The sequence below is a fragment of the Modestobacter versicolor genome, from assembly GCF_014195485.1.
Taxonomy (GTDB): domain Bacteria; phylum Actinomycetota; class Actinomycetes; order Mycobacteriales; family Geodermatophilaceae; genus Modestobacter; species Modestobacter versicolor.
On sequence record NZ_JACIBU010000001.1, the window covers coordinates 169886 to 225667 of the forward strand.

General features: G+C 76.4%; 54 protein-coding genes (2 of these 54 only partly in view). 31 read left to right on the forward strand and 23 right to left on the reverse strand.

Annotated elements, in window-relative coordinates:
• Positions 1–823 carry the 3' portion of a potassium channel family protein gene (locus FHX36_RS00775; RefSeq protein WP_220035860.1) on the forward strand. It extends 74 nt beyond the left edge of the window, so the window shows 823 of its 897 coding nt (coding positions 75–897); its start codon lies off the left edge, out of view; the stop codon is at positions 821–823.
• Between the two features lie 48 nt (positions 824–871).
• Here FHX36_RS00775 and FHX36_RS00780 read toward each other — a convergent pair whose 3' ends face one another.
• Positions 872–1090 carry a hypothetical protein gene (locus tag FHX36_RS00780; RefSeq protein WP_258372627.1) on the reverse strand — a complete coding sequence of 73 codons (219 nt, stop codon included), beginning with the start codon at positions 1088–1090 and terminating at the stop codon, positions 872–874.
• Between the two features lie 114 nt (positions 1091–1204).
• Between FHX36_RS00780 and FHX36_RS00785 the strand changes: the two genes are divergently transcribed.
• The 4 genes from FHX36_RS00785 (at position 1205) to FHX36_RS00800 (ending at position 4266) form a co-directional block, all read left to right on the forward strand.
• Positions 1205–1354, forward strand: a complete 150-nt coding sequence (locus FHX36_RS00785) for a hypothetical protein (protein ID WP_181428691.1) — start codon at positions 1205–1207, stop codon at positions 1352–1354.
• 72 nt (positions 1355–1426) lie between these two features.
• The gene (locus tag FHX36_RS00790) at positions 1427–2224 is read left to right on the forward strand and encodes an SDR family NAD(P)-dependent oxidoreductase (protein ID WP_343056538.1); all 798 of its coding nucleotides are present in this window, start codon (positions 1427–1429) and stop codon (positions 2222–2224) included.
• A 129-nt stretch (positions 2225–2353) separates the two neighbouring features.
• Positions 2354–2911 (forward strand): LppU/SCO3897 family protein, encoded by a 558-nt coding sequence (locus tag FHX36_RS00795; RefSeq protein WP_110551430.1) that lies wholly within the window; start codon positions 2354–2356, stop codon positions 2909–2911.
• 137 nt (positions 2912–3048) lie between these two features.
• Complete coding sequence (locus FHX36_RS00800; protein WP_110551429.1) at positions 3049–4266, forward strand: acetyl-CoA C-acetyltransferase; 1218 nt, start codon at positions 3049–3051, stop codon at positions 4264–4266.
• Here the strand turns inward: FHX36_RS00800 and FHX36_RS00805 are convergent.
• Positions 4259–5278 (reverse strand): LacI family DNA-binding transcriptional regulator, encoded by a 1020-nt coding sequence (locus FHX36_RS00805; protein WP_110551428.1) that lies wholly within the window; start codon positions 5276–5278, stop codon positions 4259–4261. The genes FHX36_RS00800 and FHX36_RS00805 overlap by 8 nt on opposite strands.
• 234 nt (positions 5279–5512) lie before the next feature.
• Here FHX36_RS00805 and FHX36_RS00810 point away from each other — a divergent pair, with 234 nt between their 5' ends.
• From FHX36_RS00810 to FHX36_RS00840, 7 genes are all read left to right on the forward strand, one after another.
• Entirely contained in the window at positions 5513–8956 is a 3444-nt protein-coding gene (locus tag FHX36_RS00810; protein WP_183513419.1) for a TM0106 family RecB-like putative nuclease, read from the forward strand.
• Between the two features lie 216 nt (positions 8957–9172).
• Entirely contained in the window at positions 9173–10129 is a 957-nt protein-coding gene (locus FHX36_RS00815) for a siderophore-interacting protein (RefSeq protein WP_183513420.1), read from the forward strand.
• A gap of 20 nt (positions 10130–10149) precedes the next feature.
• Entirely contained in the window at positions 10150–10296 is a 147-nt protein-coding gene (locus FHX36_RS00820) for a hypothetical protein (protein ID WP_181428978.1), read from the forward strand.
• Positions 10297–10300: 4 nt separating this feature from the next.
• Entirely contained in the window at positions 10301–10702 is a 402-nt protein-coding gene (locus FHX36_RS00825) for a hypothetical protein (RefSeq protein ID WP_183513422.1), read from the forward strand.
• A 114-nt stretch (positions 10703–10816) separates the two neighbouring features.
• A complete protein-coding gene (locus tag FHX36_RS00830) occupies positions 10817–12022 on the forward strand; it encodes a hypothetical protein (RefSeq protein WP_183513423.1) in 1206 nt (401 codons plus the stop codon).
• A gap of 55 nt (positions 12023–12077) precedes the next feature.
• Entirely contained in the window at positions 12078–13316 is a 1239-nt protein-coding gene (locus FHX36_RS23735) for a sensor histidine kinase (RefSeq protein WP_110554301.1), read from the forward strand.
• A 17-nt stretch (positions 13317–13333) separates the two neighbouring features.
• A complete protein-coding gene (locus tag FHX36_RS00840; RefSeq protein WP_258373069.1) occupies positions 13334–13957 on the forward strand; it encodes a response regulator in 624 nt (207 codons plus the stop codon).
• Here FHX36_RS00840 and FHX36_RS00845 read toward each other — a convergent pair.
• On the reverse strand, positions 13933–14766 hold the full coding sequence (locus tag FHX36_RS00845; protein WP_221202734.1) for a DUF6597 domain-containing transcriptional factor: 834 nt from the start codon (positions 14764–14766) through the stop codon (positions 13933–13935). The two genes, FHX36_RS00840 and FHX36_RS00845, sit on opposite strands and share 25 nt — an antisense overlap.
• Positions 14767–14826: 60 nt before the next feature.
• On the opposite strand from FHX36_RS00845, the gene FHX36_RS00850 reads away from it, so the two are divergent.
• Positions 14827–15429, forward strand: a complete 603-nt coding sequence (locus FHX36_RS00850) for a TIGR03086 family metal-binding protein (RefSeq protein WP_110554450.1) — start codon at positions 14827–14829, stop codon at positions 15427–15429.
• 4 nt (positions 15430–15433) lie between these two features.
• Here FHX36_RS00850 and FHX36_RS00855 read toward each other — a convergent pair whose 3' ends face one another.
• On the reverse strand, positions 15434–16390 hold the full coding sequence (locus tag FHX36_RS00855; protein ID WP_183513424.1) for a hypothetical protein: 957 nt from the start codon (positions 16388–16390) through the stop codon (positions 15434–15436).
• A gap of 231 nt (positions 16391–16621) precedes the next feature.
• On the opposite strand from FHX36_RS00855, the gene FHX36_RS00860 reads away from it, so the two are divergent.
• The 5 genes from FHX36_RS00860 (at position 16622) to eutC (ending at position 22695) form a co-directional block, all read left to right on the forward strand.
• Positions 16622–17953 (forward strand): MFS transporter, encoded by a 1332-nt coding sequence (locus FHX36_RS00860; protein WP_183513425.1) that lies wholly within the window; start codon positions 16622–16624, stop codon positions 17951–17953.
• A 20-nt stretch (positions 17954–17973) separates the two neighbouring features.
• Complete coding sequence (locus tag FHX36_RS00865) at positions 17974–18924, forward strand: pyridoxal-phosphate dependent enzyme (RefSeq protein WP_343056541.1); 951 nt, start codon at positions 17974–17976, stop codon at positions 18922–18924.
• Between the two features lie 104 nt (positions 18925–19028).
• On the forward strand, positions 19029–20492 hold the full coding sequence (gene eat / locus FHX36_RS00870) for an ethanolamine permease (protein ID WP_110552158.1): 1464 nt from the start codon (positions 19029–19031) through the stop codon (positions 20490–20492).
• Positions 20489–21895 carry an ethanolamine ammonia-lyase subunit EutB gene (locus tag FHX36_RS00875; RefSeq protein ID WP_110552159.1) on the forward strand — a complete coding sequence of 469 codons (1407 nt, stop codon included), beginning with the start codon at positions 20489–20491 and terminating at the stop codon, positions 21893–21895. Before eat ends, FHX36_RS00875 begins: the two co-directional genes overlap by 4 nt.
• Positions 21895–22695 carry an ethanolamine ammonia-lyase subunit EutC gene (gene eutC / locus FHX36_RS00880; protein WP_110552160.1) on the forward strand — a complete coding sequence of 267 codons (801 nt, stop codon included), beginning with the start codon at positions 21895–21897 and terminating at the stop codon, positions 22693–22695. Before FHX36_RS00875 ends, eutC begins: the two co-directional genes overlap by 1 nt.
• A gap of 5 nt (positions 22696–22700) precedes the next feature.
• Here the strand turns inward: eutC and FHX36_RS00885 are convergent, their stop codons facing one another.
• Both FHX36_RS00885 and FHX36_RS00890 read right to left on the reverse strand, forming a co-directional pair.
• Positions 22701–23606, reverse strand: a complete 906-nt coding sequence (locus FHX36_RS00885; protein WP_220035933.1) for an NAD-dependent epimerase/dehydratase family protein — start codon at positions 23604–23606, stop codon at positions 22701–22703.
• Between the two features lie 17 nt (positions 23607–23623).
• The gene (locus tag FHX36_RS00890; protein ID WP_110552162.1) at positions 23624–23893 is read right to left on the reverse strand and encodes a hypothetical protein; all 270 of its coding nucleotides are present in this window, start codon (positions 23891–23893) and stop codon (positions 23624–23626) included.
• Between the two features lie 36 nt (positions 23894–23929).
• On the opposite strand from FHX36_RS00890, the gene FHX36_RS00895 reads away from it, so the two are divergent.
• Positions 23930–24583, forward strand: a complete 654-nt coding sequence (locus FHX36_RS00895; RefSeq protein ID WP_110552163.1) for a hypothetical protein — start codon at positions 23930–23932, stop codon at positions 24581–24583.
• Between the two features lie 3 nt (positions 24584–24586).
• Here the strand turns inward: FHX36_RS00895 and FHX36_RS00900 are convergent, their stop codons facing one another.
• From FHX36_RS00900 to FHX36_RS00920, 5 genes are read right to left on the reverse strand one after another with little or no spacing between them, the layout of a single operon-like run.
• Positions 24587–24961 (reverse strand): DUF1801 domain-containing protein, encoded by a 375-nt coding sequence (locus FHX36_RS00900; RefSeq protein WP_110552164.1) that lies wholly within the window; start codon positions 24959–24961, stop codon positions 24587–24589.
• Between the two features lie 30 nt (positions 24962–24991).
• Positions 24992–25720, reverse strand: coding sequence for a GAF domain-containing protein (locus tag FHX36_RS00905; protein ID WP_183513426.1), 729 nt, complete (start codon positions 25718–25720; stop codon positions 24992–24994).
• A gap of 48 nt (positions 25721–25768) precedes the next feature.
• A complete protein-coding gene (cydC, locus tag FHX36_RS00910; RefSeq protein WP_183513427.1) occupies positions 25769–29155 on the reverse strand; it encodes a thiol reductant ABC exporter subunit CydC in 3387 nt (1128 codons plus the stop codon).
• Complete coding sequence (gene cydB / locus FHX36_RS00915) at positions 29152–30165, reverse strand: cytochrome d ubiquinol oxidase subunit II (protein WP_183513428.1); 1014 nt, start codon at positions 30163–30165, stop codon at positions 29152–29154. The genes cydC and cydB overlap by 4 nt, the downstream gene beginning before the upstream one ends.
• A gap of 12 nt (positions 30166–30177) precedes the next feature.
• Positions 30178–31731 (reverse strand): cytochrome ubiquinol oxidase subunit I, encoded by a 1554-nt coding sequence (locus FHX36_RS00920; RefSeq protein ID WP_110552784.1) that lies wholly within the window; start codon positions 31729–31731, stop codon positions 30178–30180.
• Between the two features lie 113 nt (positions 31732–31844).
• On the opposite strand from FHX36_RS00920, the gene FHX36_RS00925 reads away from it, so the two are divergent.
• The 3 genes from FHX36_RS00925 to FHX36_RS00935 are packed head-to-tail and all read left to right on the forward strand — an operon-like array spanning position 31845 to position 34125.
• Positions 31845–32213, forward strand: a complete 369-nt coding sequence (locus FHX36_RS00925) for a BlaI/MecI/CopY family transcriptional regulator (protein WP_110552785.1) — start codon at positions 31845–31847, stop codon at positions 32211–32213.
• 2 nt (positions 32214–32215) lie between these two features.
• Complete coding sequence (locus tag FHX36_RS00930; RefSeq protein ID WP_110552786.1) at positions 32216–33160, forward strand: M56 family metallopeptidase; 945 nt, start codon at positions 32216–32218, stop codon at positions 33158–33160.
• A 26-nt stretch (positions 33161–33186) separates the two neighbouring features.
• Complete coding sequence (locus FHX36_RS00935) at positions 33187–34125, forward strand: quinone oxidoreductase family protein (RefSeq protein WP_110552787.1); 939 nt, start codon at positions 33187–33189, stop codon at positions 34123–34125.
• Between the two features lie 92 nt (positions 34126–34217).
• Here FHX36_RS00935 and FHX36_RS00940 read toward each other — a convergent pair whose 3' ends face one another.
• The 4 genes from FHX36_RS00940 to FHX36_RS00955 form a co-directional block, all read right to left on the reverse strand.
• The gene (locus tag FHX36_RS00940) at positions 34218–34727 is read right to left on the reverse strand and encodes a hypothetical protein (RefSeq protein ID WP_110552788.1); all 510 of its coding nucleotides are present in this window, start codon (positions 34725–34727) and stop codon (positions 34218–34220) included.
• A gap of 6 nt (positions 34728–34733) precedes the next feature.
• Complete coding sequence (locus FHX36_RS00945; RefSeq protein WP_110552791.1) at positions 34734–35138, reverse strand: helix-turn-helix domain-containing protein; 405 nt, start codon at positions 35136–35138, stop codon at positions 34734–34736.
• A gap of 67 nt (positions 35139–35205) precedes the next feature.
• The gene (locus FHX36_RS00950; RefSeq protein WP_246405372.1) at positions 35206–35691 is read right to left on the reverse strand and encodes an Hsp20/alpha crystallin family protein; all 486 of its coding nucleotides are present in this window, start codon (positions 35689–35691) and stop codon (positions 35206–35208) included.
• A 148-nt stretch (positions 35692–35839) separates the two neighbouring features.
• The gene (locus tag FHX36_RS00955) at positions 35840–37234 is read right to left on the reverse strand and encodes a glutamine synthetase family protein (protein WP_110552789.1); all 1395 of its coding nucleotides are present in this window, start codon (positions 37232–37234) and stop codon (positions 35840–35842) included.
• Between the two features lie 181 nt (positions 37235–37415).
• On the opposite strand from FHX36_RS00955, the gene FHX36_RS00960 reads away from it, so the two are divergent.
• Complete coding sequence (locus tag FHX36_RS00960) at positions 37416–38996, forward strand: APC family permease (RefSeq protein ID WP_110552790.1); 1581 nt, start codon at positions 37416–37418, stop codon at positions 38994–38996.
• Here FHX36_RS00960 and FHX36_RS00965 read toward each other — a convergent pair.
• From FHX36_RS00965 to FHX36_RS00975, 3 genes are read right to left on the reverse strand one after another with little or no spacing between them, the layout of a single operon-like run.
• The gene (locus FHX36_RS00965) at positions 38957–39826 is read right to left on the reverse strand and encodes a proline dehydrogenase family protein (protein WP_183513429.1); all 870 of its coding nucleotides are present in this window, start codon (positions 39824–39826) and stop codon (positions 38957–38959) included. The two genes, FHX36_RS00960 and FHX36_RS00965, sit on opposite strands and share 40 nt — an antisense overlap.
• 28 nt (positions 39827–39854) lie before the next feature.
• Entirely contained in the window at positions 39855–40835 is a 981-nt protein-coding gene (locus FHX36_RS00970) for a YihY/virulence factor BrkB family protein (protein WP_110554354.1), read from the reverse strand.
• 59 nt (positions 40836–40894) lie between these two features.
• Positions 40895–41467, reverse strand: a complete 573-nt coding sequence (locus FHX36_RS00975; protein WP_110554355.1) for a TetR/AcrR family transcriptional regulator — start codon at positions 41465–41467, stop codon at positions 40895–40897.
• A gap of 60 nt (positions 41468–41527) precedes the next feature.
• On the opposite strand from FHX36_RS00975, the gene FHX36_RS00980 reads away from it, so the two are divergent.
• A complete protein-coding gene (locus FHX36_RS00980; protein ID WP_343056542.1) occupies positions 41528–42676 on the forward strand; it encodes an MFS transporter in 1149 nt (382 codons plus the stop codon).
• On the opposite strand, the gene FHX36_RS00985 is transcribed toward FHX36_RS00980, so the two are convergent.
• On the reverse strand, positions 42639–43529 hold the full coding sequence (locus FHX36_RS00985; protein ID WP_183513431.1) for an oxidoreductase: 891 nt from the start codon (positions 43527–43529) through the stop codon (positions 42639–42641). The genes FHX36_RS00980 and FHX36_RS00985 overlap by 38 nt on opposite strands.
• Positions 43530–43574: 45 nt before the next feature.
• Here FHX36_RS00985 and FHX36_RS00990 point away from each other — a divergent pair, with 45 nt between their 5' ends.
• From FHX36_RS00990 to FHX36_RS01010, 5 genes are all read left to right on the forward strand, one after another.
• Complete coding sequence (locus tag FHX36_RS00990) at positions 43575–44723, forward strand: amidohydrolase family protein (RefSeq protein ID WP_309147336.1); 1149 nt, start codon at positions 43575–43577, stop codon at positions 44721–44723.
• Positions 44724–44759: 36 nt separating this feature from the next.
• Entirely contained in the window at positions 44760–46013 is a 1254-nt protein-coding gene (locus FHX36_RS00995) for a M20 metallopeptidase family protein (protein ID WP_343056543.1), read from the forward strand.
• A gap of 77 nt (positions 46014–46090) precedes the next feature.
• Complete coding sequence (locus FHX36_RS01000) at positions 46091–47455, forward strand: YibE/F family protein (RefSeq protein ID WP_183513432.1); 1365 nt, start codon at positions 46091–46093, stop codon at positions 47453–47455.
• Positions 47452–48069, forward strand: coding sequence for a class I SAM-dependent methyltransferase (locus FHX36_RS01005; RefSeq protein ID WP_343056544.1), 618 nt, complete (start codon positions 47452–47454; stop codon positions 48067–48069). Before FHX36_RS01000 ends, FHX36_RS01005 begins: the two co-directional genes overlap by 4 nt.
• Positions 48070–48095: 26 nt before the next feature.
• Entirely contained in the window at positions 48096–51341 is a 3246-nt protein-coding gene (locus tag FHX36_RS01010; protein ID WP_183513434.1) for a BTAD domain-containing putative transcriptional regulator, read from the forward strand.
• Here the strand turns inward: FHX36_RS01010 and FHX36_RS01015 are convergent.
• Together FHX36_RS01015 and FHX36_RS01020 are read right to left on the reverse strand one after the other, a co-directional pair.
• Entirely contained in the window at positions 51323–52141 is an 819-nt protein-coding gene (locus FHX36_RS01015) for an ABC transporter permease (protein ID WP_110553333.1), read from the reverse strand. The genes FHX36_RS01010 and FHX36_RS01015 overlap by 19 nt on opposite strands.
• Positions 52138–53112 (reverse strand): ATP-binding cassette domain-containing protein, encoded by a 975-nt coding sequence (locus tag FHX36_RS01020; protein WP_110553334.1) that lies wholly within the window; start codon positions 53110–53112, stop codon positions 52138–52140. Before FHX36_RS01020 ends, FHX36_RS01015 begins: the two co-directional genes overlap by 4 nt.
• A 112-nt stretch (positions 53113–53224) precedes the next feature.
• Here FHX36_RS01020 and FHX36_RS01025 point away from each other — a divergent pair, with 112 nt between their 5' ends.
• On the forward strand, positions 53225–53557 hold the full coding sequence (locus tag FHX36_RS01025; protein WP_110553335.1) for a TraR/DksA family transcriptional regulator: 333 nt from the start codon (positions 53225–53227) through the stop codon (positions 53555–53557).
• Positions 53557–54501: a prolyl aminopeptidase gene (pip, locus tag FHX36_RS01030; RefSeq protein ID WP_110553336.1), complete on the forward strand. Its 945-nt coding sequence runs from the start codon at positions 53557–53559 to the stop codon at positions 54499–54501. The genes FHX36_RS01025 and pip overlap by 1 nt, the downstream gene beginning before the upstream one ends.
• 94 nt (positions 54502–54595) lie before the next feature.
• Here the strand turns inward: pip and FHX36_RS01035 are convergent, their stop codons facing one another.
• Positions 54596–55531: a glycosyltransferase family 2 protein gene (locus FHX36_RS01035; RefSeq protein ID WP_110553337.1), complete on the reverse strand. Its 936-nt coding sequence runs from the start codon at positions 55529–55531 to the stop codon at positions 54596–54598.
• A protein-coding gene (locus FHX36_RS01040; RefSeq protein WP_258372922.1) for a glycosyltransferase family 2 protein crosses the window boundary here: on the reverse strand, positions 55528–55782 show its 3' portion. Its footprint extends 603 nt past the window's final position; the window shows 255 of its 858 coding nt (coding positions 604–858); the start codon falls outside the window, past its right edge; it ends in the stop codon at positions 55528–55530. Before FHX36_RS01040 ends, FHX36_RS01035 begins: the two co-directional genes overlap by 4 nt.

A 55782-nucleotide genomic window follows, 5' to 3' on the forward strand; every position in this document is an offset into this window, starting at 1 on the left:
CCACACGCTGTGGCACCCCAGCGGTCACGGGGGCGTGAGCCGCCGGGTGATGGCCGCGGTGTGGCGGGCCGGGCGGCGCGCCCGGCAGCAGGGCCGGTCTAGCGTGCTGGCCGGCCCGCTGGCGATGGTGGTCGTCGTGTTCACCTGGGTGACCCTGGTGGTGCTGGGCTGCACGCTCGTCTACTGGCCGCACCTGCCCGCCGGCTTCGTCACGAGCAGCGAGCTGGAGTTCCAGGAGGGGCCGCTGTTCCTGGACGCGCTCTACCTGTCGACGGTCACCGTGGCCACGCTCGGCTTCGGCGACATCGTGCCGGTGTCGGAGTGGCTGCGGGTGCTCGTCCCGCTGCAGGCGCTCATCGGCTTCGCCCTGGTGACGGCCGCGGTGACCTGGGTGCTGCAGATCTACCCGGCGCTGACCCGGCGGCGGGCGCTGGCGATCCGGCTCTCCCTCCTGCACCGGGTCGACGCCCGCCGGCTGGTCGACGACGCGGACAGCGACCTGGCCGCGCCCGTGCTGGAGAGCCTGGCCACCGAGCTGGTGCAGAGCCGGGTCGACCTCACCCAGTACTCCGAGACCTACTACTTCCGGGACGGCGACGACCAGGCCTCGCTGCCGGCGATGCTGGGCGTGGCCGTGCACCTGCGGGGAGCGGCGCGGGAGGCGCCGCGCTCCGACGTCCGGATCGCCGGGGAGCTGCTGGGGCACGCGATCGACGACTTCGCCCGGATCGTGGCCCTGCAGTTCCTGCGTGACGGCCTCCCCCCGGACGACGTGGTGGACGCCTACGCCGCCGACCACGGGCACCAGGTCACCCGCCCCTGACCCGACGGGCAGCGGGGCTCAGGGCAGCGGGGCTCAGGGCAGCGGGGCTCAGGGCAGCGGGTCGACCCGGCGCAGGAACGACCGCAGCGCGAGGTGGTGCGACAGCGGCTCGCGGTGCTCGGCGCACGCCGTCCACACCTTCTCCCGGTCCGGCGCGTGCAGCTTCGGGTTGTTCCAGACCAGCGCGAAGCCGGCCGGTTCGCGGCAGCCCTTCGCAGAGCAGATGACCGTCTCCTCGCCCACGTCCAGCAGTCTCGTCCCCGGCACCCAGGGAACTGTCAGGGGGGAGTGCCAGCCTCACCGCAGGCCGTACCCCCTGCTCCCGGGTGCGGCGCCACCGTCCGCCGGGCGGTGCCTGCGCTCCGGGTGAGAGGACCGTCGATGACCGCTCCGACGATCGAGTCGGCCCTGCTGGTCTCCGCCCGCCAGCTCGCCGAGGAGGCCCGCGAGCGCCGCTGGGCCGGCCCTGCGCAGCGCCGTCGTCCGGTCCCGCTCGTCGTCCGCCCGGGTCGCCGCACCGCCGGGCGCTGACGCCCGGATCCGTCCTCGGAGCGGGTTCGGCCGGCGCGGCGGAGGGGTACCCGGGCCGACATGACGCAGAACGTGACAGAGCCCCAGATCAAGCCCCTCGCGCTCGTCACCGGTGCCTCCAGCGGCATCGGGTTCGAGCTCGCCAAGCAGTTCGCCGAGCACGGCTACGACGTGGTGGTGAACGCCGAGGACGCCGGGATCGAGAAGGCCGCGATGCTCGTGCAGGCCTCCGGCGCCCAGGTGATCCCGGTGCAGGCCGACCTGCGCACCGAGCAGGGGGTCGCCCAGCTGTGGTCCCGGGTGCAGGAGCTCGGCCGGCCGCTGGAGGCCGCCGCGATCAACGCCGGCGTGGGCCAGAGCGGGTCGTTCGTCGACACCGACTGGGCCGACGACCTGTCGATCATGCAGCTGAACGTGGTGTCCACCGCCGCGCTGCTCAAGCTGGCGCTGGTCGAGATGACCGCCCGCGACTCCGGCCGGGTGCTGGTCACCTCCTCGATCGCCTCGACCATGCCCGGCGCCTACCAGCCGGTCTACAACGCCTCCAAGTCCTTCGTGCAGTCGCTGACCGAGGCGGTGCAGACCGAGCTCAAGGACAAGAAGTCCTCGGTCACCGTCACCGCGCTGATGCCCGGGCCGACCGACACCGACTTCTTCGACCGGGCCGGCCTGGACGACACCTCGATGGGCCAGGGCCCCAAGGACCCGGCCGACGAGGTGGCTGCGCAGGGCTTCGAGGCGATGATGGCCGGCGAGCGCAAGGTGGTCGCCGCGTCGAAGGCCGTGAAGGCCCAGGCAGCCGCGAACAAGGTGCTGCCCGACGCCGTCAAGGCGGCCGCGCACAAGGTGATGGCCAAGCCGAAGGACTGACCTCGGGGCTGCGCGTCACGTCCCTCGGGAGGGGGACGTGACGCGCCGACTGTGGGCGGACGGTGCGCTCCCTGAGCGCTGATGAGACAAGATCTGCCCCGACCGCACCCCTGAGACCAGGAGATCGATGTGAGCACCCCCGGCCCCGGCGGCCCCCAGCCGCCCGAGCAGAACCCCGGCCAGCCGGGCCAGCCCGCGAGCTGGGGTCAGCAGCCGCCCGCCGGCCAGCAGCCGCAGCAGCCCTGGGGCACCCCCGACCAGCCGGCCGCGCCGCAGGGCTTCGGCCAGCCGGCCGGTCAGCCCTTCGGCGGCCAGCCGGGTGGCGCGACGCCGTTCGGCCAGCCCGCCGAGCCGCAGAAGCCCAAGCGCAAGTGGCTGCCGATCGTCGGCGGTGTGATCGCCCTGCTCGTCGTCCTGGGTGCGCTGACCACCTTCCTCGGCGCCGGCGAGCCGGAGGTCGGTGACTGCATCCAGCAGACCGACGCCTCCGAGTTCGAGACCGTCGACTGCGACTCCGACGAGGCGCAGTACCGGATCGAGGGCACCGACTCGGACATGACCGGCGACGAGTTCAACGCCGCCGCCGACACCGACCTCTGCGAGGACGTCCCGAGCACCACGTTCGTGCTGTGGTCGGGCACCGACGAGTCCGAGGACGGCAACGTCTACTGCGCGTCGGACGTCTGATCCGCCGCTGAGCACCGCTGCGACGCCCCTCCCGGTCCGTCCGGGAGGGGCGTCGTCGCGTCCCGGGCCGGTTCCGGCTTCCACCCAGCGGTCGGTCGGGCTGCGCCGGGGTGGGGGAGCGGTGGCAGAGTTGGGGCATGGACGACGTCGTCATCTGCTCCCCGCTGCGCACCCCGGTCGGCCGCTTCGGCGGGGTCTTCGCCGGGTTGAGCGCCAACCAGCTGGCCGCCGCCGCGCTCCGCGGGCTGGCCGAGCGCACCGGGCTCGGTGAGGGCGAGGTCGACGACGTCATCCTCGGCAACTGCAGCCCGAGCGGGGAGAACCCGGCCATCGGGCGGATCGCCGCCCTGGACGCCGGGCTCGGCGTGCAGGTGCCCGGGCTGCAGATCGACCGGCGCTGCGGCTCCGGGCTGCAGGCGGTGATCTACGCCGCGATGCAGGTCGCCGCCGGTGCCGGGAAGGTCGTCGTCGCCGGTGGCGTGGAGTCGATGAGCAACGTCGAGCACTACGCGCTGGGGCTGCGCACCGGCGCCAAGGGCGACGGCGTCATGCTGCACGACCGGCTGGCCCGCGCCCGGGAGACCGCCGGCGGCATCCACCACCCGGTGCCCGGCGGCATGCTGGAGACGGCGGAGAACGTGCGCCGGGAGTACAAGATCGACCGGCTGGAGCAGGACGCCTGGGCGCTGCGCTCGCAGCAGGCCGCGGGCGCGGCGATCCGCGAGGGGCGCTTCGCCGACGAGATCATCGGCGTCGAGGTGCCAGCCACCCGGAAGACCCCGGCCCGGCTGGTCACCGAGGACGAGCACCCCCGCCCGGAGACCACCATCGAGGACCTCGCCAAGCTGCGCCCGGTCATGGGCGCGGTCGACCCCGAGGCGACGGTGACCGCCGGCAACGCCTCCGGGCAGAACGACGGCGCCGCGGTCTGCCTCGTCACCACCCGCGACGAGGCCGAGCGCCGCGGCTGGGAGCCGATGGTGCGGCTGGTCGGCTGGTCGGTGGCGGGCGTGCCGCCGGAGACCATGGGCATCGGCCCGGTGCCGGCCACCGCCGCGGTGCTCGAGCGGACCGGCCTGCAGCTGTCCGACATGGACCTCATCGAGCTCAACGAGGCCTTCGCCAGCCAGGTCCTCGCCTGCCTCGGCGAGTGGGGCCTGGAGGGCGAGGACCGCGACCGGGTGAACGTCAACGGGTCGGGCATCTCCCTCGGCCACCCCGTCGGCGCCACGGGTGCCCGCATCCTGGCCACCCTCGCGCACGAGATGCGCCGCCGCGAGGCGCGCTACGGCCTGGAGACGATGTGCATCGGCGGCGGCCAGGGGCTCGCCGCGGTGTTCGAGCGGGTCAGCTGACCCGCGGCGGCGCGGTGGAGCCGCGGACGACGAGCAGCGGCTCCACCAGCTCCGCCCGCCGCACCGGCTCGTCGACGCCCGCGCCGGTGAGCTGGGCGAGCAGCAGGGCCGCCGCCCGCTGCGCCTGCAGCGCAGCCCGGTTGTCGACCGTGGTCAGCGGTGGCGACCACCAGCTGTAGAACGGCTCGTCCTCGGTGCAGACCACCGACAGCTCACCGGGCACCTCCAGCCCCCGCTCGCCCAGCGCGGGCAGCGCACCGAAGGACGCCTCGTGGTTGCTCACCAGCAGCGCGGTCGGCGGCTCGGGATGGGCCATCAGCTCCTTCGCCGCGGCCTGGCCGACGTCGGGGGTGAACGGGCCGCGGTGGACGAGGTCCGGGTCGACGGGGAGCCCCGCGGCGGCCATCGCGGCGGTGAAGCCGGCGTGGTGCAGCCGGCCGGAGGTCACCTCCGGCGGGCCGCCGATCACCCCGATGCGCACGTGCCCGAGCCCGATCAGGTGCTCGGTGGCGAGCCGGGCGGCCTGCTCGTAGGCCGACATGACCGACGGGGCCAGCGACCCGGGCACCTCGCGGTTCATCGTCACCACGGCGCGGCCGTCCTCCACCAGCCCGTTCACCAGGTCGGTGTTGGCGCCGGACCCGGCCACCACCACGCCGTCGAAGTGGTGGGCGCGCACCGACCGCAGGAAGTCGGCCTCGCGGTCGGGGTTGCCGCCGGTGGTGCAGACCAGCACCTGGTAGTCGTGGTCGCCGGCCCAGGACTGCAGCGTCTCGGCGATCGTGTGGAAGGTCGCCGTCCGCAGGTTGTTGACCACCAGCCCGAGCAGCCCGGTGCGCCGGGTGCGCAGCGCGCTGGCGGTCCGGTTCGGCTGGTAGCGCAGCGCGGCGGCGGCCGCCTCCACCCGGGCCCGGGTCGTGGGCAGGACGCTCGGGTGCCCGGAGAGGGCGCGGCTGGCTGTGCTGGTGCTGACCCCAGCGGCCACCGCGACGGAGTTCAGCGTCGCCGGCACAGCTGATTCCTACCGGGACGCATCCGTGGCGAAACGGCTGCCCCGGCCGCCCGCCGGGGGTCGTAGGTGTGCTTCCGGCCGGGGTGCACGAGGCGATGTGCCGATGTGCACACGGGTCGTGTGCCACCCGGTGCAGCCCGCCCGGACCGGCGGCGGGGGAGGGCCCGGAACCGTCGGACCCCCGCCGTACGGTCGGCTGCGGCTCCTCCACCGGGGGTCGGGACAGGGGGCAGCGTGTACGAGTCCGACGCCGCACTGGTCGTCAGCGCCAGCGACCTGACCGGCTTCCTGGAGTGCGAGCACCTCACCCGGCTCTCCCTCGAGGTCGCCCGGGGCCTCCGGTCCCGGCCCGCGGCGGTCGACCCGATGACCCAGCTGGTCGCCCAGCACGGCATCGACCACGAGGCCCGGCACGTCCAGCGGCTGCGCGACCGCGGGCTGTCGGTCGTCGAGATCGACGCACCGACCGGCAAGGACGCCGCCGGGCTGCGCCGCGCCCAGGCCGACACCCTCGCCGCGATGCGGGCCGGCGCCGATGTCGTCTACCAGGCCACCTTCTTCGACGGCACGTGGCGCGGGCACGCCGACTTCCTGCTCAAGCGCACCGACCGGGCCAGCGACCTCGGCCCGTGGGCCTACGACGTCGCCGACACCAAGCTCGCCCGGCGGATCAAGGTCCCGGCGCTGCTGCAGATGGCGCTCTACGGCGACCTCCTGGCCGGCCTCCAGGGCGTGCCCCCGGAGCTGCTCACCGTGGTCACCGGCGACCAGCAGGAGCTGGTGTTCCGCTACTCCGACGCCGAGGCCTACGCCCGGGCGGCCCGCGACCGCTTCCAGCAGCGGCTGGCCGACGGCGAGCTGGCCGCGCCCTACCCCAACGCGCACTGCGGCGTGTGCCCCTGGCGGGAGACCTGCACGGCCCGCTGGGAGGAGGAGGACTCGCTGTCGCTGGTCGCCTTCATGCGCCGCGACCACGCCACCGCGCTGGCCGAGGCCGGCATCACCACGGTCGCCGAGCTGGCCGCCCGCCGTCCCGAGGAGCTGCCCGACGCGGTCGGCCGCACCTCCCGGGAGCGGCTCACCCAGCAGGCGCGGCTCCAGCTCGCCGAGCGGGTGACCGGCGCCCCCTCCTACGAGTTCCTGCCCCGCGAGCACGGCCGGGGCTTCGAGCTGCTGCCCCCGCCCAGCCGGGGCGACCTGTTCTTCGACATCGAGGGCGACCCGTTCGCCGGCGACGCGGGCCTCGAGTACCTCTGGGGCGTGCTGGACACCGCCGGGGAGTTCACCGCCTTCTGGGGCTGCGACCCGGCGGCCGCCGACCAGTCCGCGGCCGAGCGGGCCGCGTTCGAGGCCCTCGTCGACCACCTGAGCGCGGTGCACGCCGCCGACCCGTCGATGCACGTCTTCCACTACGCGCCGTACGAGCCGACCCGGCTCAAGACGCTCTCCGCGCGGCTCCAGACCCGCGAGGCCGAGGTCGACCGGCTGCTCCGGGCCGACGTGCTGGTCGACCTGTACGCGGTGGTCCGCCAGGGGCTGCGGCTGAGCAAGGCGTCGTACTCCATCAAGCAGGTCGAGGACTTCTACCGCGGCCACACCCGGGCCCACGACGAGGAGGTCTCCGACGCGGGCGAGAGCATCGTCGCCTTCGAGCGATGGCTGGCCACCCGCGACCAGGCCCTGCTGGACCAGATCGAGGCCTACAACCGCGACGACTGCGTCTCCACCCGCGAGCTGCGCGACTGGCTGGAGGGGCGGCGCACCGAGCTGCTCGCGTCCGGCGCGCTGCTGCGCCGGCCCGAGGACGGCGACCCGGACGGCTCCGCGGAGAACGCCGCGGCCCAGGGGCTGCGCGAGGAGCTCGAGCAGCGGCTGGTCGCCGACCTGCCCGACACCGGTCGCACGCCCGAGCAGGAGGCGACCTGGCTGCTCGCCCAGCAGCTGGGCTGGCACGCCCGCGAGGCGCGGTCGGCGTGGTGGGAGTACTTCCGGCTGCGCGACCTGCCGGCCGACGAGCTCGAGCGGGAGACCGCCGCCCTCGGTCCGCTGGAGGGGCCGGAGCTGGTCGGTGCGGACAAGCGGTCCCAGCACTGGCGGTACCGCTTCCCGCCGCAGGAGACCAAGGTGTCGGCCGGCAGCCGGTTCGAGCACCTGCTGCCCGCCGCCGACGGCACCCGGATCACCAGCTCGGTGGTGGAGGTCGACCCCACGGCCGGCTGGGTGGTGCTCTCCCGCGGCAGCAGCTCACCGCACGACCACCCGACCGGGCTGCTGCCCACGTCGCCGCCGAGCGACAGGCTGTTCCGGGCGGCGCTGCACGACCTCGGCGAGCAGGTGGCCGGCTGCGGGGTCGACGGGCCCGGTCCGTGGCGGGCGGCCCGCGACCTGCTGCTGCGCCGGCCACCACGGCTCGCCGCCGGCACCGCGCTGCGGCTCCCGGGCGAGGGGGCCGCCGAAGCCGTCCGTCGGCTGGCCGGCCGGCTCGACGGTGGGGTCCTCGCCGTGCAGGGCCCGCCCGGGGCGGGCAAGACCTACACCGGTGCCCGGGCCGTCGTCGACCTGGTCCGCGCCGGCAAGCGGGTGGGGCTGACCGCCTCCAGCCACAAGGTGATCGGCAACCTGCTCGACGCGGTGATGGCCGCGGCCCGTGAGGCGGGCGTGCCCGTCCGCGCCCTGCAGAAGGCCGACGACCTGCAGCGGTGCAGCGACGCCGACGTGCAGTGCGTGGGCAGCAACGGGCAGGTCGTCGACGCCCTCGACGGCGGCGACGTCGACCTGGTGGCCGGCACCTCCTGGCTGTTCGCCCGGCCCGACCTGGCCGGGCGGCTCGACGTGCTGGTCGTAGACGAGGCCGGCCAGCTGTCGCTGGCGAACACCCTGGCGGTCAGCCGCGCGGCGGCGAACCTGGTGCTGCTCGGCGACCCGCAGCAGCTGCGCCAGCCCGGCCGCGGCATCCACCCCGACGGCGCCGACGTCTCGGCGCTGCAGCACGTGCTCGGCGACGACGAGGTGCTCACCGACGACCGCGGCGTCTTCCTCGACCGCAGCTGGCGGATGGCCCCGGCGCTGTGCCGGGTGGTCTCCGAGCTCTCCTACCGCGGCGAGCTGCAGCCCGCGCCGGTGACCGCGGGCAACGCCGTCGACGTTCCCGCGCGCTGGGCCGCGCCGGCCGGCATCGGCTGGGTGCCGGTGGTGCACGAGGGCAACGGGTCGGCGTCCGCGGAGGAGGCCGCCGTGGTCGCCGCGCTGATCACCGACCTGATGGGCTGCAGCTGGCGCAGCGCCGGGGTGGAGGCGGTCATGCGGCCGTCCGACGTGCTGGTCGTGACGCCGTACAACGCGCAGGTGAACCAGGTGCGGGGTGCGCTGGCCGCGGTCGGGCTGGGCGGGGTGGAGGTGGGCACGGTCGACAAGTTCCAGGGCCGCGAGGCCGCGGTCGCCGTGTTCACGCTGGCGGCGTCCAGCGGTGCGCACGTGCCCCGGCGGCTGGACTTCCTGCTCGACCGGCACCGGCTCAACGTGGCGCTGTCCCGGGCCAAGACGGTCGCCTACCTGGTCGGCAGCCCGGCGCTGCTCACCTCGCCGGTGCAGACCCCCGAGCAGCTGCGCCTGGTCAACGGCCTCTGCCGGCTGGTCGAGACCGCCACCGCCGCCGCGCTGGCCCCCGCCGGTCGGTGACTGACGACCTCCGGGTCGCGCCTCCGCCCAGCTCGGCGGTCGTCCGCGACCGGTTCCGCCGGCAGGGCCGCCGGGACACGGTCGTCGAGCGCATCTGCGCGGAGGTGGCCGCGGGGAGATCTCCGGCCGGCCGTTCCGTTCCCGGGCCTGGTTAGGCTAGCCTCACCAAGGTCGGTCCCCGCTGGAGCCGGCAGGACGAGCACCGGGAGACGAGCGATGACGACGGCCACCACCGAACGGCCCGCGGCGGCGCTTCCCGTCCAGCAGCCGGTGTCCGCGCCGGAGTACCGGTTCTTCTCCGCCACCGTCGCCCGCGTGCAGCGGCTGAGCCCCAGCTTCCTCCGGCTCACCTTCGCCGGCCCCGAGCTCACCGGCTTCGGCGCCGGCGGGGCCGACCAGCGGATCAAGCTGGTCCTCTCCCGCGACGGCGCCCCGGTCGGCGACCTGCTCACCGACGGCCCCGGCTGGTACCAGGACTACTGCGCCCTCCCCGACGATCGCCGCCCGTACCTGCGCACCTACACCGTCCGCGACGCCCGCCCGCAGCTCGGCGAGATCGTCGTCGACGTCGTGCTGCACGGCGTCGACGACGGCCACCCCGGCCCCGCCGCCGGCTGGGCAGCCGCCGCGGTCGTCGGCGACCCGGTCGTCGTGCTCGGCCCCGACCGCCCCGGCACCGGCCGCGCCTGGGGCGTCGAGTGGGCCCCGCCGGCCGAGGGCACGCTGTTCCTCGCCGGCGACGAGACCGCGGTCCCGGCGATCAGCGCCATCGTCGAGGCGCTGCCCGCGGGCCGGCGCACCGTGGCCGTGCTGGAGGTCCCCGACGCCGGCGACGTGCTGTCCCTCGTCGTCCCGGCCGGTGTCGAGGTCCGCTGGCTGGTGCGCGGCCGGCGCGCCCGCGGCGAGGCCCTCGGCCCGGCGGTGCACGCCGCGCTCTGCGAGCTGGGCGTCGCGGCACCGGCCGCCGGCGTCGAGCCCGAGGACGTCGACCTCGACGGCGGCATCCTCTGGGAGGTCCCCGAGGCCGGCGCCGACGGCTGCTACGCCTGGCTCGCCGGTGAGGCCGGGATGGTCAAGAAGCTGCGCCGCCGGCTGGTCCGCGACCTCGGCGTCCCGCGCACCTCGGTGGCCTTCATGGGCTACTGGCGGCTGGGCGCCGCCGAGGGCAGCTGACCGCCCGCTACGGTCGGACCGTGGCCCGCTTCCTCCTCCTGCTGCTCGCCGTCTGGCTGGTCCTGATCGTGGTCGGCTGGGTGGTCAAGGGCCTGTTCTGGCTCGCCGTCGTCGGCCTGCTCTTCTTCATCGGGACCGCCGTCCTCAGCTCCTCGCGGCGCCGCTGACCCGGTGACCGTCGTGCTGGTCGACGTCGCCAACGCCGTCGGCTCGCGGCCCGACGGCTGGTGGCGCGACCGCGCCGGGGCCACCACCCGGCTGCTCGACCGGCTGGCACCGCTGCTCGGCACCGAGTTCACCGGGCCGGACGGCGCCACCGTCTCCGTCGGCGCTCTCGTGGCGGTCGTGGAGGGCCGGGCCCGGCACGTCGCGGCACCACCCGGCGTGCGCGTGGTCCGGGCCGAGGGCAACGGCGACGACGCGCTGGCCGCTGTCGCCGCCGAGTTGGCCGACGGCGGCGACGCCCTGCTGGTGGTCACCTCCGACCGCGGCCTGCGCGACCGGCTGCCGGCCACCGCGCGGGTCACCGGACCCGGCTGGCTGCTCGCCGCGGCCGACGCGGCGGCCGGGTAGCCCCCCCGCCCGGCGGAGACGGTTCCCCCGCGCGGGGGAGCCCCGGCGCCGCCGCCGCCCCGAGGCTGGACGTGCCCCCGGGACCGGCCCGGGCCGCACCTCCGGAGGTCCGCGGTGACCGTCACCCCCACGCCCGAGGCACCACCCCGCACCACGGCTGCACCCCCGTCCCGCACCGTGCAGCGATTGCTGCTGGGCGCGGCCGGCTGGAGCCTCGCGCAGCTGCTGATCGCGCTGCGCTGGCTGCTCGACCCGGGCAGCTGGCCCGGCTTCGACGACGACGGGCGGGTGGGCCTCCTCGCCGTGCTGCACCGCGTCCCGTCGGCGTGGGCGCTGATCGGGCTGGCCGCGGCCGGCCTGCTGCTCGCCGCCCTGGCCACCCGGCGCCCGGCGTCCCGGGCGGTCGCCGGCGCGCTGGCGGTCCAGACCGGGCTGCTGCTGGTGGTCTCCGCCGACGTCGGCGTGCTGACCCTGCTCGGCTACCTCTGCGCGATCGTCGGCCCGGCCGCCTTCCTGGTCGTCTTCCTCGTCGGTGCGGTGCGCGCCCGGCGGGCCCGGCCGTGGCTGCTGGGCGTGCTGGCCCTCGTCGTGGCGGGCGTCGCCTCCGGGGTGCTGCGCCCCGGCACCGTCGGCCGGCTGGCCGGTGAGCTGGGCGACGGCTTCGCCCGCCATGCCGGCCCGCCGGCCCACCTGGGGCTGGTGCTCGTCGGTGCCGCGCTGTTCGGCACCGCCGCGGTGCTGCTGCGGCGTGCGGCCACCGGGCGCTGCCGCGCGTGCGGCCGGCCCGGCGCCCGGTGGACCGAGCCGGACGCCGTCCGCCGGTGGAGCCGGATCGCCACCTGGACAGCCGTCGCCGGCCCGCTGCCCTACGCGCTGGTCAGGATGACCTGGCTGACCCCGTGGCCGCTGGGCATGCCCGAGGGCGGCGACCTGGAGCCGGCGATGCGGCTGTTCGGCCTCGGGCTCGGGTTCGCCGCGCTGGGCGGCGCCGTGCTGACCGCCGGGCTGGTCCGCCCGTGGGGCGAGGTCTGGCCCGGTTGGGTGCCGGTGCTCCGCGGCCGCCCGGTGCCGGTCGCCGTGCCCGTCCTCGCCGGCGGGCTGGTCGCCACCGTGCTGCTGGTGTCGACCCCCGGGATGGTGGCGCTCGCCGTCGAGGGGATCGGGGACGAGGACCCGATGGGCTGGCTGATGCTGCTGGTCTTCCCGACCCTGCCCTGGGGGCTGGCGCTGGCGGCCGCGGTCACCGGCTACGCCCTCCGCCGCCGCGGCACCTGCCGCAGCTGCGGGCGGGGCGAGCCGGCCCGGCCGGTCGGTGCCTGAGACCGCCGTCCGGTCCGGTCTTCCCGGACCGGACGGCGGCGGCCAGGATGGCGCGGTGGCACACGCGGCGCGGGGGGCTGCGGTCCGCCGGTCGCTGCTGCGCTGGCTGTACCTGCTGATCGGCGGGGCGCTCGGCATCTCGGTCGGGCTCGTGCTGGCCTGGCCCGCGGAGGCGCTCGCCACCGCGGGCCTGCCGCCCGTGGTCGCCGGGCTGCTGGTGCTGCTGCTGGTCGGCGCTCCGGTGCTGGCGATCGGCGCGCTGGGCGAGGTCCGGCCGGTGGAGGCGGTGGCCGTCGGCGGGCTGCTCGCCCCGGGGTACACCGAGCGCCCGGGCCCGGCCACCACCTGGCGGCAGCGGAGCCGCACCGCGCTGCTGCTGGCGCTGCACGTGCTGGCCGGCTCGGCCGCGGGAGCGCTGCTCGTCATCGGGTTCCCGTCCGCGGTGCTGGTCCTGGTCGAGCCGGACGGCGGTGGGGGAGTGGACCTGCTCTCCTGGGCGAGCCCCGGGCCGTGGCCGCTCCGGCTGCTGCTCGCCGTCGGCGTGCTCCTGCTCGGCGTCGTCGGCGGGGAGCTGCTCGGCCGGGGGCTGGCCGCGCTGGCGCCCCGGCTGCTCGCCGGCCCGGCGGCCGAGCGGCTGGCCGCCGCCGAGGCGTCGGTGTCGGTGCTGACCGGCCGCGACCGGCTGGCCCGCGAGCTGCACGACAGCGTCGGGCACGCGCTCAGCCTGGCCAGCGTGCAGGCCGGCGCCGCCCGCCGGCTGCTGGTGCGCGACCCGGCCGCGGCCGAGCAGGCGATCCGGGCCACCGAGGACGCCACCCGCCGCGCGCTCGTCGACCTGGACCACGTGCTGGGTCTGCTCCGCGAGGAGGAGGCCGGGCCCGGCGCGGTCGCCCCGGCCCCGGACCTGCGCGACCTCGACGCCCTGGTCGCCACCGCCCGCGCCGCCGGGGCCGCGGTGACCGTGCAGGTCAGCGGAGCGGTGGACGCCCTGCCGGCGGTGGTCTCCCGGGAGGCCTACCGGATCGTCCAGGAGGGGCTCACCAACGTGCTGCGGCACGCCCCGGGCGCCGGCTGCGCGGTGCAGGTGGACGCCGGCGGCAGCGACCTGGTGCTCCGGCTGACCAACAGCACGGCCGGCGCGGTCGTGGGGGAGACCGGCGGCGGGCGCGGCCTGCTCGGGGTGACCGAGCGCGTCCGCGACCTCCGGGGCAGCGTCACCAGCGGCCCGGACGGCGACGGCCGGTGGCAGCTCGCCGCACGGCTCCCGGTGCACGCGCGGGGGGCGGCGCGTTGACGATCCGGGTGGCCCTGGTGGACGACGAGCCGCTGATCCGCAGCGGGCTGGCCGCGGTGCTGCGCAGCGAGGACGACCTGCTCGTCGTCGGCGAGGCCGGCGACGGCGCCGACGTGCTGGACCTGGTGGGCCGCACCGCGCCCGACGTCGTGCTGATGGACGTGCGGATGCCCGGCGTCGACGGGATCGCCGCCACCCGCGCCCTGGTCCGGGCCGGGTCGGCCGCCCGGGTGCTGGTGCTGACCACCTTCGCCAACGACGACCACGTCGTCGAGGCGCTCGCCGCGGGGGCCGACGGGTTCCTGCTCAAGCGCTCGTCGCCGGAGGAGCTGCTGCACGGCATCCGCACCGTCGCCCGCGGGGAGTCGCTGCTCTTCCCCGACGCGGTGCGCGAGCTGGCCCGGCGGCACGTCCGGGCCCCGGACCCGGCCGGCGCCCCCGGGCTGGACCGGCTCACCGCCCGCGAGCAGGAGGTGCTCCGGCTGATGGCCGAGGGGCTGAGCAACGCCGAGATCGCCGAGCGGCTGGTGCTGGGCGTGGAGACCGTGCGCAGCCACGTGGCCGCCGTGCTGGCCAAGACCGGCACCCGGGACCGCACCCAGGCGGTCGTGCTGGCCTACCGCTCGGGCTTCGTCGGCTGACCGGCCGCAGCCCGGGCGTAGCGGGCCGGTGGCTCGCCGACGACCCGGGCGAAGTCGCGCACCAGGTGCGACTGGTCGGCGTACCCGAGCTCGGTGGCCAGCGCCGCCCAGGCCACCGGGCCACCGGACGCCCGGGCCGCTGCCTCGTGCAGCCGGGCGCACCGCACCAGCCAGGTCGGGCCCACGCCCACCCACTCCGCGCACAGCCGCTGCAGGCTGCGCACGCCCAGCCCGGCAAGCTCGGCCAGGTCGGCGGCCCGCCGGATCGACGGATCGTGCTGCACCTGCTCGACCAGGCCGGCCACCCGGTCGACGGTCGGGTCCGGCGCCGGGCGCAGCGGCACCAGGGCGGCGTCGACCAGGGCGGCCGCGGCGGCGGCGTCCGGGGCGTCCTGCACGGCGGCGCTCAGGGCTGCGGCGTCCAGCTCCGCCAGCTCGCGCACCGGTGCCTCGCGGTCGGTGAGCGCCGACACGGGGCCAGCCAGCCACGGCCGGGCCCCGCCGGGGCGGAACCGGACGCCGATCACCCGGCCGGCGCCGGTGAGCCGGTACTCGAACGCCGCCCGGCGCCGGCTCAGCCCGGTGACCCGGGACAGCGCCGGTTCGAAGGACAGGTGCACCGAGGGGTTGGGCAGGATCCGCTGCACGTGCGCCGGCCGCCCGGTGCGGTCCCACTGCACCGACCACAGGTACTCCACGAACGGCGCCAGCTCGGCCGAGGGCGGGTACCGGCCCAGCGCGAACGCGTCGGCCGCTGCCCGCGCGTGCAGGATGCCGCGCGGGTCGCCGGCCGGCTCGGGGACGCCCACGCCCGGGATTGTGTCGCGGAAGTGCAAGACCGCGGACGGCGGCGAGGGCAGGCTGGGGCCATGACCGAGACCCTCACCCCCACGTCCGCGGTGCGCGCCGCCTCCGACCTGGCGGCCGGTCCGCTCCGCGCCGTCACCGCCGGCCAGCTCACCGCGGCCACCCCGTGCCGCGACTACGACGTCCGCGCGCTCGTCGACCACCTGGCCTGGGCGGCCGTGCTCTCCCAGCGGTCGGCCACCCGCACCCCGTTCGAGCACGACTGGAGCAGCCTCACCCCGGCGCCCTTCCTGGACGGCGTGCCGGTGGAGCAGTGGGCGGCCGCCGTCCCCGCCGAGCTGGACACCGCGGCCGACGCCTGGGCCGACCCGGCCGCCTGGGAGGGGGAGACCCTGATGGGCACCGCACCCATGCCCGCGGAGGTGGTCGGGCCGATGATGCTCGCCGAGTTCGTGCTGCACGGCTGGGACCTGGCCCGGGCGGTCGGGGCGCCCTACGACGTCCCGGCCGAGCTGGGGGCGGCCGTGCTCGCCGCCGTGCAGCCGCTCGCCCAGATGGGCCGGGACGGCGGCTGGTACGGACCCGAGGTGCCGGTGCCCGCCGACGCCCCGGCCTTCGACCGGGCGCTCGGGCTCACCGGCCGCGACCCGGCCTGGGGCGGCTGATCCCTCAGCCGGCGGGCACCAGGGTCAGCCGGGTCGAGCGGCGCCGGCCGGGCAGGCAGGCCACCGCGGCGAGCAGCAGCGCCGCGCCGTCCTCGACCAGCGCGGCCTGCAGGTCGGGCACCCGGGCGCCGGCCCACTTCCGCCAGGCCAGCCCGCCGAACGACCCGGCGGCCGAGCCGGCGATCCCGGCGAGCACCGGAAGGGCGGCGTTGGCGCCCTGGCGGCGGGCCAGCAGCGCACCGCCGCCGGCGCCGCTGGCCAGCCGCGCGGGCAGGGCGCCGGCGCTGGTCCGCTCCGGCGTGGCCGGCTGCTTGTCGGCGTAGAGCTCCCCGGCCAGCGAGGCGAGGGAGGCGAGCTTCTTCACCGCGCCGGTGTCCGCGGCGCTCAGCGTGGGCCCGGCGATGCCCAGCGAGCTCCGGCCGCCGGCGGCGACGCCCAGCAGCAGCGACCGGCCGACCAGGCCGCCGGTCGCCTTCTGCCGGGGGAGCACCCGCTCCTTCGGCGTCGGGATCGAGGAGACCACCGCCTGCGCGACCGCGCCGTAGGCCAGGTGCGGGACGGCGTCGGCGATCCAGTCCTCCCGCGACCACCTCCGCGGGTCGCTGACCCCGAGGGCGGCGACCGGGACGTCGGTGGCCGCCATCGCCGCGGCGCCCTTCACGACCGCGCCGACCGGGAACGGCATCCGCACCCCGGCCGACCGGACCAGGCTGAACACCACCCCGAGCCCCACCCCGTTGGCGATGCCGGCGAGCTCGCCCAGCCCCCGCCGGCGGGCGTCCCGGGTCGAGCCGTGGCCGGGCACCGCGGTGCCGGTGGCGTCGGCTACGGCGTCGACGAGCTGCTCGGGCACGGTGCTGGCCGGCCGGCCGCGCAGGGCCATGTCGAGGTAGGTGACGGCGTGCAGGGCGGCGGTGCCGGCAGCGCCGGCGACCAGTCCGCGGGAGAAGGTCCCGGTCATCACCGGAGCCTCTCCGGGCTCGGCGGCTGCGGCAACCGCAGGGGCGCTCGGGCCCGGCTGTGACGGACGTGACGGCACCGTGGCCACACTCACGCGCCCCGCACCCGGTCCCGGCCCGCACGGCTCGCGTGCGGCTGGCACCGTGGAGGCAGCGCCCGAGGTCGTGTGCTCCTCCGACCCCCGCCCACCGCACTGCGGTGCCGGCCGCGTCCCCTCCCCGTGAAGGTCCCCATGCTGCGTTCCGTCCTGTCCCGTGCCCGTGCCACCCCGCCCTCGCTGTCCCGGCTGCGTGCCGCCGTCGCCGTCCTGTTCGCCCTGGACGGCTTCGTCTTCGGCAGCTGGGCCGCGCGGGTCCCCGACGTCAGCGCCGCGACCGGCGCCGGTCACACCGCCCTCGGCGTCGCCCTGCTGTGCCTGTCCCTCGGTGCGCTGGCCTGCATGCACCTCACCGGCGCCCTGTGCAGCCGGCTGGGCACCGGGCTGACCGCCGCGCTGGCCGGCGTGCTCGCCAGCGTCTGCGCCGTCCTGCCCGGCCTGGCCACCGGCGTCCCGGCCCTCTGCGCCGGGCTGCTCGTCTTCGGCGCCGCGACCGGCGCGGTCAACGTCGCCGCCAACAGCGTCGGCGTGCAGGTCGAGGCCCGGGCCGGCCGGCCGCTGCTCTCCGGGCTGCACGCGGCCTTCAGCGCCGGCGGGCTGCTCGGTGCCCTGGTCGGCGGGCTCGCCTCGGCGGTGGTCGGCGTGGAGCCGCACCTGGCCGCCGTCGCCGTCCTGGGGCTGGTGGTGATGGCCTGGGCCGGCCCGGTGCTGGTGGGGGCCGATGCCGGTTCCCGCGCTGCCGCCGCCGGCCGGTCCGCCGGGGCCGACGCCGGTCCGCGGCCGACGGCGGTGCTGATCGTGCTCGGCGCCGTCGCCGGGGCCACGGCCTACGGCGAGGGTGCGCTGTCGGACTGGGGCGCGCTGCACCTGCGCGAGCAGCTGCACGCCGCCCCGGCCCTGGCCGCTGCGGGCTACGCCGGCTTCTCCTCGGCCATGGCCGCCGGCCGGCTGGCCGGGGGCCGGCTGGTGGCGGCCGTCGGCGAGCGGCGGCTGCTCGTCGGTGGCGCGCTGCTGGCCGCCGCCGGTGCGCTCACCGCGGTGACGACGGCGTCCCTGCCGGTGGCGCTGGGCGGCTTCGTGCTCGTCGGGCTCGGCCTGGCCAACGTCTTCCCGCTGGCGATCGCCCGGGCCGGCGCGCTGGGCGGGCCCTCGGGCGTCGCGCTGGCCACCACCGTCGGCTACACCGGGCTGCTCGGCGGCCCGCCGGTCATCGGCTTCCTCGCCGAGCACGCCGGGCTGCCGACGGCGCTCGGCACGGTCGCGCTGATGGCGGTGCTGGCCGCGGTGCTGGTGCTGGGCATCGAGGGGTCGGCACTGCGCCGGCCGTCGCTGCCGCGGGGCGGCTGGGCCCAGCCGGTGCTCTTCGGCCGCCGCCCGGTGGCCGTGGTGCTCGCCCCCGCCGCGGCCCGGGTGCGCCGCGGCACCGGCAGCTACGTGCGCGACCTGACGCTGCTCGAGGTGGGCTGACCACCTGGCAGGCTCGCCGGGTGACCACCGCCCCCGTGCGCCTCTCCTCCTGGCCCACCCCGCTCGACCCCGCGCCCCGGCTGGCCGCCGCGCTCGGCCTGGCGCCGGACGACCTGTGGGTCAAGCGCGACGACCTCACCTCCTTCGCCGGGGGCAACAAGGTGCGCAAGCTCGAGCACCTGGTCGGCGAGGCCGAGGCCGCCGGCGCGACGGTGCTGGTGACCAGCGGCGGGGTGCAGAGCAACCACGCCCGGATGACCGCGGCCGCCGCGGCGGTGCGCGGCCTGCGGGCGGTGCTGGTGCTCAGCGGCGAGCCCGACCCGGCACGCCCCGGGAACCTGGCGCTGGAGGAGCTGTTCGGTGCCCGCGTCGTGGTGGTGCCCCCGGGTGCGGACGTCGACGCCCGGGTGGCCGCGGTGGCGGACGAGCTGCGAGCCGCCGGTGAGGTGCCCGCCGTGCTGCCGCTGGGCGGGTCGACCGCCACCGGTGCCCGCGGCTACCTCGCCTGCGCCGCCGAGCTCTCCGAGCAGCTGCCGGACCTGCGGACGGTGGTGGCCGCGGTCGGCTCGGGCGGCACCATGGCCGGGCTGGTCGCCGGCCTCGGGGCGGAGCGGGTGCTCGGCGTGGACACCGGCGCGGTGCCCGACCCGGCGGAGCGGGTGACGACGCTGGCCACCGCGCTGGGCGCCACCCCGGGCCGGCTGGACCTGCGCCGGGACCAGGTCGGCCCCGGCTACGGCGCGCTCACCGAGGCCGGCGCCACGGCGATGACCACCGCGGCCCGCACCGAGGGCCTGGTGCTGGAGCCGGTCTACACCGCCAAGGCGCTGGCCGGGCTCACCGCCGCGGTCGCCGACGGGACGATCCGGCCCGGGCACCGCACGGTGTTCCTGCACTCCGGAGGGCTGCCCGGGCTCTTCGGGCACCCGCACGCCGCCCGGCTGGCCGGAGACCTGCTCGCCCGCTCGTGAACAACGTGTTCCGATGCGTCGCACCCCGTTGACCGGCGGAGGGGAGGGGAACACGCTGGCCGCGCGCCCGGACCGGCGGGCGCCGCCGAGCCGGAGGACCCGAGATGACCGCCGAACCCGTATCGCCCCGCGCGCCCCACGGACCCGGGCGGGGGGTCGAGGCCGAGCAGGTCGACGCCGGCTACCTGCAGAAGCGGGAGCTGCGCTCCGGGACGGCGGGGTGGCTGCTGCTCGCCGGGCTCGGCGTCTCCGCGGTCATCTCCGGTGACTACGCCGGCTGGAACTTCGGGCTGGCCGAGGGCGGCTTCGGCGGGCTGCTGATCGCCGTCGTCCTGATGGCGGTCATGTACACCGCGATGGTGTTCGGGCTGGCCGAGCTCGGCTCGGCGCTGCCGACCGCGGGCGGCGGGTACACCTTCGCCCGCCGGGCGCTGGGCCCGTGGGGCGGCTACGCCACCGGCATCGCGGTGCTGATCGAGTACGCCATCGCGCCCGCTGCCATCGCCACCTTCATCGGCGCCTACGTCGAGTCGCTCGGGCTGTTCGGCATCACCGACGGCTGGTGGGTCTACCTGGCGGTCTACGCGCTGTTCATCGGCGTCCACCTGCTCGGCGTCGGCGAGGCGCTCAAGGCGATGTTCGTGGTCACCGTGATCGCCGTCGTCGGCCTGGTGGTCTTCCTGCTCGGGGCGATCCCGCAGTTCGACGCCGGCAACCTGCTCGACATCGCCCCCACCGACGCCGCCGGTGCCTCGGACTTCCTGCCCTACGGGCTGATCGGCATCTGGGCGGCGTTCCCCTTCGCGATCTGGTTCTTCCTGGCCGTGGAGAGCGTGCCGCTGGCCGCGGAGGAGGCGCGCGACCCGGCCCGCGCGATGCCCCGCGGGATCATCGCCGCGATGGGCGTGCTGGTGGCCCTCGCCGTCCTGATGCTGGTGCTCACCCCCGGCGCGGGCGGGTCGGCGGCGATGGCGGAGTCGGGCAACCCGCCGGTCGACGCGCTGGCCGCGGCGGGCGCCTCCGAGGGGCTCACCCGGGTGGTCAACTACGCGGGTCTCTTCGGCCTGGTGGCCAGCTTCTTCTCGATCATCTACGCCTACTCGCGGCAGACGTTCGCGCTCTCCCGGGCCGGCTACCTGCCCCGGTCGCTGTCGGTGACCAACGCGCGCAAGGCGCCGGTGCTGGCGCTGCTGGTGCCCGGCGCGATCGGCTTCGTGCTCTCGCTGACCGGGCAGGGCGCGATGCTGCTGAACATGGCCGTCTTCGGCGCCACGGTCTCCTACGTGCTGATGATGCTCAGCCACATCGTGCTGCGCCGTCGCGAGCCCGAGCTGCCGCGGCCCTACCGCACGCCGGGCGGGGTGGCGACGACCGGCGTCGCGCTGGTGCTGGCCGCCGCGGCGGTGGTCGCCACCTTCCTCGTCGACGTCGAGGCGGCGGTCTGGACGCTGGTCGCCTACGCCGTCTTCCTGGCCTACTTCGCCCTCTACAGCCGGCACCACCTGGTGGCCTCGGCGCCCGAGGAGGAGTTCGCCGCGCTCGCCGCCGCCGACGAGGAACTCCGGTGAGACGCCGGACGACGCTGGGCGGGCACACCTACGAGTTCGCCTCGCTGTCGGACCTGCTGGCCAAGGCGACCCCGGCCCGCTCGGGCGACGTGCTCGCCGGGGTCGCGGCGGAGTCGCAGGCCCAGCGGGTCGCCGCCCAGGTCGTGCTCGCCGACGTCCCGCTGGCCACCTTCCTCGACGAGCAGGTGGTCGGCTACGACGAGGACGACGTCACCCGGCTGGTGCTGGACACCCACGACGCCGCCGCGTTCGCCCCGGTCGCCTCGCTGACGGTGGGGGAGTTCCGCGAGTGGCTGCTGGCCCGGGCGGCCGAGCGGGACGAGGCGGCGATCTCCGCGCTGGCCCGCGGGCTGACCCCGGAGATGGTCGCCGCGGTGTCCAAGCTGATGCGCAACGCCGACCTGGTCGCGGTCGCCCGGCGGACCCGGGTGGTCACCGGCCTGCGCAGCACGCTGGGGCTGCCCGGCCGGCTGGCCTCGAGGCTGCAGCCCAACCACCCGACCGACGACCCGGTGGGCGTGACCGCGTCGATCCTCGACGGGCTGCTGCACGGCAGCGGCGACGCCGTCATCGGCATCAACCCGGCCACCGACTCCCCGGCGCAGACCGTGGCGCTGCTGGAGCTGGTCGACGCGGTGATCAGCCGCTACGAGATCCCCACCCAGTCCTGCGTGCTGGCCCACGTCACCACGACGCTGCGGGCGCTGGAGCAGGGCGCCCCGGTCGACCTGGTGTTCCAGTCGGTGGCCGGCACCCAGGCCGGCAACCGCGGGTTCGGGGTGACCCTGGACCTGCTGGCCGAGGCGCGAACCGCGGCGCTGGAGCTCGGCCGCGGCACCGTGGGCCGCAACGTCACCTACTTCGAGACCGGGCAGGGGTCGGCGCTGTCGGCCGACGCGCACCACGGCGTCGACGGGCCGGTGGACCAGCAGACCCTGGAGTGCCGCGCCTACGGGGTGGCCCGGCACTTCGACCCGCTGCTGGTGAACACCGTCGTCGGCTTCATCGGCCCGGAGTACCTCTACGACGGCAAGCAGGTCATCCGCGCCGGGCTGGAGGACCACTTCTGCGGCAAGCTGCTCGGCCTGCCGATGGGCGTCGACGTCTGCTACACGAACCACACCGACGTCGACGGCGACGACACCGACACGTTGACCCTGCTGCTCGGCGCGGCGGGCTGCTCGTTCGTCATCGCCGTCCCGGGCTCGGACGACGTGATGCTGCACTACCAGTCGCTGTCGTTCCAGGACGTGCTCACCGCCCGCTCGGTGCTGGACCTGCGACCGGCGCCGGAGTTCGAGGCGTGGCTGGCCCGGATGGACCTGCTGGACGACGCCGGTCGGGTGCGCGAGCTCGCCGCCGACGCCCCCGCCGCCCGCGCCTTGCTCGCGGCGGCCCGCTGATGACCCCCCTTCCCCCCGAAGACGGCCATCTCCGGGCTCCGCTGGACCCCGGAGATGGCCATCTTCGGGGTGGGGACGACCCGTGGGCGCTGCTGCGCAACGCCACCCGGGCCCGGGTCGCGCTGGGCCGGGCGGGCGACGGGCTGCCGACGGCGCGCGAGCTGGAGTTCCGCGCCGCGCACGCCGCCGCGCGGGACGCGGTGCACACCGCGCTGGACGCCGATCTGGTGCGTGCCGCGCTGACCGCGGCCGGCGTCGGGCTGGAGGTGCTCGAGGTGCACAGCCAGGCACCGGACCGGACCACCTACCTGCAGCGGCCCGACCTCGGCCGCCGGCTGGCCGAGGGCACCGAGCTGCCCGCCGGGTCGCACGACCTCGCGCTGGTGCTCGCCGACGGGCTCTCCCCGCGGGCGGTGCACGAGCACGCGGCGGGCACGGTCGCGGCCCTGCTGGAGCGGCTGCCCGGCTGGTCGGTCGCGCCGATCGTGCTCGCGCACCAGGCCCGGGTGGCCCTCGGCGACCCGGTCGGCGAGGCGCTCGGCGCGGGGATCGCCGTCGTGCTGGTGGGGGAGCGGCCGGGGCTGAGCTCGGCGGACAGCCTGGGCCTCTACCTCACCTCCGGCCCGCGCCCGGGGCGGGCGGACTCGGAGCGCAACTGCATCTCCAACGTCCGCCCGCCGCACGGGCTCGGCTACGCCCAGGCCGCGGACACCCTGGTCGCGCTGCTGCAGGCCTCGCGCCGGCTGGGCGCGTCCGGCGTCGTCCTCAAGGACGAGGGGACCGCGCTCCCGCCGGCTTGAGGCCCCTAGGCGGCGACGTAGGAGCCGGAGCTGAGGTCCTCCAGCAGCGTCGGGCCGGTGGGCTTCCAGTCCAGCTCGGCGCGGGCCTTCGCGCCGGTGGCCTGCTGGTCCAGGGCGAGCGCGCCGGCCAGGGCCCCGAGCCGGGCCTCGGTCTCCGCGTCCGTGGAGGGCACGGTGGCCGGGTCCAGGCCCGCGCCCCGGCTGGCCGCCTCGCCGATCTCGCGGACCGTCGGGTTGGCGCCGCTGACGCCCAGGTAGTACGAGCCGGGGGCGGCGTCGGTCAGGGCGCGGACGTAGAGCCGGGCGAGGTCGTCGGTGTGCACCGTCGTCCAGTGCTGCTCGCCGCTGCCGGGCAGCACCAGCGCGCCGTCCTCGGTGCGCGGGCCGTCCTTGACCACGGTCGGCAGGCCCAGGCCGCGCCCGTGCACGATGCCGGGCGCGATCAGCACCGAGCGCACGCCGTCGGCGGCCGCGGCGCGCACCCGCGCGTCGAGCGGCAGTCGCCAGGCGGTGAGCTGCGGCGGGGCGAACGGGGTGTCCTCGTCGATCTCGCCCGAGCCGTGCGCCCACACGCCGCTGGTGTGCACGTAGGGCTTGCCGGTGCCGGCCAGCACCGGGAGCACCGCGTCGAGCAGGGCGGCGTCGCGCTGCGCGTCCTCGCCGTCCGCGGCGGCGGCGGTGTGCACGAAGCCGTCGGCGGAGCGGGCGGCCTCGGCCAGCAGGGCCGGGTCGCCGACGTCACCGCGGACGACGATCGCCGAGGTGCTCGCCAGCACCCGGGCCGACCGCTCGCTGCGCGCCAGCGCGTGCACGGTGTGCCCCTCCTCGAGGAGGGCGAGCAGCACCGCGGAACCGACGAGACCGGTGCCACCGGTGAGGAAGACGTCCATGTGCGCGACAAGCCGGTGCACCGGCCGGCTGTTCCCGGTCAGAAGCGGCGCAGCGGGCCGATCTTCATCACCGTGGACAGCAGTGCCTCCATCGGGTGCCGCTGCGGGCGCTCGACCTCGGCGGGCCAGTCGGGCACCAGGTCGGGGTCGGCGTCCGCGGTGGCGACCTCGGCCACCCGGCCCTGCAACCGGGCCCGCACCTCCTCGGCGGAGTAGGCCCGCCGGTGGCGTTCGTGGCGGACCAGGACCGCACCGGTGGCCGCTACGCCGACAATCCCGGCGACTCCGAGCAGCTTGGAGAGGCGCATGGCCGCTACCGTAGTGGTGTGGCTCACTCCCGTGTCGTGTCGCGTACGTCCGCCGGTGCCCTCCCGCTGCACGAGGCCGTGGAGCTGACGCGCACCGGCGACGTCTGGGTGTTCCGCGGCGCCTCGCTCGCCGACCGGGCCATCCAGACGGTCACCAACGCCCCGGTCAACCACGTCGGGATGGCCGTGGTCATCGAGGACCTGCCGCCGCTGCTGTGGCACGCGGAGCTGGGGCACTCGCTGGCCGACGTGTGGTCCGGGCGGCACCAGCGTGGTGTCCAGCTGCACGACCTCTCCGACGCGGTCTGCGTCTGGAAGAAGCGCTACGGCCAGCAGGGCTGGATGCGGCAGCTGGTCGGCCCGGCCGAGGACGGCGGGGTGACCCGGGAGATGGAGGACGCCGTCCTGCGCACCATCGCCCGGCTCGACGGCAAGCCGTTCCCCACCACCCGGCACCTGGCCCGCGGCTGGGCCAACGGCAAGCTGCGCCGGCACCAGACCAACGACACGATCTTCTGCGCCGAGCTGGTGGCGGCCACCTACACCGCGATGGGGCTGCTGCCGAAGAACCGGCCGCTCAACGCCTACGACCCCGGCAGCTTCTGGTCCGGCGACGACCTGCCGCTGGTGGACGCCGAGCTGGGCCGCGAGATCCGGGTCGACGTCCCCGCCGGGCCGCCCTGCGACTGAGGGTCAGACCTCGATCCAGCGGCCGACCAGCGCGACGATCGCCGCCTCCTCGGCGGCGACGTCGGCCGGGTCGCCCAGGGTCAGCACGGCCCGGTCGGTGGCGACCCAGCGGAGCAGCCCGGCGTCGTCCCCGAACACGAAGCCCTCGGTGTCCTGGGGCTTCGCGCCGCGGTGGAACACCAGCTGCAGGTGGTCGGCGGGGAACAGTCGGAAGGTGACCCGGTCGACGCCGTCGGAGCAGAAGCTGGGCGCCTTCCACTTCACGTGCTCGGTGAGCGACGGGTTGCCCGCCATGATCGCCGCCCGCAGCCGGCGGACGTCGTCCGCGCGCGGGTGGTCGAGCTCGGCGAGGAACTCCTCGACGGTCGGCTGTGCCATGCGCCCAGCCTGCCCCATCCCGGCGCCCGGTCAGCCGCCGCCGGGCCGCCCTGCGACGTCGGCGGCCCCGATCCGCCCGCTCACGAGGTCGGCGGCCACCGAGTCCACCGACCGGCCGGCGGCGTAGGCGTGCGCGCGCAGCAGGGCCAGCGCCTCCGGGGCGGCCAGGTCCAGCGCGGCGCCGGTCCGGCCGACCGCCTGCCAGACCACCGCGCGCCGCTCGGCCGCCGGGCTGTGCAGCCAGTCCGGGCCGGCCGCCTCCGACCAGGTCGACCAGACGGCGGCGTCGGCGAGCGCCGAGGTGACCAGGTCGCCGACCGCGAGCGCGTCGAAGACGTCGAGCCGGGCCACCCCGCCGGGGTCGACGGTGAACAGGTCCAGCGCGCCGCAGATCGGCGGGCGGAGCGGCAGCGAGACGATGCCGCGGAACGGGGTACCGGTGAGCAGCAGGTCGGCGAATCCCGGCCACCGCGTGCGGATGTCGTCCTCGACCACGAACACCGGCTGGCCGGTGGCGTGCGCGAGCCGGCAGGGGCCGACCCCGGCGGTGAACTGCAGCCGCTCGGCCCGGGCGGCGTCCGGCGAGCTGGCGCCCAGCGGCGAGCGGCCGTGCGGACCGGCCAGCACGCTCAGCCCGGCGCCGTCGACCTCCAGCACCCGGGCGGTGGCGCGGGCCAGCCGGTCGGGCAGCAGGTGGCCGTCCTCGTCGTCCCCGCCGGTCTCGGCGAGCGCGGTGGCGAAGTGCTCGGCGAGGGTCATCGCCCCACGGTCCTCGCCCCGGTGGGGCGGGCTCCGGCGGGGGGTCGGTCAGCGGCGCGCCGGTGCCGGTGCGTGCGCGCCGAGTGCCAGCACGCTGTCCTGCTCACCGGCCACCGCCGGGTCGTGGGTGACGCAGACGACGAGCCGGCCGGCCAGGGCCCGGCGGAGGTCGGCGACGAGCGCGGCCGCGGTCGGCGGGTCGAGGTGCGCGGTGGGCTCGTCGAGCAGCACGACGTCGCGGTCGGCCAGCAGCGCCCGCGCCACCGCCAGCCGCCGCCGCTCGCCGCCGGACAGCGAGGTGCCGCCGGCGCCGACCGGGGTGTCGAGCCCGTCGGGCAGCGTCCCCAGCAGGCCGCCCAGCCCGGCGTCGGTCAGCGCCCGGCGCATGGCCGCCTCGCCGTCCGGGCCGGCCAGCTCGCCGCGGGGCCGGGCGAGGGCGAGGTTGGCGCGCACCGAGGCGTCGAAGACGTGCGCGTCCTGCGGGCACCAGGCGATCGCGGCCTGGACGTCGGCTCGGGTCAGCCGGTCGACCGGCACCGGACGGCGGCCGTCGCCGAGCACCAGGTCACCGGAGGTCGGGCGCAGCGCGGCCATCAGCACCGCGAGCAGCGTCGACTTGCCCGAGCCGGACGGCCCGGTGACCACCAGCCAGCCGGCGCCGGCGGTGGCGAGCAGGTCGAGGTCGTGCAGCACCGCCGGGCGGCCCGGCCAGCCGGCGGTGAGGTGCTCGGCGGCCAGCTCGCGCACCGGTGACGGCGCGGGCAGCCGGTCGGCCGGAGCGGGGTCGGCGGCCACCGGCTCGGCGAGCACCGCCTCGACCCGGGCCCGCGCGTCGAGCCAGGCCAGCCGGTTGCGGCGGGCGGCCCCGATGGCGGTGAGCGGCTCGAGCAGGGCCAGCGGGGCCAGCGCCAGCACGGCGGCCACCGGGGCGGACATCTCCCCGGCGCGCACCGCGGCGGCACCGACGGCGAGCGCCAGCACGGCGGCGGCGCCGGTGGCCAGCACCGCGATCGCGTCGCCGACGGCAGCCGCGGCGGCACCGGCCTGCGCGGCCCGCCCCTGCCGCCGGCCCAGGTCGTCGAGCCGGTCGACGGCGGACGGCGCCAGGCCGTGCACCCGAAGGTCGCCGGCGGCCTCCAACGTCGCGGTGGTCTCCCGCAGGGTCACCGTCTGCAGCTCGGCGGCGGACCGGGCGACGCCGCGGTCGGCCCAGCGGTGCACGCCCAGCACGGCCAGCACGGCGGCTACGAGCACCGCGGCGACCAGCCCGCCGGCCAGCGGGTCGAGCACGGTGAGCACCGCCGCGGTCCCGGTGAGCACGACGGCCGAGACCAGCGGCGGGGTCACCACCCGAACCGACAGGTCCTGCAGGAGGCCGACGTCGCCGACCACCCGGGCCAGCGCCCGGCCGGGGGTGCGGTCGGCCGCCGGGCCCTGGGCGACCAGCGCCGTCCACAGCCGGAGCCGGGTGGTCGAGGCGAGCCGGAAGGCGGCGTCGTGGCTGGCCAGCCGCTCCAGCCAGCGGAGCACCGCGCGGCCCAGCCCGGACCCGCGGACGGCGACGATCGCCACCATCAGGGTGAGGATCGGCGGCTGCTCGGCGGCCCGGACGATGAGCCAGCCGGAGACCGCGGTCAGCGCGATGCCGGCCGCGCTGGAGGCCGCGCCGTACGCGACCGCCCGGGCGACCGCCCGCCGCGGCCAGGACAGCCCGGTCTCGGCGCCGAACTCCGGGCCGGATCCGGCGCCGAGAGCTGGTGCAGGGGTGCTGGCGGCCGGGTTGGGGGTGGTGGCCGCCGGGACGGTGGTCAGCGGGGGCAGGTCGGGGTCGGCGCCGGGCAGGTCGACGGTGCGGTCGGCGAGCGCGGCCAGCGCCGGCTCGTGCGTGACCAGCACGGTGACCAGCGAGCCGCGCAGCCGCAGCAGCAGCTCGGCGACGACCGCGGTCGACTCGGCGTCCAGCGAGGCGGTCGGCTCGTCCAGCAGCAGCACCCGGGCGCCGCGCAGCACCCGCACCAGCGCCCGGGCCAGTGCGACCCGCTGCAGCTCGCCGGGGGAGAGGGTGCGGCAGGCGCGGTCGCGCAGGTGCACGCCCTCGACCCACTCCAGCGCGGTGTCGGCCAGGTCGGTGGCCCGCGCGTCGTCGACGTCCCCGGCGTGCCGGCGCAGCTCGTCGACCACCGTGCCGGCGACGGTCGTGGGGAACTGCGGGACGACGGCGACGTCGGCCGGGCGCAGCACGGTGCCGCTGACCTCGGCGGCGCCGCCGTCGAGCAGCTGACCGGCGAGGACGGCGAGCACGGTGGACTTGCCCGACCCGCTGGGTCCGCGCAGCGCGACGAGCTCACCGGGGGCGACGGTGAGGTCGAGGCCGGAGACGGCGGGGGCGCCACGGCCGGGGAAGCCGACGGTCAGGCCGGTGACGGCGATGCCGCGCAGCTCGCCGGCCGGTGGCTCCTCGACCAGCGGTCGCGGCGCGGGGGTGGCCAGCACGGCCCGGGCGGCGGCGGCGGCCTCGGCGGCGTCCTCGGAGGCGTGGTGCGCCGAGCCCAGCGCGCGCAGCGGCGCGAACGCCTCGGGCGCCAGCAGCAGCGCGAGCAGGCCGACGTCCAGGCCCATGGAGCCGTGGGTGAGCCGGATGCCGACGGTGACCGCGACCAGCGCGACCGACAGCGTGGCCAGCACCTCGAGCACCAGGGAGGACAGGAACGCGATCCGCAGCGTGGCGATCGTGCGGCGGCGGTGCGCCTCGCCCAGGTCGGTGAGCGCGGTCAGCTGGTCGGCGGCCCGGCCCAGCCCGACCAGCACCGGCAGGCCGCGGACCAGCTCGGCGACGTGCCCGGCGATCCGGTCCAGCGCGCGGGCGGCCTCGGCGGTCTGGTCCCGGGTGTGCAGCCCGACGAGGGCCATGAACAGCGGCACCAGCGGCAGGGTCACCGCGACCAGCAGCGCGGAGAGCCAGTCGGTGACGCCCAGGACGACGAGCAGCACCGGCGGGACGACGATCGTGGACGCCAGCGCGGGCAGGTAGGTGGCCAGGGCGGGCCCGAGGTCGTGCAGCCGGGTGGCGGCCAGCACGGCGGCCGGGCCGGTGCCGCCGGCCGCGGTGACGGCCTCGCCCTCGCCGTCCAGCAACCGGGTGAGCAGCCGGCGGCGCAGGGTGTCCTCGGCCCGGCGGGCGTCCCGGGTGGCGACGACGCTGCCCAGCCCGCCGGCGGCCGCCCGCACCGCGGCGCCGGCCAGCGCCACCAGCAGCGGCGTGCCCGGGGTCGTCCCGGCGGCGACGTCGGCCACCGCGCGGGCGAGCCCCGCGGCGAGCAGGACCACGCCGGCCGTCTGGACCAGCGCCAGCACGGCGGCGCGGGCCAGCGCCCCGGTCAGCCCGGGGACCCCGGCCAGCGCGCCGAGCGGCCCGCGCGCGCGGTCGGAGCTCATACGTGCACCGGCTCCGCGGGGGTCTCCGGCTCGGCGGTCAGCCGCTTGCGGAACACCCAGTAGGTCCAGGCCTGGTAGCCCAGCACCACGGGCAGGCCGACGCCGGCCGCCCAGGTCATCACCGTGAGCGTGTAGTCGCTGACCGAGGCGTCGGAGATGGTGACGTCGAAGGCGGGGTCGATCGTCGAGGGGACGACGACCGGGTAGGCCGACCCGAAGATGGTCGCCGCCGAGCCCAGCAGCACCACGGCCCAGGCGGTGAAGGCCTGGCCCTCGCGGTCGACGCGGACGCGGGTCCAGGTGACCAGCACGGCGAGCGCGGCGACCAGCCAGAGCACCGCGGTGGCCGTCGTGCCGTCGCGCAGCTGGACCAGCCCGGCCCAGACCAGCAGCGGCACGGCGGCCACCGGCGACCAGCGGCGGGCGAACCGGCGGGCGGCCAGCCGCACCGGGCCGTCGGTCTTCAGCGCGAGGAAGACCGCGCCGTGGACCAGCGAGAACGACAGCACCGCGACGGCGCCGAGCACCGCAGGCCAGCCGACGCCGGCGAAGGCGCCGCCGACCCGGTTGCCGTCGGCGTCGACCGGCAGGCCGAGGGTGGTGGCCCCGAGCGCGGCGCCGATGCCCAGGGCCGCGATCAGCGACCCGCCGGTGATGACGTGCGTCCAGGTGGTGTCCCACTGGGCGGTGTGGTGCGAGTGCCGCCACTCGAACGCCACCGCCCGGATGATCAGCCCGAACAGCACCAGCACGAACGGCAGGTACAGCGCGGGCAGCCAGGTGGCGTACCAACCCGGGAAGGCGGCGAAGACCGCGCCGGCCGCGGTGATCAGCCAGACCTCGTTGCCGTCCCAGAGGGGGCCGATCGAGCGGAGCATCAGGTGCCGGTCGGCGGGCTTGCGGCCGAGCACCGGCAGCAGGGCGGCCACCCCGAAGTCGAAGCCCTCCAGCAGCAGGAAGCCGGTCCAGAGCACCGCGACGGCGACGAACCAGACGGTCTGCAGGTCCATGGTCGGTCTCTCCTAGTAGGCGAACGAGAGGACGTCGTCCTCGTGCTTGTCGCGGCCCCCGGGCAGGTCGTCGTCCGGCGTGCCCTCCGGGGTGTGCCCGGGCGTGGGCGCCCCGTCGCCGGAGGTGACGCCGCCGCGCACGAAGCGGACCAGCAGCCACAGCTCGACCACCGCGAGCGCGCCGTAGACGGCGGTGAGGGTGATCAGCGAGGTGAGCACCTCGCCGGCGCTGACGCCGGGGGAGACGGCCTGGGCGGTGAAGAAGTAGACCTGGTCGGCCCGGGGGACGTCGGGGTTCGGGTAGACGACGAAGGGCTGGCGGCCCATCTCGGTGAAGATCCACCCCGACGCGTTGGCGACGAACGGGGCACCGATCGCCAGCAGCGAGCCGTACACACCGGTCTTCGACGTCGGGACCCGGCCCTTGCGGGTGGCCCACAGGGCGTAGGCGCCCACCGCGGCCGAGGCCATGCCCATGCCGATCATCAGCCGGAAGTTCCAGTAGGTGACCGCCAGCAGCGGGGTGTAGTCGATCGGCTCGCCGGCCAGGTCCCCGTACGACGGGTCGTCGGGGTAGGTCTCGCCGTAGGCGGCCTCGTACTCGGCCTGCAGCTCGTTGACGCCGGGGACGGCGGTGGAGAAGTCGCCGTGGGCGAGGTAGGAGAGCAGGTAGGGCACCGTCCACGAGTGGACGTCGTCGCACTCCTGGCTGCCGAACTTGCTGAACGCGAAGATGGAGAAGGGCGCCGGCGCCTCGGTCTCGCAGAGCGCCTCGGCCGAGGACATCTTCAGCGGCTGCTGCTCGTACATCAGCTTGCCCTGGATGTCGCCGGTGACCGCGGTGAGGAGGAACGCCGCGACCGAGACGTAGCCGCCGAGCCGCACCGAGCGGCGCCACACCGAGTGGTCGACGTCCGTGGTGGGCGCGCCGGCCAGCGCCCGCTTGCGCAGGTGCCACAGGCCGATGCCCACCAGGGCGGCGCCGGCGACCATCAGCGCGGCGACGATGGTGTGGCTGAAGGCGGCCAGCGCGGTGTTGTTGCTCAGCACGGCGAGGAAGTCGACCTGGACCGGGCGGCCGGTGGCGTCGTCGGTGACCACCCCGACCGGGTGCTGCATCCAGGAGTTGGCCGCGATGATGAAGTACGCGCTGACCACCGAGCCGATGACCGCGGCCCACAGGGTCGCCAGGTGCGCCTTCTTCGGGATCCGGCCCCAGCCGAAGATCCACAGGCCCAGGAAGGTCGACTCGAGGAAGAACGCGAGCAGTGCCTCCAGCGCCAGCAGCGAGCCGAAGACGTCGCCGACGAAGCGGCTGTACTCGCTCCAGGCCAGGCCGAACTGGAACTCCTGGACCAGGCCGGTGGCCACCCCGAGGACGAAGTTGATCAGGTAGATGCGGCCCCAGAACCGGGTCATCCGCAGCCACTCGGGCTTGTCGGTGCGCACCCACATCGTGTGCATGACCGCGACCAGGATCCCCAGGCCGATGGTCAGCGGCACCATCAGGAAGTGGTAGACGGTGGTGATCCCGAACTGCCAGCGGGCGATGTCCAACACGTCCACCGCGGTCTCCTCTGCTGCTGTCGTACGATCGACACGTTCTTTCTACGCCGAGTAGAAGACCCTTTCTACAGTTCGTAGAAGACACGCCGTGTGAGCTGGCCGACAGGAGGACCGTGAACACGCTGGGAGAGCTGGAGCGCACCGTGCTCGAGCACCTGTGGGCCGTCGAGGGCCCGGTCACCGCCACCCGGCTGCGCGACGACTTCGCCGGCCGGAACCTCGCGCTCACCACCGTGCACACCGTGCTGACCCGGCTGGAGCAGAAGGGCTTCGTCGAGCACGACGACGCCCGCCCCCGCCAGTTCCGCGCCCGGGGCAGCCGCGAGGAGCACGTCGCCGACCTCATGCACGAGGTGCTCGGCCAGGCCGGCGACCGGCAGGCGGCGCTGGCCCGGTTCGTCGGCAGCGTCGGGGACGACGAGGTGCGCATGCTGCGGGAGCTGCTGGCCGCGGCCGACCCGGACGCCGCCCCGCAGCGCTGACCGTGCTCCCCGCGAGCGCGATCGCGCTGGGTGTGCTGGCCGCCCTGCTGGCGTGGCCGGTGCCCGCGGCGCTCGCCCGCGCGGCCTGGCCCCGCCGCGATCCGCTGGTCGCGCTGGTCTGCTGGCAGGCGATCGGGCTGGCCGGCGGCCTGTCGATCATCGGTGCGCTGCTGGTGCACGGGCTCGCCCCGTGGGGCCACTCGCTGCCGGAGGCCTGGTGGCACTGGGTCAGCCGGCAGCCGGCGCAGGAGGCGGTGCGCGGGGACCACTGGGTCGCCCAGACCCTCGCCGCCGTGCTGGCCGTGGAGCTGCTGGGGGTGCTGGTGCTCTCCGGCGTCCGCACCGCCCGCACCCGGCGCCGGCACCGCGCGCTGCTGGAGCTGGTGGTGCGACCGGGGGTGGCGACGCCGGCCGCGGAGACGCTGCTGCTGGACCACCCCGCGCCGGTGGCCTTCTGCATCCCCGGCGTCCGGCCGCTGCTGGTGCTCTCCTCGGGGATGGTCGACGAGCTGGACGGCGCCCAGGTCGAGGCGGTCGTCGCCCACGAGCGGGCGCACCTCGCCGAGCACCACCACCTGCTGCTGCTGCCCTTCGTCGCCTGGCGCGCGGCTCTGCCGGTGCTCCCCGCCGCCGACCGCGCCCACGACGCGGTGCGCGACCTCGTCGAGATGCGCGCGGACGACGTGGCCCTGCGCTCGCTGTCCGGGCCCGACCCGCGCCGGACGCTGGCGGCGGCGATCGTCGCGGTCGCGGCCGGTGCCGGCGGTCAGCTGCCGGACGGCGCGCTGGCGGTCACCGGCGGTGCGGTCGCCGTCCGGGTGCGCCGGCTGCTCGCCCCGGCTGCGCCGCTGCCCGCCGCCGGGCGGTGGGCCGCGCTGACCTGCGCGCTCGCCCTGCTGCTGCTGCCCACCCTGCTGCTGGTGCTGCCCGCCCTCGTCCAGCTGTAGCCCCCGGGGTCGCCTAGCGTCGGGGGATGGACGCAGCAGTTCTGCCCGAGCCCGGCACCCCCGTCTTCACCTCCTTCGACGAGCCGGCGGCCGGCCCCGGCCAGGTCGTGGTGGACGTGCGCGTGGCGGGGGTCAACCCGGTCGACGTCGCCACCGCCGCGGGCGCGTTCGTCACCCGGCCGCCGTTCCCCTCGGTCGCCGGGCGGGAGGGCGTGGGCACGGTCGAGGGCCGGCGGGTCTACTTCAACGGGTGCGTGGCGCCCTTCGGCGCGATGGCGCAGCGCACCGTCGTCCCGGCCGACTCGCTGCTCGACGTCCCCGAGCAGCTCGAGGACGGCCTGGCCGTGGCGATGGGTATCGCCGGGCTGGCCGCCTGGCTGCCGCTGCAGTGGCGGGCCCGCCTGCAGCCGGGGGAGACGGTGCTGGTGCTCGGCGCCAGCGGGGTGCTCGGCCAGATCGCCGTCCAGGCCGCGAAGGTGCTCGGTGCCGGCCGGGTGGTGGCGGCCGCCCGGGACGCCGGCTCGCTGCAGCGGCTGGCCGACCTCGGCGCCGACGCCACGGTCGACCTCTCCGGCGAGCCGTCGGTGGCCGAGCTCGCGGAGCGGATCCGGACGGCGGCCGACGGCGGGGTCGACGTGACCATCGACCCGGTCTGGGGCGTACCCGCGCTGGCCGCGATGGGCGCCGCCCGGCGGGGCATGCGGCACGTGCAGATCGGCCACTCGGCGGCGGCGTCGGCCGAGCTGGCGGCGGGCGGGTTCAGGGAGTCGATGGTCGACCTGCTCGGTTACACGACCCGGCACGTGCCCCGCGACGTCGTGGCCGCGGGCTGGGTGGAGCTCACCGGCCACGCGGCGGCCGGCCGGATCGCGGTGGAGGTCGAGCGCGCGCCGCTGGCCGACGTCGCCCGGGTGTGGCAGCGGCAGGTGGCCTCGGCGCACCGCAAGCTGGTGCTGGTGCCCTGAGGACGCCGAACGGGCACCCGTCCGCAGGCGTGTGGCCTGCAGTCGGGTGCCCGTGCGGGGGGGAGGCGCGGCCGGTGCGGCCGTGCGGCGGATCAGCGAGTGCGGTGCGCCTCGGTGGTCGTGGAGTCGTCCCAGTCGTCGTCGCCCTCGGGCTCCTTGGCCAGCAGGCCGGCCCCGACGGACCAGACGATGCCGCCGAGCAGGCCGATCCAGGCGCCGATCTCGGTGGACAGGTCGGCGCCGCGCTCGAAGGCGCCCGGCACGTCGATGACGTAGCTCAGCGACAGCAGGACGGCGGCGATGCCGACGGCCATGGCGGTCAGCGACAGGCCACGGTGCTGGCGGCCCCGGGCGCGGTTGGCGGCGTACTGCAGGGCGACGGCCAGGCCGACGCCCAGGAAGGCGACCAGCGGGATGGTCGTGTCGGTCTCGTAGCCGGAGCCGGAGGTGCTGTCTGCGCCCTCGGTGGACACCCAGTCCAGGAACGTCGCGATCAGGAAGACGACGACGCCGGCGGTGGCGACGTGCGCGCCCGTGGTGTTCGCCGGGCGGGTGTGCTCGAGTGTGCGACCGTGCGTGGAGTTGCGATCACTTGTTGCCATGGCCGGTCAGTGCCCGGCGAGTGGATCTTCCACACGCTTTGGTGGGTTCTGTGACCCATCTGTCACTTGGCTGTGAGTGTTCGCCTGCTCACCGGCGACCGGATGACGGTCTCGGAGGGCCGCGTCGCGCTGGTCCCGGGCGTCGGCGAGGTCGTCCTCCAGCTGCACGATGACCTGGGCCGAGGCGAGGAGGTGGCCGTCGTCCAGCAGCACCCGGACCCGGGCGGCGAGCTGCAGCTGGTGCCGGGAGTAGCGGCGGTGGCCACCGGGGGAGCGGTGCGGGTGCAGCACGCCGCTGGAGTCCAGGCTGCGCAGGAAGGCGGCCTGCACGCCGAGCAGCTCGGCGGCCTGGCTCATGGTCAGCACCGGGTGGTCGGGGTCGTCCAGCGGCTGGAGCGGGTCGGTGGTCATCTCGTCTCCCGGGAACGCGAGGAGGGGCGGGACCACCGGTCCCGCCCCTCCCTCGGGGTGGTGCTGATCAGCTCTCGACCGCGGGCTGCTGGCCCTCGATCGTGTGCGCCTCCACCGCGGCCGGGGTGTCCGCCCGGGTCACGGTGATCTTGCGGGCCTTCGCCTTCTCGGCGACCGGGATGCTCACGGTCAGCACGCCGTCGTGGTAGCTCGCCTCCAGCCGCTCGGTGTCCAGGCTGCGGCCCAGCACCAGCTGCCGGGTGTAGCTGCCGAACGGGCGCTCGGCGACCTGCCACTGCGCGCCCTCGATCTGCGGGACCGAGCGCTCGGCGCTGATGGTCAGCGTGGTGCCCTCGACCTGCAGGTCGATGGAGCCGGGGTCGACGCCGGGCAGGTCGAAGTGGGCGACGAAGTTGTCACCCACCCGGTAGGCGTCCATCGGCATCCCGGCCAGCGGGCGGGCGGTCGTCGTGCCCCCGCGGCCGGTGAGCTGGTCCAGCGCGCGCAGAGCAGCGGACGTGGCGGCGAACGGGTCGTTGGAAGTCAGCATCATGGCTGCGGCCTCCGGGAGATCGTGCGGTGGTTCGGTGTCCAGTTGTCTGCCGCCCGAGGCGAACCTCCAGCGGCAACTGGAGATTACCTCATCCGGCGTCTGGAGTAAACATCTCCACCGCAGAAATCTTCCAGTGACGCCTGCAGGTTCAGTACCGCCAGCGGACGGCCCGGGTGACCCCCTCCGGCGAGGTGCCCGCGAACAGCGCGATCTCGCCGCGGCGCACCTCGACGATGGTGGTGGCGAGCTCGGTGCCGAACACCCCGGTCAGCTCGGTGTCGGACTCGAAGGCGCGGACCGCCTCCTCGAGGGAGGCCGGGAGCGCGGTGATGCCGGCCTCGCGGCGTCCCTCCTCGGACAGCGACCCGGGGTCGATGCCGACCGGGTCGGGCAGCGTCGCGCCGGCGCGCATCCCCGCCCGGCCGGCGGCGAGCAGCCCGGCCATCAGCAGGTACGGGTTCGCGGCGCCGTCGACGCACTTCACCTCGACGTTGGCCGCGGCCTGCCGGTGACCGCTCGGGCCGGTGACGAAGCGGACGGCGGCCTCGCGGTTCTCCAGCCCCCAGACGGCGAACGCCCCCGCCCAGTGCGAGGGCACCAGCCGCAGGTAGGAGGCGACGCTCGGGGCGCCGATCGCCAGCAGCCCGGGCAGGTGCTCGAGCAGGCCGGCGGTGAACGCCTCGCCCTCGGCGGTCAGCCCGAAGGTGCCCGGCCCGCCGCTCATCAGGTTCTGCCCGTCCCGCCACACCGACAGGTGCACGTGCCCGCCGTTGCCCACGCCGTCGGCGGTGACCTTGGGGGAGAAGGAGGCCCGCAGCCCGTGCTCCATGCTGACGGCGGTGATCGTGTGCCGCACCAGCAGCGCGGTGTCCGCGGCGGCCACCGGGTCCTGCGCGGCGACGGAGACCTCCAGCTGCCCGGCGGCGTACTCGGGGTGGAACTGGTCGACGGCGACGCCCTGGTCGGCCAGCGCCTGGAGCAGGTCGCGGGCGTAGTCGGAGACCTCGACGTGCCGGGTCATGCCGTAGGCCGGGCCGGCCAGGGCGGGGACGAAGGCGTCCGGGTCGGCGCCCTCGGGCAGGCTGCCGACCCCGAGCGCCCACTCGACCTCGACCGCCGCCTTGAGGGTCAGCCCCTCGTCGGCGTACCCGCCGACCAGCCGGCGCAGCAGCGAGCGCGAGCACTGCACGTGCGGTTCGCCGTCCTGGGTGTACCGGTCGACCGGCGCCCAGGCCCAGCCGGGCTGGCCGGCCAGCACCGTCAGCCGGGAGAGGTCGGGGTGCAGCCGCAGGTCGCCGATCGCGCTGCCGGCGTAGCTGCCGGCCACGATCGAGTCGTCGACCAGGAAGCCGTCGAAGACCGGGCTCATCCCCACGCCCCACTGGGCCGCGCCGGGCAGCCTCGCCAGCGGCACGGACTTCACCCGGGTGATCCCGCTGGTGTCGACCCAGGGCAGGACGACGCCGACCACCCCGGCCTCGGCCAGCTCACCCAGCACCGCCTCGGCCGCGGCCCGTCGCTCGTCCCGCTCGTGCAGCTCCATCGGTGCCTCCGTGTCTCCTCGCTCCGGCCGCGCGCCGCCCCGGGTCCGTGCCCAGCCTCGCGGGGGCGGTGTCACCGTCAGGTGAAGAGTGCATGACGACCTCCCCCGGAGGCCCCGGGCCGGGCACACTCTCGCCACGCGCCGTTGCCCGGCGCAACCGGTGAGCCCGAGGAGCGCTCCGATGGCCGTCTCGACCCCCCGTCCCGACGGGGCCACCAGCAGCCAGCAGCCCACGTCCGGCGGCCTGACCCGGTCGCTGTCGGTCTGGCAGGCGGTCGGTCTCTCGGTCGCGCTGATGGCACCGTCCATGGCGGCCAACATCAACCCGCAGGGCACCGCGGGCACCGTCGGCCGTGCCGTCCCGCTGGCCTTCCTGCTCGCCGCGATCGGCGTGCTGCTGGTGGCCTACGGCTTCGTCCGGCTGTGCCAGTACTTCCACCACGCCGGCTCGGTCTACGCCTTCGTCGGCGCGACGCTGGGCCCCCGCGCGGGGCTGGTCTCCGGCTTCGGGCTGCTCGGCACCTACTGCTTCTACGGCGTGGTCACCTCCAGCGCGACCGGCATCTTCGGCACCGCGTTCCTGCAGGAGGTCGGCATCTGGCCGAGCCCGCCGTCGTGGGCGCCCTTCCTGCTCGCCGGCGTCGCCCTCGTCGCCGCGCTGGCGCTGACCATCGTGCCGGCCCGGCGCGGCACGTCGGTGCTGCTCACCGTCGAGGGCCTGACCATCGCGCTCATCCTGGTGATCAGCGCGATCGTGCTGGTGCGGCTGGTGTCGGGCAACGTCCCCGCCGGCGCCCCCTCGCCGGACGCCGGTTTCACCCTCGACGTCTTCACCGTCGCCCCCGGCACCGAGCTGTCCGCGGTGTTCCTGGGCGTGGTCTTCGGGTTCCTCTCCTTCGCCGGCTTCGAGGCCGCGGCGACCCTCGGCGAGGAGGCCCGCAACCCCCGCAAGGACATCCCGCGGGCGATCCTCGGCACGGCGGTCTTCGGCGGCGTCTACTTCGTGGTGGTCACCGCGATCGAGATGATGGCCTTCGGCACCGACGAGGCCGGGGTGGCCGCGTTCGCCTCCTCCCCGTCGCTGCTCGGCGACCTGGGCAGCAGCTACATCGCCGGCTGGGTGGGCGACCTGATCACCCTCGGCGCGGCGATCAGCGCGTTCGGCTGCTGCCTGGCCTGCGTGGTCGGCGCCTCCAGGCTCACCTACGCCTTCGCCCGGGACACCCGCCGCGACCCCGCGCGCGCCAGCGGTCTGGCCGCCACCACCCCGGCCGGCACCCCGGCGGTCGCGGCGATCGCCGTCACCGCGGTCATGGCGCTGGTCCAGGTGGTGTGCGCGGTCGGATTCGACGCGGAGGCCTTCGACACCTTCCTGTGGTCGGGCACCATCGGCACGCTGATCCTGCTGGTCGCCTACCTGCTGACCACGGTCGGCGCGATCCGCCTGGTCTTCATCCAGCGCCGGATGCCGGCGGTGCCGAGGTGGCAGGTGGTCGTCCCGGTGCTGGCTCTCGTCGTGCTCGGCTACACGATCTACCGGAACGTGGCGCCCTACCCCGCCCACGAGGACGGGCCGGCGTTCTGGTTCCCGATCGTCGCCGGGGGCTGGCTGCTGGTGGGGCTGGTGGCGGTGCTGGTGGCCCCGGCGATGGCCCAGCGGGCCGGGGCCGCGCTGACCGCTGCCGAGCTGGGCGCCCGCGAGGAGGAGCAGCTCGCCGAGGGTCAGGCCCCGCGGGACTCCGCCACCCGGCGCATCCAGTAGCGGAACCAGGCCGGGCCGTAGGGCAGGTACACCCGGGTCGGCACGCCGCGGTCGCGCAGCTCGTCGAGCACCTCCGGCCGCACGCCGAACAGGTGCTCGACCGGCACGGTGCCGACGGCCATCAGCAGCGCCTCGCGGAGCCGGCCGTCGTGGGTGGCCATCGACCAGGGCGCTCCGGTCTCGGCCAGCCGGGCGCCCAGCCGGAGGAACGCCAGGTCGGTCGGCTCGCCGTGCGGGTACGCGCCGGCGGCCTCGAGGTAGGCGCCCTTGACCAGCCGCACGTGCACCCCGGCGGCGGTCAGCGCGGGGAGGTCGTCGGGGGTGCGCCGCAGGTTGGCCTGCAGGGTGCCGGCCAGCCGGTGCGCCAGCCCCCGCCCGGCCACCTCGAGCAGGCAGCCCTGGACGGCGTCGGTGCGGCCGGCGTCCTCGGCGCCCACCTGCAGCCGCCTCCCGGGGGGCAGCGCGGCGGCGACCGCGGCGAGCCGGTCCGCCGCACCGGCGGGGTCGACGTCCAGGGCGAGGTGGCTGAGGTCGATCGAGAGCCACACGTCGCCGGCCGGGAGCTCGGCGGCCAGCTCCAGGTAGTCGTCGCGCACCCGGTCGGCCTCGGCGGGGTCGTCGACGAGCTCGCCGAAGAGGTCCACGCTCACCCCGTGCCCCTGGGCGAGCAGCCCGGCCGTGGCCTGCACCGCCTCGGGCCGGGTGCGGCCGGCGACGTAGCGCGAGGCCGCCCGCCAGGCACGGGCCTCACCGCCCGGGGCGGCCGTGACCAGCTGCTCCCAGCGCCGGCTGGTGGCGAGGCGGAACAGCAGCGCGCGGTCGACGGTCACCCGGTGCAGCCTGCCAGGCCCGCGGCGCTCAGGAGCTGGTGCTGCGATCGGGCGGGTCGAAGGTGACGTGCACGGTCTCGAAGCCCTTCTGGCGCTGCGCCTTGGCCTGGCCGGTGTAGCTGCGCCGGTCGCCGGGGGTGAGGTCGACGTCGTCGGTGAACGGGGTGAGCAGCGCGCGGGGCCACAGCCGCTGGACGTGCACCACGTTGATCTCCACGCACAGCACGCCCACGACCGCGGCCAGGTAGAGGAACGCCAGCAGGCCGAGGACCAGGGCGAACACGCCGTTCGTCGCGCTGGCGGTACTGATGACGCGGCTGACGTAGGCGACGCCGAAGGTCTGCAGCAGCTGCCACAGGACCGCCGCGATCAGCGCCCCGGGGGCGACCTGCCGGATGGTCAGGTGCCGGGCGGTGGCCAGCCGGAACGCGAAGACGAAGACGATGCCGTTCACGGTGATCGAGCCGACCAGCGCCAGCATCCGCAGCACCGTGCCCAGCGAGCCGGCATTGCCCGAGCCGAGGGTCGACAGCGCCGTCGTCCCCAGCACGGCGATCCCGGCGGTGCCCAGCAGCAGCAGGCTGCGGCCACGGGCCAGGAAGGGGTTGGGCCGGCTGTTGCGCGGCACCGACCAGGCGGTGTTCATCGCGTACTGGACCGCCTGGGCGACCCCGAGCCCGCCGTACAGCGCGCCGAGGATGCCGACGACGACACCGACGACCCCGCCGCTGAGCTCCTCCGGGGTGCCCAGCTGGTCGCCGACCACCGGGAACTGGCTGAGCGCGGAGTCCAGCAGCCGCTGCTGCAGCTCCGGGTCGCCGGCCAGCACGCTGCTCAGCACCGTGGAGAACAGCAGCAGCAGCGGGAAGAGCGAGACGAAGGCGTAGTAGGTGATCAGCGCGGCCAGGTAGGGGCCGGAGTCGTCGACGTACTTGTAGACGACGGCGATCGGGAACCCCGCTGCCCGGTGCCGGCGCTGCAGGCGGTCCAGCTTGTCTGCGACGGACACGCGCCCACTGCACCACGCCGTCCCGTCGCGCACCACGGGACCGTGTCCGCCCCGTGACGTCAGCGGGCCACGATCCACCCCGCCGCGAGCCGCCGGGCGCGGCCGAACGGGTCGTCGGGGGGCAGCTCCGGGGTGGTCGCGGTGCGGGCCTCCCGGCTCAGCGCCCCGTCGTAGAGCAGCAGCAGCGTGGCCGCGGCGTCGTCGGGGTCGGGCAGGCCGGCGGCCGCGGCGAGGTCGCGCAGCCGTCCGGTCAGCAGCGTGGAGTCGGCCACCAGCCACCGCTGGCCGGGGTGGCCGGGCGGCAGCTCGGTCGCGGCGGCGAGGAAGGCGCAGCCGCGCCGGTTGCCCTGCTGCTCGCGGTAGCGGGTGACCGCGTCGAACAGCGACAGCAGCCGCTCGACCGGGTCGCTCCGCTCGGCGAGCACCGCGTCCCAGGTCTGCCGCCAGGTGGTGTGGCGGTCCTCGAGGTAGGCGGCGACCAGGCCGTCCTTGCCGGCGAAGTGGGCGTACATCGTCGCCGGCGACACCCTGGCCCGCGCCAGCACCGCGTCGACCCCGGTCGCCGCGATGCCGGCGGCGTAGAACAGCTCGCCGGCCGCCGCGAGCACGCGCTCGCGCGCCGATGTGGTCATGGCCCTACTGTAACGAGCGTTATGGTGAAACGATCGTTACAGCGCCCCGCAGCCGGACTGGTGCCCGCCGGCCTGGCGGTCATCGCCGTCACCTACGGGCTCGCCCGCTACGGCTTCGGCCTCTTCCTCCCGCAGTTCCGCGGCGAGTTCGGCGTCACCGCGGCGACCGCCGGCGGCATCGCGGCCGGCAGCTACCTCGCCTACTGCCTGACCGCCCTGCTCGCCCAGCGGCAGGTTGGCCGGCAGCGCGCCCGCACGGCGCTCTGGCTGGCCGGGGGGACGGCCGCCGTGGGGTCGGCGGTGGTCGCGTCCGCCCCGTCGGCCGGGGTGCTCGCGGCCGGGGTGCTGGTCGCCGGCAGCGGTGCCGGCGCCGCGACCCCGGCGCTCGTCGCGGCGGTGACCGCCACGGTGCGGCCGGCGGTCGAGCAGCGGGCCCAGGCGGTGGTCAACAGCGGCACCGGGGCCGGCGTCGTCGCCGGCGGCCTGCTCGTCCTGGCGGCGCCCGGGCTGTGGCGCTGGGCGTGGGCCGGCTTCGCGGTGCTCGCGCTGGCGGCGACCTGGGCGGCCGACCGCCGCACCGCCTGGGCGCAGGTGGGCCGGCACGAGGACGGCGACGACGACCGGAGCGGCCTGCCGCTGGGTCCGCTGGCGCGGCCGCTGGTCGCCGCGGTCCTCGGCGGCGCCGGGTGCGCTGCGGTCTGGACGTTCGGCCGCGACCTGCTCGCCCGCGACGGCGGGCTGCCCGACTCCACCACCGGCCTGCTGTGGTGCGTCCTCGGCGCCGGGGGGTTGGCGGGCGGGCTCAGCGGCGACCTCGTCGGGCGGGCCGGCCTCCGCCGGGCGTGGGCAGGTGCCGCCGCGCTGGCCACCGCCGCCGTGCTGCTCCTCGCCGCCCTCCCGGGCGCAGCCGTCCCCGCCGGGCTCGCCCTCGCCGCGTTCGGCTGCGCCTTCGTGGTGCTCAGCGGCGTGCTGCTCGCCTGGGGAGCGCATCGGGTGCCGGCCGCGGCCCCGCAGGCGGCCGCCGTCCTGTTCGTCGGGCTGACGGTCGGTCAGGCGGCCGGCGCGCTGGTGCTGGGCGTCGTCGCCGACCGGGCGGGGGCGCCCGCGGCGTTCGTCGTCGCGGCCGTGCTGCTGGTCGGCGCGGCCCTGGCGGCCGAGCCCCGCACCCGGGTCAGCGCGGCAGCGACGCCGGGAAGTCGACGCCGCTGAGCTCGGCCGACGCCGTCCACAGCCGGCGGGCCGTCCCGTCGTCGAACGCCGCCGCGCTGCGGTCGACCAGGGTGGGGGCGCCGCGCAGCAGCCGGCCGCCCGGGCCGGCGAAGCTGCCGCCGGGCACGTCGGCGACCGCCGCGTACAGCGTGGGCAGCGCGCCCTGCTCGGCGCTGACCGCGACCAGCCGGTTCCCCAGCGCCATCGCGGCGTCCGTGACCCGGCTGCCCGACCTCCCCTGCAGGTTCGTCGCTGCCCAGCCCGGGTGGGCCGCGGTGGCCCGCACCGCTGACCCGGCGTCGGTCAGCCGGCGCTGCAGCTCCAGCGTGAACAGCAGGTTGGCCAGCTTCGACTGCCCGTACGCGCCGGAGGCGGAGTAGCGCCGCCGCTCCCAGTTGAGGTCGTCCAGGACGATCCGCCCCGAGCGGTGCAGCATCGACGAGACCGTGACCACCCGGTCGGTGACGTGCGGCAGCAGCAGGTTGGTCAGCGCGAAGTGCCCCAGGTGGTTGGTGCCGAACTGCAGCTCGAACCCGTCGGTGGTGCGGGCCTGCGGCACGGCCATGATCCCGGCGTTGGCCACCAGGACGTCGAGGTCGCCGGTCCAGCCGGCCGCGAACGCGCGCACCGAGGACAGGTCGGCGAGATCGAGCCGCCGCACCTCGACCTCCCCGGGCAGCGCGGCGGCCGCCGCCGAGCCGCGGGCCTCGTCGCGCACGGCCAGCACCACCCGGGCACCGGCCGCGGCCAGCGCCCGCGCGGTCGCCAGCCCCAGCCCGCTGTTGCCGCCGGTGACCACGGCGGTGCGACCGGCCTGGGAGGGGATGTCCGCCGTCGTCCAGGAGGTCGCCATGCGGCCGACTGTAGGTCGGTGCCGGCCCCGGGCCAGACTGTCCCGGTGAGCGACCAGCACGTCCACCTGGACCCCGACCTCGCCGACCTCCCGCTCGTCGACCACCACTGCCACGGCCTGGTGCGGCGCGACCTCGAGCGGCCGGAGTTCGAGGCGATGCTGACCGAGGCGGCGGGCCCGGGACCGCTCGGCGGCTCGCTGTTCGACTCGCAGATCGGCTTCGCCGTCCGCCGCTGGTGCGCGCCGGTGCTCGACCTGCCGGCGCACGCCCCGGCCGAGGAGTACCTGGCCCGGCGGGCCGAGCTGGGCGCCGACGAGGTCAACCGCCGGCTGATGGCCGCGACCGGCACGCAGACCTTCCTGGTCGACACCGGCTACCTGCCCGAGCCGATCACCACGCCCACCGAGCTGGCGGCGCTCGCCGGCGGGCAGGCCCGCGAGATCGTCCGGCTGGAGGCCCTCGCCGAGGAGGTGCTCGCCGAGGGCGGCAGCGCCGCGGGCTTCGCCGAGCTGTTCCGCACCCGGCTGGCCTCGCGCACCGAGCACGCCGCCGGGGTCAAGTCGATCGCCGCCTACCGGGTCGGCCTCGCGCTGGAGGGCGCCCGGCCCTCGGACGCCGAGGTGGCGCTGGCCGCCGCGTCGGTGCTCACCGAGGTGGCCGCCGGTGGCCGGCCGCGGATCGCCGACCCGGTCCTGCACCGGTTCCTGGTCTGGAGCGGCATCGACCTGCGGCTGCCGGTCCAGTTCCACGTCGGGTACGGCGACGCCGACGTCGACCTGCACCGCTGCGACCCGCTGCTGCTCACCGACCTGCTGCGGGCCACCGAACCCGCCGGGGTGCCGGTGACCCTGCTGCACAACTACCCGTTCCACCGCAACGCCGGCTTCCTGGCCCAGGTCTTCGGCCACGTGTTCGTCGACGTCGGGCTGGCCACCCACAACCTCGGGCACCGCTCCGGGGCGCTGCAGCGCGAGCTGCTCGAGCTGGCCCCCTTCGGCAAGGTGCTGTTCTCCTCCGACGCCTTCGGCCTCGCCGAGCTGTACCTGCTGGGCACCGGGCTCTTCCGGCGCGGCCTGGGCCGCTACCTGGCCGAGGGGGTCGCCGAGGACGCGTGGACCGCGTCGGACGCCGCCCGGGTCGCCGCGATGATCGGCGCCGGCAACGCCCGGCGGGCCTACCGGCTGGACGCCTGACACCTGCCCGCAACGCCGGTCCGGGAGGATCGCCGGGTGAGCGCACCCGACGTCCATGCCCCCGTGCCGCCCGGTGAGCCCGACCCCGCGCTGGAGACCTGGTTCGACCGGCTCTCGGCCGCGGTGGCCGAGGAGCTGCCGGCCGCCGTCGAGCTCCGCCACCGGCTGCACGCCGACCCGCGGCTGTCCGGCGAGGAGCAGGACACCGCGGACGCCGTGGTGGCCGCCCTCGGCCTGGGGGAGGGGCGCCCGGTGGCCGGCACCGGCCGGCTGGTCCGGGTCGTCGACGGGCCCGGCCGCTGCGTCGCGCTGCGCGCCGAGCTGGACGGGCTCGCCGTCGACGAGGCGACCGGCGTGCCCTGGACGTCGACCACGGGGGTGATGCACGCCTGCGGGCACGACGCGCACCTGGCCGGCCTGGTCGCCGTCGCCCGCGCGGTGGCCCGGGTGGGCGGGCCGGCGCCGCTGGTCCTGCTGCTGCAGCCGCGCGAGGAGCGCTCGCCGTCCGGGGCCGCCGACGTGGTCGCCTCCGGCGTGCTCACCGAGGAGCGGGTCGACTCCGTCGTCGCCGCGCACGTGCAGCCGCAGCTGGCCGCCGGCGTCGTCAACGCGACGCCGGGCCCGGTCAACGCCGCCACCGACGAGTTCACCGTCACCGTCACCGGCCACGGCGGGCACGGCGGCTACCCGCACACCACGCTGGACCCGGTGCTCGCGCTGGCCGCGATCGTGGTCAACCTGCAGCAGCTGGTCAGCCGCCGGGTCGACCCGACCGTCGGGGCGGTGCTGGCGGTCACCCAGCTCGACGCCGGGGCGTCGTTCAACGTCGTGCCGGACACCGCCCGCGCCCGCGGCGGCCTGCGGGTGATGCGCGAGGAGGACCGGGAGCTGCTGCTGCAGGCGCTCACCGACGTCGCCGAGCACACCGCGACCGCCTACGGCTGCACCGCGACGGTGCACAGCGAGAGCAACGAGCCGGTGCTCGCCAACGACCCGGAGATCGCCCGGGCCACCGTGCCCTGGCTGGCGCGCGGCGGGGTCACCGTGGACGACGGCTGGCGGTCCTTCGGCGCCGACGACTTCTCTCACTTCTGCACCGGCCACCGGGGGCTGATGCTCTTCCTCGGCGTCGACGGGGGACCGGAGACCGCCGACGGCCGGCGGCCCGGGCTGCACTCGCCGCGGTTCCTGCCCGGCGACGAGGTCGTCGGCGAGGTGGCCGCCGCGCTGCTCGCGGGCTACCTGGCCGGCGCCGGGCTGCTGGGGCCGGTCGAGGCACCCGCCGGCTGACCGGCGAGTGGCGGACGCGACCTCCGCTCCGGGCCGTCGGGGCGGTGATCGGTGCCGCCGGGACCTAGCCTGACGAGGTGCCGGCCCACTCCCACAGCCACGGACCCGAGACCGGAGCGGCCCTCCCGGCGGACCCCGCGGTCACCGCCCGGCGGCGTCGCGCCGTCCGGCTGATGCTCGTCGTCCTCGTGCCGATCGGGCTCGCCACCCTGGTCGGGCTCGGGCTGCTGTGGCCCGGCGGGGAGAAGACGGCGGCCCAGCAGGCCGCCGAGTCGTTCCTGCCGCCGGGCACGACCTACCCGGAGGCGACCATCGCGACGCTGGAGACCTTCCAGTGCGCCGAGGCCACCGGCAACGCGCCGGCGCAGACCTGCGGCACCGCGGTGATGGTCATCGCCGACGGCGAGAGCGCGGGGGACTACGTGCAGGTCGAGGTGCCGCCGGAGGTCATCGCCGAGGGCGTGCGGGTCGGCGACGAGCTGGTGCTCAACCGGGACCCCGGCGTGGACACCGGCCAGGCGACCTACGCCTTCCAGGACTTCCCCCGCAGCACCCCGATCATCGTCCTGGCGCTCGCCTTCACGCTGGTGGTCGGCGCGGTCGCCCGGCTGCGCGGGCTGCTGGCCCTGCTCGGGTTGGGCTTCGCCTTCGTCGTCCTGCTGCAGTTCATGCTCCCGGCGCTGCTGGAGGGCTCCTCGCCGATCTGGGTCAGCCTGGTGGGCTCCTCGGCGATCATGTTCGTCGTCCTCTACCTGGCCCACGGCTTCTCGGCCCGGACGACGACGGCGCTGCTGGGCACCCTGTTCGGGCTCGCGCTCAGCGCGCTGCTGGGCTCGCTCGCGGTGGCCGCGGCCAAGCTGACCGGGTTCGCCAGCGAGGACACCGTCCAGCTGCTGCAGTTCGACCCCACCCTGGACTTCTCCGGGCTGGTGCTCGCCGCCACCGTCGTCGCCGGGCTGGGCATCCTCAACGACGTCACGATCACCCAGTCCTCGGCGGTGTGGCAGCTGCACGAGGCCGCGCCGACCGCCGGCTGGCGGGAGCTGTTCGGCCGCGGCATGTCCATCGGCCGCGACCACATCGCCTCGACGATCTACACGATCGTCTTCGCCTACGCCGGCGCCGCGCTCCCGCTGCTGCTGCTCTTCGACCTCTACGAGCGCCCGTTCTGGACCGTGCTGACCGGCAGCGTGATCGGCGAGGAGGTGGTCCGCACCCTGGTCGGCGGGATCGCGCTGGTGCTCGCGGTGCCGGTGACCACGCTGATCGGTGCCCTGGTCGCCACCGTCTCGACGGTGACCACCGCGGCCGCCGAGCCCGCGGCCGAGCGCACCGAGGAGGAGCTCGCGGCCGAGCGCCGCCGGGAGCGCCTGCGGGCGGCGCGCGAGGAGCAGGCCGCCGGCCCGCGGGTCGACCCGCCGCGGCCCCGGGACCCGCGGTGAACCTGCTCGAGGCCGCGGCCGCCGCCCCCGGGTTCATGCCCCCGGACGAGGGCCGCGCGCTGTACGAGGCGGCCCGCGCGGTCGCCGTCCCGGGCCCGCTGCTGGAGGTGGGCAGCTGGATGGGCAAGTCGGCGCTGTACCTGGCCGCCGCCGCCCGGGAGACCGGCCGCCAGGTGGTCACCGTCGACCACCACCGCGGCTCCGAGGAGCACCAGCCCGGCTGGGAGTACCACGACCCGTCGCTGGTCGACCCGCTCGTCGGCCGGATCGACACCCTGCCCGCCTTCCGCCGCACCATCGCCGCCGCCGGCGCGGAGGACGTCGTCGTCGCCGTGGTCACCCGCTCGGAGGTGCTCGCCCCGCTCTGGTCGACCCCGCTGGCGCTGCTGTTCCTCGACGGCAGCCACACCGAGGAGTCCGCCCGGCGCGACCAGGACGCGTGGGTCGCCAAGCTCGCCGTCGGCGGCACGCTGGCCGTCCACGACGTCTTCCCCGACCCCGCCGACGGCGGGCAGGCGCCGTTCGGCGTCTACACCCGGGTGCTCGGGTCCGGTCAGTTCACCGAGCTCCCCGGCACCGGGTCGCTGCGCCTGCTGAGCCGCACCTCGTCCTGACCTCCGCGTGGGGGACGATGTCAGCCGTGCCCGTCCGCATCTGCCTGCTCGGCCCGGTCGCCGTGCTCGGCGAGGACGGGCAGCCGGTCGACGTCGGCGGCCCGCGCGCCCGTGCCCTGCTGGCCCGGCTGGCGGTCGAGCCCGGCCGGGTCGTCGGCCTGGACACGCTGATCGAGGCGGTCTGGGACGCCGACCCGCCGGCCGCCCCGGGCAACGCCGTCCAGGCGCTGGTGTCCAGGCTGCGCCGGGCGCTGCCCGCGGTGCCGCTGCGCGCCCAGGCGCACGGGTACCTGCTCGACCTGCCCGCCGACGCGGTCGACGCCGGCCGGTTCGAGGCGCTGGTCGCCCGCGCGCGGGAGGACCGCGACCCCGACCGCGCGCTGGCGCTGCTGCGGGAGGCGGAGCAGCTGTGGCGGGGGCCGGCGCTGGCCGACCTGCGCGACCTGGCGTTCACCGGCCCGCTGGCCGCCCGCTGGGACGAGCTGCGGCTCACCGCGGCCGAGCAGCGGCTCGGCGGCGAGCTGGAGCGCGGCCGCGCGGCAGCGGCGCTCGCCGAGCTGGAGGAGCTGGTCGCCGCGCACCCGCTGCGCGAGCCGCTCTGCCTGCTGCAGGTGCGGGCCCTGGCCCGGCTCGGCCGCTCGGCGGAGGCGCTGGCCGCCTACGAGCGCTGCCGCGACCGGCTGGCCGACGAGCTGGGCATGGACCCGTCCGCGGCGCTGCAGGCCGAGCACCTCGCCGTCCTGCGCGGTGGGGCATCGGCACCACCCCGGGATGGCGGCCCGCTGCGCACCCCGCTGACCAGCTTCCGCGGCCGCGACGGCGAGCTGGAGGCGGTCGCCGGGCTGCTCGACGGCGGGCGGCTGGTCACCCTGCTGGGCCCGGGCGGCGCGGGCAAGACCCGGCTGGCGCTGGAGGCCGCGCACCGGCGCCGGGCCGACGTGCCGGACGGCGTGTGGTGGGTCGAGCTGGCCCCGGTCGCCGACGCCCGGCTGCTGCCCGCGGCGGTGCTGTCCGCGGTTGGGCAGCGCGAGGGCACGTCGCTGGAGCGGGTGCCCACCCTGGTCGAGGCCAGCGCCCGGCTGCAGGAGACGTTCGCCGACCGGCGGGCGCTGCTGGTGCTCGACAACTGCGAGCACCTGGTCGCGGCGGTCGCCGCGTTCACCGACGACCTGCTCGGGCACTGCCCCCGGCTGCAGGTGCTCACCACCAGCCGCGAGCCGCTCGGGATCCCGGGGGAGGCGGTGCTGCCGGTCGGCCCGCTGGAGGTGCCCGCTGCCGACGACGAGGCCGCCGCCGGCTCACCGGTGGTCCAGCTGTTCGCCGACCGGGCCGCGGCGGTGCGCCCGGACTTCGCCGTCACGCCGGCGACGCTGCCGGCCGTGCTGGAGGTCTGCCGCCGGCTGGACGGCATGCCGCTGGCGCTCGAGCTCGCCGCGGCCCGGCTGCGCACCCTGGGCATCGGGCAGATCGCCGCCCGGCTGGACGACCGGTTCTCGCTGCTCACCGGGGGCAGTCGGGTGGCGCTCCCGCGGCACCAGACGCTGCGCGCGGTGGTCGAGTGGAGCTGGGAGGCCCTGGACGAGCGCGAGCAGGAGGTCGCCCGGCGGCTGTCGGTCTTCGCCGGCGGGGCCACGCTGGACACCGCCGAGCAGGTCTGCGGCGACCCGGGCTGGGGCACCGGAGCGGTGCTGGACGCGATCACCGGGCTGGTCGAGAAGTCGATGCTGCTCGCGGTCGCCGAGGACGGCCAGGACGGCGGTGTCCGGTACCGGATGCTGGAGACGATCCGCGCCTACGCCGGCGAGCAGCTCACCGCGGCGGGGGAGCGCAGCCGGGTCGAGGCCGCCCAGACCGCGTGGTGCCTGCAGCTGGTCGACGAGCTGGACCCGCAGCTGCGCGGCACCGGCCAGCTGGCCGCGCTGCAGCGGATGCACGCCGAGCACGACGGGCTGCTGGCGGTGCTGCAGCGCTGCGTGGCCGCCGGGGACGGGGAGGCCGCCGTCCACCTGGGCGCCCGGCTCAGCTGGTACTGGCTGCTCACCGGCCGGCAGGTGGCCGCGGGCCGCTGGCTGACCGAGGTGATCAGCGTGCCCGGCGGGTCACCGGCGCTGCGCGCGATGTGCGAGGCGTTCAGCGCCATGGGCCGGGCGGAGGGCGGTGACTGGCAGTCGGCGGTGCCGGCGCTGCGGGCGATCGGCGACCTGCCGCCCGAGCGCACCTACCGGTCGACCGAGCCGCTGGGGGCGCTGGCCTGGGCGATCGCGATGGTGTTCTCCGGCGACTTCCGCTCGCTCGAGGCGCTCCTGCTGCTCGAGGGCCACCCGGACCGGTGGGTGGTGGCCGCGGCGCGGGCCATCCGGGCGCAGCTCGCGGAGAACCTCGGCGAGCTGCACGGCATGGCCGAGGACCTGCGGGAGGCGCACGCCGAGTTCGTGCGGCTCGGCGACCGCTGGGGCCGCTCCTTCACCGCGGCCGCGCTCGGCGGGCTGAGCTCGGTCGACGGCGACGCGGCGGGCGCGATCGGGTGGCTCACGGAGGCCGTCGAGCTGTCCGAGGAGCTCGGCACCACCGACGACACCCCGATGATGCGGATCCGGCTGGCGATGGCGTACGCGCTCGCCGGTGACCTCGTGCGGGCGGATGCCGAGGTGGCGCAGGTGCTCGCCGAGCTGAGCCGCGACGGGGGTCTGCACCTGGCCGGCGCCGAGGCCGCGGCCGGCGCGTTCGCCCTGCTGGCCGGCCGGCTGGACGACGCCGAGCGGTGGCACCGCCTGGCGCTGGAGCACGTGCGGGCCACCAGCGGTGGGCCGCCGCAGATCGAGGCGATGGTGCTCGCCGGCACGACCGGGGTGCTGGCCGCCCGCGCCGAACGGGAGCCCGCGGCGGCATCCGATCTGATCACCGAGGCGTACCGGCTCCTGGAGCCGGCGCTGCGGCTGGCCGTGGAGGGGGCTGGTGACATGCCGGTCGCGGCGAACGTGGTGCTGGCCCGGGCCGCGGTCGTCGGGGTCGACGGTGACCACGAGCAGGCCGCCCGCCTGCTGGGCATGGCGACCGCGGTCCGCGGCCGGCGCGACCTCGGCGACCTGGGGGCGCGGGTCACCGAGCAGCGGCTGCGCGCCGCGCTGGGCGACCCGGAGTTCGACCGGCTGCGGGCCGCCGGTGAGGCCGTCCCCCGCGACGAGGTGCTCGCCGGGCTGGGGGTCGACCCCACCGGCGGCTGGCGCCCGGTGCCGGTGCCGGCCGACGGGGGTCAGACCCGGCGCCGGTAGGCCCGCATCGCCAGCGGCACGAAGACCACCAGCAGGACCGCGCCCCAGCCCGCCGTCCAGGCCAGCGGCTCGGCCACCGGCCCCCCGAGCAGCAGTCCCCGGACCGTGTCGATCAGGTGGGTCACCGGGTTGTTGCGGGTGAAGCCCTGCAGCCAGCCGGGCAGGGTGTCGACCGCGACCAGCGCCGAGCTGCCGAAGGTGAGCGGGAACATCGCCAGGAAGCCGATGCCCTGCACCGCGCCGGCCGAGCGGACCGTGAGCCCGATCCAGACGAACACCCAGGACAGGCACATGGCGAAGGCGATGGCCACGACCACGGCCAGCAGCAGGGCGGGGAGGCCCTCCGTCGTCCGGAAGCCGAGCGCCGTGACGAAGGCCAGCAGCACGACGATCGCCGTCAGGTAGCGGACGACGTCGGCGACCACCGCGCCGACCAGCGGGGCCGATCGGGCGATCGGCAGGCTGCGGAACCGGTCGAACACGCCCTTGGTGATGTCGTTGTTCAGCGCGACCCCGATGCCGCCGGTGGCGAACATCAGCGTCTGCGCCAGGATGCCGGGCACCAGGTAGGTCAGGTAGTCGCGCCAGTCGCCGGCGATCGCGCCGCCGAAGACGAACACGAACAGCACCGTGAAGATGATCGGCTGCAGGCTGACGTCCATCAGCGCCTCGGGCTGGTGGCGGATCTTCACCACGTTGCGCCAGGCGAGCGTGAGCGACTGCTGCACCGCGGAGCTGCCAGTGGCCCGGGCGGCCGGGCGCGGTGCGGTGGTCGGGGGTGCGGCGGTGGCGGTGGTCATGCCAGGGCCTCCTGTCGGGTGTCGGTGGGGGTCTCGTCCTCGGCGCCGTGGCCGGTGAGGGCGAAGAAGACGTCGTCCAGGCTGGGCAGCCGGACGGCGAGCTCGGAGACGGCGATGCCCTGGGTGGTGAGCCGGTCCAGGACGGCGCCGAGCAGCGCCTCGCTGGGCACGGGCACCGAGGAGGTGCCGCGGGAGTCGGTGGTGGGCACCGCGCCGCTGACCTGCTCCAGCACCTCGAGCACGCGGGGGGAGTCGGCGCGGTCGCGGGGGCGGACGGTGAGCGTCTGCGCGCCGGTGCGCGCCTTGAGCTCGTCGCTGGTGCCGCGGGCCACCACCCTGCCGGAGTCGAAGACGACGATGTCGTCGGCGAGCTCGTCGGCCTCCTCCAGGTACTGGGTGGTGAGCAGCACGGTGGTGCCGTCGTCGACCAGGCCGCGGACGGTGTCCCACACCCCGTTGCGGCTGCGCGGGTCCAGCCCGGTGGTCGGCTCGTCGAGGAAGAGCACCCGCGGGCGGTTGACCAGGCTGGCCGCGAGGTCCAGCCGGCGCCGCATGCCACCGGAGTAGGTCTTCGCCGAGCGGCCGCCGGCGTCGGTGAGGCTGAACTGGGCGAGCAGCTCGGTGGCCCGGGCGTGCGCCTCGGGCCGGGAGAGCCCGAGCAGCCGGCCGATCATCACCAGGTTCTGCCGGCCGGTGAGGTCCTCGTCGACCGAGGCGTACTGGCCGGTCAGGCCGATCAGCTCGCGCACCCGGTCGGGCTCGGTGGCGACGTCGTGGCCGCAGATCCGGGCGCTGCCGGAGTCGGCGCGGAGCAGGGTGGCCAGCACCCGGACCGCGGTCGTCTTGCCGGCGCCGTTGGGGCCGAGGACGCCGAGGACCGTGCCGGCCGGGGCGGACAGGTCGACCCCGGCCAGCGCGCGGGTGTCGCCGTAGCTGAGCTCGAGGCCGGTGGCCTCGATCGTGTTCTCCATCGGTCCTCCTGGACGTCGGTGTGTGCACCGCAGAGGGTCGGCGGCGGCGCTGACGCGGCACCGACGGCGCACTGACGCCCGCTGACACGCGCTGACGGGGCACGATGGGCCGGTGACGGCAGCACAGGACCTGGCCCGGACCCGGGCGGAGACCCTCGCGCAGATCGCGGCGCTCACCGCGGAGTTCGACGAGGTCGTGGCGGCATCGGCGTCGTCCAACGCCGACGACGAGCACGACCCGGAGGGGGCGACGATCGCCTTCGAGCGGCAGCAGGTCGCCGCGCTGCTGGACCAGGCGCGGCAGCGGCTGGTCGACGTCGACGACGCGCTGGCCCGCGCGGCGGCGGGCGACTACGGCCGGTGTGCGGAGTGCGGCCGGGAGATCGCCGCCGAACGGCTCGCCGCCCGGCCGCAGGCCCGCACCTGCATCGACTGCGCGCGCTGATGCCGCCGCAGGTCGAGCCGTACGAGACCGGGATGCTCGACGTCGGCGACGGGCACTCGCTGTACTGGGAGGTCCTCGGCAACCCCGACGGAAAGCCGGCGGTGATGCTGCACGGCGGCCCCGGGGCCGGTGGCACCCCGGGCATGCGGCGGGCGTTCGACCCGGCGCACTGGCGGATCGTGATCTTCGACCAGCGCAACAGCGGGCGGAGCACCCCCTACGCCGGTGACCCGGAGGTCGACCTGTCGGCCAACACGACCCCGCACCTGGTCGCCGACGTCGAGCGGCTGCGCGAGCACCTGGGCATCGACCGCTGGCTGGTGTGGGGCGGGTCGTGGGGCGTGACGCTGGGGCTGGCCTACGCGCAGGCGCACCCGGAGCGGGTGACCGAGCTGGTGCTGGTCGCGATCACCTCCGGCGACCGGCGGGAGACCGACTGGATCACCCGGGACATGGGCCGGGTGTTCCCGCGCGAGTGGGAGCGGTTCCGGGACGGCGTGCCCGCGGCCGAGCCGGACGGCGACCTGGCCGCCGCCTACAGCCGGCTGCTGCACGACCCGGACCCCGCCGTCCGCGCGAAGGCCGCGCAGGACTGGTGCGACTGGGAGGACGTGCACATCTCCCTCGCCCCGGACGCCGCACCGCGGTTGTCGCTACGGCCGCCGGAGTTCCAGCTCTGCTTCGCCCGGGTGGTCACCCACTACTGGGCCCACGGCTGCTTCCTGGCGCCGGGCCAGCTGCTCCGGGATGCCGGCCGGCTGGCCGGCATCCCGGGGGTGATGGTGCACGGCCGCTACGACGTCAGCGGCCCGCTGGAGACCGCGTGGCAGCTGCACCGGGCGTGGCCGGGCAGCGAGCTGGTCGTCATCGGCGACGCCGGGCACTCGAGCGCGAGCATGGGCCCGGCCATCGGCGCGGCGATCGAGCGGTTCGCCGGCCGCTGACCGGTCGCGTCCAGATGCGGCCCGCTGCGGTGTCCGGCGCTCCGGTCACCGCACTGAGCCGTATCTCGACGAGCCCCCGCCGACCGCCGCAGGCTCAGCTGACGTAGCGGCGGGCGTTCGAGTTCTTCTGCGCGTCCTCGAGCGCGGCGAACCGGGCCTCGGCGTGCGGCGGGAGCACCCGGCGCTCGCGCAGCACCCACGGCATCCCGCGGACGGCGGCGAGCAGCCCGCGCGCGGTGACCCGGTCGCGCGGGACGGTGCGCAGCAGGTGCACGGTGCGCCGGAGCGCCGGCCGGACCGGGCGGCGCAGCCACGTCGTCCAGAGGGTGTTGCGGATGCCGTCGGCCCGGCGTTTGTGCGGGTCGCGGGCGGTGCTGGCCTGGTGGTGGATCGTCAGGCTGGGCAGGTAGCAGAGCTCCCACCCGCGGGCGGCGAGGTCGCCGGCCATCAGCTCCTCCTCACCGCCCAGCCACAGCCGGTCGTTGAAGCCGCCGACCTCGTCGAAGGCGTCGCGGCGCAGCACGCTCGCCCCGGCCAGGAAGCTGCCCAGCGCTGGGCCGGGGAGCCAGTCGGCGCCGACGACGGGTGAGTCGCGCAGCTCGGCGACGATCGGGTCCTCGACCCCGCCGGGCTCGACCAGGATCCGCGCGGTGAGGACGGCGAGCCGGGGGTGGGCGTCCAGCGCGTCCGCGGCGGTGCGCAGCGAGCCCGGGTCCCACCAGGTGTCGTCGTCGCAGAAGGCGACGTAGGGGGTGTCCAGCCGGGCGACGCCGAGGTTGCGGCCGACCGCGCCCAGGTTGGTGGGGCTGGCGATCAGCTCGACCCAGGGGTGCTGCTCGCGGACGGCGGCCGCGGTGCCGTCGGTGGAGCCGTTGTCGACCACCACGACGTGCGGCTGCTCGGGGAGCTGGCGCAGCCGGGAGAGCGCCAGCAGCAGCTCGTCCCGGCGCTGGTGGGTGATCACGACGACCGCGACCCGGGGGTCGGGCCCGGAGCCGGTGGTGACCGGTTCGGCCAGCTCGCTGGTCACCGGGACAGCTCCCGGACGCCGGCCATCACCGGGCGGGGCAGCACCCGGCGGCGGCGCAGGGCGGCGGGCACCCGGGGGACGGCGCCGACCAGCCCGCGCCAGCCGGGACGACCGGCCCCGGCGGCCCGGACCAGCTGGCCGAGCAGGTCGCGCAGCGGGTAGCGCATCAGCGCGGTGAGCACCCGGCTGCGCCAGATCCCGGCCTGGCGGACCGTGTTCGGGTCGCGGCTCGTCGACGGGTGGTGGTGGAC

What these genes read in the sequence shown, in the direction of transcription:
- FHX36_RS00785 (WP_181428691.1), top strand. Translation starts at nt 1,205, where the DNA reads ATGACCGCTCCGACGATCGAGTCGGCCCTGCTGGTCTCCGCCCGCCAG.
- FHX36_RS00800 (WP_110551429.1), top strand. Translation starts at nt 3,049, where the DNA reads ATGGACGACGTCGTCATCTGCTCCCCGCTGCGCACCCCGGTCGGCCGC.
- FHX36_RS00815 (WP_183513420.1), top strand. Translation starts at nt 9,173, where the DNA reads ATGACGACGGCCACCACCGAACGGCCCGCGGCGGCGCTTCCCGTCCAG.
- FHX36_RS00850 (WP_110554450.1), top strand. Translation starts at nt 14,827, where the DNA reads ATGACCGAGACCCTCACCCCCACGTCCGCGGTGCGCGCCGCCTCCGAC.
- FHX36_RS00855 (WP_183513424.1), bottom strand. Translation starts at nt 16,390, where the DNA reads ATGACCGGGACCTTCTCCCGCGGACTGGTCGCCGGCGCTGCCGGCACC.
- FHX36_RS00860 (WP_183513425.1), top strand. Translation starts at nt 16,622, where the DNA reads ATGCTGCGTTCCGTCCTGTCCCGTGCCCGTGCCACCCCGCCCTCGCTG.
- eat (WP_110552158.1), top strand. Translation starts at nt 19,029, where the DNA reads ATGACCGCCGAACCCGTATCGCCCCGCGCGCCCCACGGACCCGGGCGG.
- eutC (WP_110552160.1), top strand. Translation starts at nt 21,895, where the DNA reads ATGACCCCCCTTCCCCCCGAAGACGGCCATCTCCGGGCTCCGCTGGAC.
- FHX36_RS00890 (WP_110552162.1), bottom strand. Translation starts at nt 23,893, where the DNA reads ATGCGCCTCTCCAAGCTGCTCGGAGTCGCCGGGATTGTCGGCGTAGCG.
- FHX36_RS00900 (WP_110552164.1), bottom strand. Translation starts at nt 24,961, where the DNA reads ATGGCACAGCCGACCGTCGAGGAGTTCCTCGCCGAGCTCGACCACCCG.
- FHX36_RS00905 (WP_183513426.1), bottom strand. Translation starts at nt 25,720, where the DNA reads ATGACCCTCGCCGAGCACTTCGCCACCGCGCTCGCCGAGACCGGCGGG.
- cydC (WP_183513427.1), bottom strand. Translation starts at nt 29,155, where the DNA reads ATGAGCTCCGACCGCGCGCGCGGGCCGCTCGGCGCGCTGGCCGGGGTC.
- cydB (WP_183513428.1), bottom strand. Translation starts at nt 30,165, where the DNA reads ATGGACCTGCAGACCGTCTGGTTCGTCGCCGTCGCGGTGCTCTGGACC.
- FHX36_RS00935 (WP_110552787.1), top strand. Translation starts at nt 33,187, where the DNA reads ATGGACGCAGCAGTTCTGCCCGAGCCCGGCACCCCCGTCTTCACCTCC.
- FHX36_RS00940 (WP_110552788.1), bottom strand. Translation starts at nt 34,727, where the DNA reads ATGGCAACAAGTGATCGCAACTCCACGCACGGTCGCACACTCGAGCAC.
- FHX36_RS00945 (WP_110552791.1), bottom strand. Translation starts at nt 35,138, where the DNA reads ATGACCACCGACCCGCTCCAGCCGCTGGACGACCCCGACCACCCGGTG.
- FHX36_RS00950 (WP_246405372.1), bottom strand. Translation starts at nt 35,691, where the DNA reads ATGATGCTGACTTCCAACGACCCGTTCGCCGCCACGTCCGCTGCTCTG.
- FHX36_RS00955 (WP_110552789.1), bottom strand. Translation starts at nt 37,234, where the DNA reads ATGGAGCTGCACGAGCGGGACGAGCGACGGGCCGCGGCCGAGGCGGTG.
- FHX36_RS00960 (WP_110552790.1), top strand. Translation starts at nt 37,416, where the DNA reads ATGGCCGTCTCGACCCCCCGTCCCGACGGGGCCACCAGCAGCCAGCAG.
- FHX36_RS00975 (WP_110554355.1), bottom strand. Translation starts at nt 41,467, where the DNA reads ATGACCACATCGGCGCGCGAGCGCGTGCTCGCGGCGGCCGGCGAGCTG.
- FHX36_RS00985 (WP_183513431.1), bottom strand. Translation starts at nt 43,529, where the DNA reads ATGGCGACCTCCTGGACGACGGCGGACATCCCCTCCCAGGCCGGTCGC.
- FHX36_RS01015 (WP_110553333.1), bottom strand. Translation starts at nt 52,141, where the DNA reads ATGACCACCGCCACCGCCGCACCCCCGACCACCGCACCGCGCCCGGCC.
- FHX36_RS01020 (WP_110553334.1), bottom strand. Translation starts at nt 53,112, where the DNA reads ATGGAGAACACGATCGAGGCCACCGGCCTCGAGCTCAGCTACGGCGAC.
- pip (WP_110553336.1), top strand. Translation starts at nt 53,557, where the DNA reads ATGCCGCCGCAGGTCGAGCCGTACGAGACCGGGATGCTCGACGTCGGC.